Source organism: Streptomyces sp. L500 (assembly GCF_054551825.1).
This window is the reverse complement of the sequence record NZ_JBTOLC010000027.1, coordinates 1-56,900: the sequence shown is the minus strand read 5'-3', so window position 1 is coordinate 56,900 and position 56,900 is coordinate 1. Positions and strand designations below refer to the sequence as shown.

Below are 56,900 nucleotides of genomic sequence, written 5' to 3'. Positions count from 1 at the left end.
CATGCCCCCATGCAACACGAGGACACTGACAACGCGCGAACCGGTGGCCGGACCTGTGGAAAACCCGCGCGGACGTTTCTCCACAGGAGTAGTACGACAATACTTCTGGAGTTATCCACAGGGCTGGCGGGCTCGGACGGCCTCGCGGGACTCTCGGGCCATGACCCACCACAACGAGTCCTCCCGCCCCTCCACCGACTCCTCCGCCGCCTGGAACACCCCGCCGGACGCGCAGATCACGCTGCGCAGCCCGGCCGAACTCGCCGACGCCCTTCCGTACTTGCTGGGCTTCCACCCCAACGACAGCGTGGTGATGCTGGCCCTCCACGGCGAGCGCGGCCGCTTCGGCGGGCGGCTCAGGCTCGGCATCCCGGGCCCGGACGAGTGGCCCGACGTCAGCCGGCAGCTCGCCGAGACCCTGATCGCGGGCTGCGACAAGCGGGGTGCCCGGCCCGACGGCATCGTCCTGTTCCTCTGCCAGGACCCCGCGGGAGGGGAGACCGGCCGCCAGGTCATGGAGCGGCTCCGCCCGCTGGCCCAGAGCCTGCGCCTGGCCTGCGGCGGGCTGGACGTCCCCGTCTACGAGGCGCTGTGCCTCTCCGACGGCCGCTACTGGTCCTACTGCTGCCCAGACGAACGCTGCTGCCCGCCGGACGGCGCGCCGCTGACCCCTCTCGGCACCTCGGTCATGGCGGCGGCCGCCGCCTACGCGGGAATCCAGGTGCGCGGAACGCTCCGCGAGATGGAGGCCCGGTACGCCCCGCTCACCGGAGGACGGGCGATGGAGCAGCAGTCCGCGCTGGACGCGGCCGCCGCCGACCTCGTTCCGCGCATCCTCGCCGGCACCGCCGGCCGGACCGTACGGCAGGAGACGCTGGACCTGGTGAGCCTGGTCGTGGGCCGGTTCCACACGGCCCGGCCCGTCATCGGCCGGGTGGAAGCCGATGCCCGTGACGACGACCTTCTGGCCGCCGACGAGGCGGCGGCCGTCATCCTCGGCCTTCAGGACCGCACCACGCGCGACCACGCCGCGGAATGGATGGAGGGCCCCCGGGCCCCTGCGGTGCTGCGCTTGTGGCGGGCTCTCGTCCGGCGGTGCGTGCCGCCCTACACGGAGCACGCGGCCGCGCCCCTCGCCCTCGCGGGCTGGGTCGCCTGGTCGATCGGCGACCACCCCGAGGCACGGGTCGCCCTGAGCCGGGCCCTGAGCGCCGACCCCGAATACCTCTTCGCCCAGCTCCTGCACCGCGCGTGCAACGACGGCATGGACCCCGAACACCTCCGTCGCTGTCTGCGCCGCGAACGCGCCGACCGCGCGGTGCACACGGCCGCCCAAGCCGAAGCGGCCCGCGCGGCGGCCGCCGACGCGAGGAGCCGGAAGCCCGCTACGGGGGCGGGGCCCGGTGCTATGGCCGAGGAGGACGAGGCGGTCATGACGAGCCCTGTGCCGACCATGACGAGCCCGGTGCCGGCTACGGAGACGGCGGTGGTCGGGAACGCGGCAGTGATGGACGAAAGGGAAGCGATGGAGGTGATGGGAGCGACGGGGGCAATGGAAGCGACGGAAGCAGTGGAAGTGATGGAAGCAGTGCAAGTGATGGAAGCGGCGGAACGCGCGGGCGAGCGGCGACGCCGTGACCGGCCCGCGAGCGCCGGTGCGAGGTCGACCGGTGCGGGGTCGGCCGATGCGGGGCCCGCCCGCCCGGCAGGCCCGAGCGGGCCGGGCTCTTCTGCCGCGCCGGGCTCTCCGGGCGGGCCCGTGGGCCCAGCGGGCGCCGGTGGGCCCGAGGGCCGGGCGCGTACGCGGCGGCGCGGTGGGCAGCGGGGCGCGCGGAGCCGGTCATGACCCCGGCTTCCGTGCGCCACCGTGACTTCGGCGGGCCCGGCGCCGTTCACCTATGTGGCCGTAATCGTCGTCGGCGACCGTCATCGGCCACCCGGCGGTCCCCTGACGACCGCCGGACGCCGGACCGCGAGAGCCCAGGGAGCGCAGACACCGTGCAAGGCATCGCCCCCAAGGGTCCTTCGACCCACACGCCCCAGCTGGTTCAGCGTCCGCCCGAGCAGCGGCGCGGCGGCGGTGCGCGCCCCCAGGGGCCGCAGCCCGTTCACGAGGCACTGATCTGCGTCTCCCTCCCGGCGCTCGCGATCTCCCGGGCGCACGGGCAGCTCACCGGGCACGGACTCGACGGGTTCTACCGCAGCGGCCGCAGGCTCCTGGGCACGTGCCGGGTGCGGATCGCGGGGGTCGAGCCGATGCCCGTGCAGGGTCGGATGGTCGGCGCGGACCGCGCCCGCTTCGTCGGCACGGTGCGCACCCCCGCCGACGCCGGGCCGGATCCAGCCGTCACCGTCGAGCGGCTGCGCGACGCCGAGGGCGTGGAGCGGATCGTCGTCCGCAGTTCGGCGGCGCAGGAGCTGACGCTGCCCGTGGAAGTGGCCCTGGGCACCGACCTCGCCGAGCTGGCCGCGATCGCCGCCGGGGCCGCCGGGCCCGAGATCCCCGCCGATGTCCACGCCTCCGGGCTGCGCTGGTCGGCCCCCAGGCTGCACGCGGTGGTCACCGCCGACCCGGCCCCGGACGACGTCCTCGCCTCGGCGGGACTGCTGTGCTGGGAGATACGGCTGCCGCCCGGGGGCAGCCGGAGCATCGAGCTGCGGGTGCGCCCCGAGTTGCCAGGTCGCCCGCACGCGGCCGAGTCGGCGACGCACGGCCGGGGCGGGGCGGCGCCGCCCTGGGGAGAGGCCGAGGCCGACGGTGACGACCCACGGGTTCCGGCACTGCTGGCGACGGCCCTCGGCGACCTTCGCGCGCTCCTCGTGCGCGATCCCGTCCACCCGGGCGACGCCCACCTCGCCGCCGGCATCCCCTGGCGGTGCGGCCAGCTCGCCCCCGCCGAGGCCCTCTGGGCGGCCCGGATGGCCCTGCCCCTGGGCGTCCGGCTGGCCGCCGGCACGCTGCGCACCCTGGCGCGTACCCAGATCGCCGGCCCGGGCCCCGACACCGGCAGGATCCCCGGGGCGCTCCGGCACTCGGGCGCCCATCTGCCCCCCGGGTGCACCGGCGTCGAGGCGACCCTGCTGTTCCCCGTCGTCCTCGCGGAGGCCCGTCGCTGGGGGCTTCCGGAGCAGGAGACCGAGGCCCTGCTGCCCGCCGCCGAGCGGTGCCTGGAGTGGCTGCGGGCCGCCACCGGGGACCGGGTGTACCTCGCGGACCCGGCGCCCGGTGGGCCGTACCGCTGCGAGGTCCAGGCACACGCCCACCGGGCCGCGTCCCTCGGGGCCGACCTGCTGGAGGCATACGGCCGCCCCGGCGCGGAGGGGCTGCGCGAGTGGGCGGCGGCCTTGCGCCGCCGCTTCCGGGAGGACTTCTGGGCCGACGACCCCGGTGGTGGGCGGCCCGTGGCCGCGCGCACGGCCGACGGCCGGCTGATACCCCACCTGGGCTGCGCGGCGGCCCACCTGCTGGACACGGGGCTGCTCGGAGCGGGGGAGTACGGCCCGGGGCTGCTCGACAGGGTGCAGACCGAGCAACTCGCCCGGCTGCTCGGCGGGCCCGCCCTCGACTCGGGCTGGGGGCTGCGCAGCCTGGGGGCGAAGGAACCGGGGCACAACCCCTTCGGGCACCGCGGGGGCGCCGTACGAGTCCATGAGACGGCGGTCGCCGTGGCCGGGCTGATGACGGCCGGATACGAGAAGGAGGCCACCGGGCTGCTCCGGGGGGTTCTCGACGCCTCCGAGTCCTTCGGCCATCGGCTGCCGGAGATGTACGCGGGGGATCAGCGGACCACGGGCGGAGCGCCGCTGCCGCACCCGGCGGCCTGCCGGCCCGCCGCCGTGGCCGCCGCCGGCGCGGTCCAGCTGCTGACGGCCGCGGCCGGGGTGCGTCCCGACGTCCCGGCGGGCGGGGTGACGGTCCGGCCGCCGCGCTCGGCGCCGCTCGGGGAGCTGCGGTTCACCGGGCTGCGCGTCGCCGAGCGGCCGTTCTCCGTACGGATCAGCAGGCTCGGGCTCGGCATGGTCGAGGAAGCCGCGGCCGGACTGCAGCTGGGGGTGTGAGCGGATGAGCGCCGGGTTCGTGGCCGGACCGCTCATGGGGGGAGCGGAAGAGCCTGTTTATCGTCAGGAAGACGACTATGATCACGGTATGCCCTACGACCCGTCGGCCTTCCCGCCCTTCGCAGTCACCGTCGACCTGGTCGTGCTCACCGTGCGGCGCCACGCGCTGTGCGCGCTGGCCGTCCGCCGCGGCGAGCCCCCGTTCCAGGGCCGGTGGGCCCTGCCCGGCGGGTTCGTGCGGGGCGACGAGGACCTGGCGACGGCGGCCGCCCGGGAGCTGGCCGAGGAGACCGGGCTGCAGGCCCACGACCCGGCGGCGGCCGCGAACGCCAACGCCGCGCACCTCGAACAACTCGCCACGTACGGCGACCCCAAGCGCGATCCCCGGATGCGCGTGGTGAGCGTGGCCCACCTCGCGCTCGCGCCCGACCTGCCGGCCCCGCGCCCGGGCGGCGACGCGCGCAGCGTGCGCTGGGCCCCCGTCGAGGACCTGCTGGACCAGGAGGTCGGATACGGGCGCGAGGGCGAGCAGGCCGCGCCGCTGGCCTTCGATCACGCCCGCATCCTCGCGGACGGCGTCGAGCGCGCCCGGTCGAAGATCGAGTACTCCTCGCTGGCCACGGCCTTCTGCCCGCAGGAGTTCACGGTCGGCGAGCTCCGACGGGTCTACGAAGCGGTGTGGGGCGTCGCGCTGGACCCGCGGAACTTCCACCGCAAGGTCACCGGCACGCCGGGGTTCCTGGTGCCCACGGGCGGGACGACGACACGCCAGGGCGGGCGTCCGGCGCAGCTCTTCCGGGCGGGCGGGGCCACGCTGCTCAATCCGCCCATGCTGCGGCCCGAGGCGTAGCCCCGGAGCTCGCGGGGACCGAAGCGGAAGAGGGCACCGGGGCCGCCGCCGGAGGGGACACGCGGCGGCGGGTATCCGCAGTGCGCAGCAAATAGGACATATCGGGTTACGGTGCTGCGGTACGGTCCCGCCGTCCCGCGAGTGAAGCCATGATCCAGGCCATCGGGCTGACCAGCCTCTCCCGCCGCCACCAGCCCCCCGCCGTCGACGACCTCACCTTCGAGGCCCGCCCCGGGCGCGTCACCGTGCTGCTCGGCGAGCCCGGCTCCGGCAAGACCGCCGCCCTGCGCCTGATGCTGCGACTCGACCCGGGGCGCGGCGTCGCCCTCTTCCGCGGCCGCACCCTGGACCGGATCCCCCACCCCGCCCGCGAGATCGGCGTCCTCCTCGGGGACGTCCCCGGCCACCCCGGTCGCACGGCCCGCGGCCATCTGCGCATGCTCAGCGCCGCGGCCGGGGTCCCCGCCGAGCGCGCCGATGACGTTCTCGAGGTCGTCGGCCTCAGCGGCCTCGCCGATCAGCGCCTCGGTGACTTCTCGCTCGGCATGGACCGCCGCCTCGGCCTCGCCTCCGCCCTCCTCGGCGACCCCCACACCCTCGTCCTCGACGAACCCGCCGGAGGACTCTCCCCCCGCGAGACCGCGTGGCTCCACGGACTCCTGCGCGGCTACGCGGCCCAGGGCGGAGCCGTCCTGGTCACCTCGCGCGACCCGGCCGAGGCGGCCCGCATCGCCGACCAGGTCGTCACCATCGACGAGGGACGTCTCGTCGCCGACCAGGACGGGTCCGCGTTCTCCGGCACCCGCCTGCGCCCCCGCGTCGCCGTCCAGTCGCCCCTGGCGAACCGCCTCGCCCACGTCCTGGCCGAGGAGGCGGACTCGGCGGACGAGCGGCCGGGCGGCCCTCCCGTCGAGGTCGTGCGCGAAGGGGGCAGCCGCCTCTTCGTCTACGGCAGCAGCTGCGCCGTCGTCGGCGAGACCGCCTTTCGCCACGGCATCCTCGTGCACCGCCTTGCGGAGGAGACCGTGGACACCGGCCCCGTCGCACCGCTGCGGCGCGCCGACGGCCGCGGGTCCGGCGCCGCGGCCGACGAGGACGCTCCGGACGGACCCGCCGTGCCGGAGGCCGCCGCGCCCCGCTCCGGTCTGCGGCGCCGGCTCCCCGCCCCGAGCCCGGCGTGGCCTCTGCGCTACGAACTGCGCCGCGCCACCGGCGTACGCACCGGCTGGGGCGTGGCGGGCGGGGCGCTCGTCATGTCCGTGCTCGCCTCCGTCCTGCTCGCGCGCGCCGGAGCTGCCCCGGCACTGCGGCTGCTCGCCGGCTGGCCGCTCTGGCTTCCCCTGCCGCCGGTCGCCTTCGCGGCCGGTCTCCTGGGCGCGCTCTCCTTCGGCCAGGAATTCCGCTACCCCGCCCTCGCCCCCGACCAGGGCACCGTGCCGCGCAGGCTGGGGCTGCTCGGCGCCAAGCTCGCCGTCTCGGCGGGAACCGCCCTGCTCCTCGCGCTGACCGCGCTCGGCCTCGACTCCGCCGCCCTGCGGATCCTCTTCGGCCCGGCCGTCCCCCTCCTCCCCGGCGGCTGGGCGGCCGCGCTCGTGGGCTGGGCCTGCCTCGTCCTGGGGTGCGCCTGGGCGGGGCTGCTCGCGGCCGGGCTGTTCCGGTCCACCGCGCTCGGGCTGGTGGCGGTCCTCGCCGTGCCCACGCTGGTGGTGCCCGTGCTCGGTGGCGCGCTCTCCCGGCCCGAGGCCCGGTCGCTGATCGGTCTGCCGGAGCGGCTGCGCTCGGCGGCCCTGGTGCGCTGGCCGTCCGGGCTCGACCAGGGGATCGAGGCGGCGCTGCGCCTGATGTCCCAGCCGATCGGCTGGGCGCTCGCGCTGTCGCTGACGGGGCTGCTCGGCGCCTATGTGCTGACCGTGATCCGCGGGCGGCCCAGGTGAGCGCTGTGCTAGTGCGCCTCGCCGGTCCGGGGAGAACGCAGAGTGACAATCAGCCCGGAGGGCCTGCGGAGAAATCGGCGAGGGAGTCACTCTCCGCAGTCGGTCAGCCCAGGGAGCCGCCCGATTCTGGCTATTTGAGCGTCAATTGCGAGGTAATGGGCGATCACCCTTTCGTGTGCTTTTCACCAAAGACCTCAAGGGCCTTCGAGGTGTCGCCGACAAAGGAAGCGTGAGTACCCTTGCGCACACCATGATGACCGCGGCTCGCCCCGCCGACTCCGGCCTCGCAGGCCCGGGCGAGCTTGACCGTTACTCCTACGCGGACGCCCCCGGGGCCGACCGTGGCGCCTCGCCCGCCTGGGACGGCGACACGGAGCTGAGCCGCGTGGGCCGCCGCGCCGCAGGCAGCCGTGGCCGAGGGCTGCACGGCCAGCTCGTACAGCAGCTTGGCCAGATGATCGTCTCCGGTGACCTGGGCGCCGACCGCCCGCTGGTCCCGGAGGAGATCGGGCAGCGCTTCGAGGTCTCCCGCACCGTCGTCCGCGAATCCCTGCGCGTCCTCGAGGCCAAGGGCCTGGTCAGCGCCCGCCCCAACGTGGGCACCCGAGTCCGGCCCGTCAGCGACTGGAACCTCCTCGACCCCGACATCATCGAATGGCGGGCCTTCGGTCCGCAGCGGGAGGATCAGCGCCGGGAGCTGTGCGAGCTGCGCTGGACGATCGAGCCGCTGGCCGCCCGGCTCGCCGCCGGCCACGGCCGCGAGGACGTCCAGCAGCGCCTCGCCGACATGGCCGAGATCATGGGCCACGCCCTCGCCCAGGGCGACTCCCTCACCTTCACCCGCGCCGACGCCGAGTTCCACTCCCTGCTCCTCCAGGTCGCGGGCAACCGCATGCTGGAGCACCTCTCGGGGATCGTCTCGGCGGCCCTCCACGTCTCCGGCGCCTCCACCGGCGGCTGTGACCGTCCCACCGAGGCGGGCGTCGGGCAGCACCTGCGGATCGTCGACGCCGTCGCCGCCGGGGACGCCGCGGGCGCCGAGGCGGCCATGCGCCAACTGCTCGTCACCCACCCCGAGGTCGAGCGAGTGGTGCCCGCCCCGCGCGAGCACTGAGCGCGGGACGGACCACGCGGACGGGGCGGCGCGTGCGGGGCCGCTCGGCCGGCGCGTGCGTACGGGGTCGTACGCACGCACCGGGCGAGCCGTTCCGCACGGCCGCCGACGGCGGCAGAGGTCACGATCTGTCCACTTCAGGGGCCTTTCACCCTGTTTTGGGGTGTGACTCGGGCCACGAGGATTGGGCGTAACGCTCCTTGTGACAGCGCGATGACTAAAGAGGTGGTGGCCGCGGAGGGAATACGCGCCTCGATGGAGGTGCTGACTTCTCCGCACTACCGCCCGCGCGCCGTCGGTTCATCCTTGCCGACGGTCGTCGGCCCGGTCCAGAGCGGACGGGGCCGGAAGCCGTTTCCATCGTTCCGAGAGGTTGTTCGTGTCGGCCAGCACATCCCGTACGCTCCCGCCGGAGATCGCCGAATCCGAGTCTCTGATGGCGCTCATCGAGCAGGGAAAGGCCGAGGGGCAGATCGCCGGCGACGACGTGCGTCGGGCCTTCGAGGCTGACCAGATTCCGCCAACCCAGTGGAAGAACGTTCTGCGCAGCCTCAACCAGGTCCTCGACGAGGAGGGTGTGACGCTGATGGTCAGTGCCGCAGAGGCGCCCAAGCGCACCCGCAAGAGCGTCGCAGCGAAGAGCCCGGCGAAGCGCACCGCCACCAAGGCCGTCTCCTCCAAGACGGTCACGGCGCGGCAGTCCTCCGCGTCGTCCACGTCCGCCCAGGGCGCGTACGGCGACGAGACGGACGAGGCCGTGGCGCCCGCCAAGAAGACCGCCGCCAAGAAGGCGACGGCCAAGAAGACGGTGGCCAAGAAGACCGCCGCCAAGAAGACGACGGCCAAGAAGACGGCCGCCAAGAAGGACGCCGACGAGCTCCTCGAAGAGGATCTCCTTGAGGAGACCCCCACCCCGGGCAAGGGTGAGGAAGAGGACGAGAGCGGCGAGAACAAGGGCTTCGTCCTGTCCGACGAGGACGAGGACGACGCCCCGGCGCAGCAGGTCGCGGTGGCCGGTGCCACCGCCGACCCGGTGAAGGACTACCTGAAGCAGATCGGCAAGGTCCCCCTGCTCAACGCCGAGCAGGAGGTCGAGCTCGCCAAGCGCATCGAGGCCGGTCTGTTCGCCGAGGACAAGCTGGCGAACGCCGACAAGCTGGCCCCGAAGCTCAAGCGCGAGCTGGAGATCATCGCCGAGGACGGCCGGCGCGCCAAGAACCACCTCCTGGAGGCCAACCTCCGTCTGGTGGTCTCCCTGGCCAAGCGCTACACCGGCCGCGGCATGCTCTTCCTGGACCTGATCCAGGAGGGCAACCTCGGTCTGATCCGCGCGGTGGAGAAGTTCGACTACACCAAGGGTTACAAGTTCTCCACGTACGCGACCTGGTGGATCCGCCAGGCCATCACGCGCGCGATGGCCGACCAGGCCCGCACCATCCGTATCCCGGTGCACATGGTCGAGGTCATCAACAAGCTCGCGCGTGTCCAGCGCCAGATGCTCCAGGACCTGGGCCGCGAGCCCACCCCGGAGGAGCTGGCCAAGGAGCTCGACATGACCCCGGAGAAGGTCATCGAGGTCCAGAAGTACGGCCGTGAGCCGATCTCCCTCCACACCCCCCTGGGTGAGGACGGCGACAGCGAGTTCGGTGACCTCATCGAGGACTCCGAGGCGGTCGTGCCGGCCGACGCGGTCAGCTTCACCCTGCTCCAGGAGCAGCTCCACTCCGTCCTGGACACCCTCAGCGAGCGCGAGGCCGGCGTGGTCTCGATGCGCTTCGGTCTCACCGACGGTCAGCCGAAGACGCTCGACGAGATCGGCAAGGTCTACGGCGTGACGCGTGAGCGCATCCGTCAGATCGAGTCCAAGACGATGTCGAAGCTGCGTCACCCGTCGCGCTCCCAGGTCCTGCGCGACTACCTCGACTAGTCCTGACATAGCGATAGATCGATCGCCGTGGGGCCCGGTTCCTCTTCCGAGGGGCCGGGCCCCGCTGTGTCCCGGGATGCGGTGACCGGCGTGCGGGGTGACGCTGGGTAGGCAAAGAATTTCGCTCCGTCAGGAGGCTGTGTATGCGCGCCCTGAGGTACCCGCTGATCGGAACGGCCGTGCTGCTGCTGGCGGCACCGCTGCCGGTGCGGGCGGGGGAACGCGGGGTCATCGGCGGGCAGGCCGTGAAAGTCGCGGACGTGCCCTGGACGGTGGCTCTGGCGAGCCGTGAGCGGTTCGGCCCCACGCGATCGGGCCAGTTCTGCGGCGGTGCCCTGGTGAGCCGTTCGACGGTCGTGACGGCGGCCCACTGTCTCAGTCGTGAGGTGCTCGGCGTCGAGATGTCCGAGGCGAAGGACCTTCGGGTGATCGTGGGGCGCGACGACCTGCGCGGTGGGGCCGGGAAGGAGATCGCGCTTAAGGACGCCTGGGTCAACCCCGCCTTCAACCCCGAGACGAACGCCGGGGACGTGGCCGTCATCACCCTGGCCGAACCGGTCGCCGACAAGACGCCGATCGCCCTGGCGAAGGAGGGGGACGTGGCCTATCAGCCCGGGACGGAGGCGGGCGTCTACGGCTGGGGCGACATGTTCGGCAACGGCGCCTACTCGCCGACGCTGCGGGGCGCGCGGGTGGCCGTCCTGGAGGACGCGATGTGCCGGCAGGCGTACCCGGGCGGCCCCGAAGGGGTCTACCAGCCGGCCACCATGCTCTGCGCCGGGCTGCCACGCGGCGGGCGGGACGCCTGCCAGGGCGACAGCGGGGGCCCGCTGGTGGCGCGGGGCCGCCTCGTGGGGCTGGTGTCCTGGGGGAGCGGATGCGCCCAGGCGGGCCGTCCGGGGGTCTATACGCGCGTCTCCGCGGTCGCCGCGCTGGTGTGGGCCCACAGCGTCGACCCGGCTCCCGCGGCCCCTCCTCCGGCCGCTCCGCCGCCCGCGCAGCCTTCGGTGGCCCCGCCCGTCCGGCCGCCGGCCGCGCCGTCCGCGTCACCGCAGGTGGCGCCGCCCGCACCGGGGTCGGGGAAACGCCCGGGCAGGAGACCTCGGTGAGCCCGGGAACAGCACCGCCGGAGGGACGCGGAGGCCGGCGGAGGGTACGAGAGCGGGCGGCCTCCCCGGTGGGGTGGCCGCCCGCGGCTGCCCGGCCCTGGATGGCCGGACCTCGCTCGTCGTCGGATGCGATGTGTCAGCGCTGCACCGCGCGGACTCAGCGGTCCTCGTCGGACGCGGACGCCGGCACGGCGGTGAGCCGCTCCGTCTCGTCCTGTATTTCCGCAGCGATCTTCTTGAGTTCTGGCTCGAACTTGCGGCCGTGGTGGGCGCAGAAGAGCAGTTCACCGCCGCTCATGAGAACGACGCGCAGGTAAGCCTGAGCGCCGCACCGGTCGCAGCGGTCAGCGGCCGTCAGCGGGCTCGCGGGGGTCAGAACAGTAGTCACGTCGCCTCTTCTCTAGCTCGACGAGCTGTCGTACCAGGGTCAACATCCAACCAGGCCGAAAACGTTCCCGCTCGTGGCTTTTCCTCGAAACTTCCTTTCGAGTGGGGCCGGACCTTGACGTTTGGCGGCGAATGAGCCGTATCGCGTGGGCTTACGGTTTCACGTCGCTGGGGGTTGTCGTCCTCCCGGCCGGCTTGCCGGGTTGTTCTTGAGGACGTGCCCGGAGCCTAAATGGTTCATGCCTCGAAGGGAACGTGATGTGCATGTCACTCCATCGAGGTATCGAACGTCTGATCGAATCTCGATTAGCATGGTTGTTCTCAAGGGTGGCGGCACAAAGGCTCTACCTGGCCTCGGTACCCTCTGAACGGCAAACGAGCCACCCTTGTGCCCCACTCGGGCCAGACAGAAATTCAGCGAGGAGCGAACCGCGTGACCGCCGAGACGTCCGTGCCGTCCACTGCGTTGCTGACCGGGGCAGACCGGGACGGATCCAACTACACCGCTCGGCACCTGCTCGTCCTCGAGGGCCTGGAGGCCGTCCGCAAGAGGCCCGGCATGTACATCGGGTCCACGGACAGCCGTGGCCTGATGCACTGCCTCTGGGAGATCATCGACAACTCCGTCGACGAGGCCCTCGGCGGGTTCTGCGACCACATCGAGGTGATCCTCCACGACGACGGGTCGGTGGAGGTGCGGGACAACGGCCGCGGCATCCCCGTGGACGTCGAGCCCAAGACCGGGCTGTCCGGTGTCGAGGTCGTGATGACCAAGCTGCACGCCGGCGGCAAGTTCGGCGGCGGCTCGTACGCGGCCTCCGGTGGTCTCCACGGTGTCGGCGCCTCCGTCGTCAACGCGCTCTCCGCGCGGCTGGACGTCGAGGTCGACCGGAACAGCAGGACCCACTCGATCAGCTTCCGCCGGGGCGTCCCCGGCATCTTCACCGAGTCGGGCCCGGACGCGCCCTTCGACCCCTCCGGCGGCCTGCTCAAGGGCAAGAAGGTCCCCAAGACCCGCACCGGCACCCGCGTCCGCTACTGGGCGGACCGCCAGATCTTCCTCAAGGACGCCAAGCTCTCCCTGGAGACCCTCTACGGGCGCGCCCGGCAGACGGCCTTCCTGGTGCCCGGGCTGACGATCGTCGTCCGCGACGAGCGGGCCCTGGACGGCGGGGAGATCACCGAGGAGACGTTCCGCTTCGACGGCGGCATCAGCGAGTTCTGCGAGTTCCTCGCGCAGGACAAGGCCGTCTGCGACGTGCTGCGGCTGTCCGGGCAGGGCACCTTCAAGGAGACCGTGCCGGTCCTCGACGACCGGGGCCACATGACCCCCACCGAGGTCACCCGCGAGCTCGGCGTGGACATCGCCCTGCGCTGGGGCACCGGCTACGACTCCACGGTCAGGTCGTTCGTCAACATCATCGCCACCCCCAAGGGCGGTACGCACGTCACCGGATTCGAGCGGTCGATCACCAAGACGGTCAACGAGGCGCTCCGCTCGGCCAAGCTGCTGCGGGTCGCCGAGGACGACGTCGTCAAGGACGACGCCATGGAGGGGCTCACGGCGGTCGTGACCGTCCGGCTGGCGGAGCCGCAGTTCGAGGGGCAGACCAAGGAGGTGCTGGGCACCTCGGCCGCCAACCGGATCGTCGCCAACGTGGTGGCCAAGGAGCTCAAGGCGTTCCTGACCTCCACCAAGCGCGACGCCAAGCAGCAGGCCAGGGCCGTGCTGGAGAAGGTCGTGGCGGCGGCCCGCACCCGTATCGCCGCCCGCCAGCACAAGGAGGCCCAGCGGCGGAAGACCGCGCTGGAGTCCTCCTCGCTGCCGGCCAAGCTGGCCGACTGCCGCAGCGACGACGTCGAGCGCAGCGAGCTGTTCATCGTCGAGGGCGACTCGGCCCTCGGCACGGCCAAGCTGGCGCGGAACTCGGAGTTCCAGGCGCTGCTGCCGATCCGCGGCAAGATCCTCAACGTCCAGAAGTCCTCGGTCTCGGACATGCTCAAGAACGCCGAGTGCGGCGCGATCATCCAGGTGATAGGAGCAGGGTCCGGCCGCACGTTCGACATCGACGCCGCGCGGTACGGGAAGGTGATCTTCCTGGCCGACGCCGATGTGGACGGCGCGCACATCCGCTGCCTGCTGCTGACGCTGTTCCAGCGCTACATGCGGCCGATGGTGGAGGAGGGCCGGGTCTTCTCGGCCGTGCCCCCGCTGCACCGGGTGGAGCTGACGAACCCCAAGAAGGGCCAGGACAAGTACATCTACACCTACTCCGACAGCGAGCTGCGGCAGACGCTGATGGAGTTGGAGCGCAAGGGTGTCCGCTACAAGGAGAGCATCCAGCGCTACAAGGGTCTGGGCGAGATGGACGCCGACCAGCTCGCCGAGACCACGATGGACCCCCGCCACCGCACCCTGCGGCGGATCAACATCAGCGACCTGGAGGCCGCCGAGCGCGCCTTCGACCTGCTGATGGGCAATGAGGTCGCGCCGCGCAAGGAGTTCATCACCAACTCCGCGGCCACGCTGGACCGCTCGCGCATCGACGCCTGACGGCCCGGCGCGCCCGCCGCGCGACACTCGATGTCCACCCCCGGGTGGAGATATCACCTCCACCCGGGATCCACCCCGGACCCACCCGTGCTCCGATACGCGCCGGGAGCCGACTCCGTAGCGTGGAATCCGTGGCGATCGAGAACTGGACTGAATGGCCCGCCCGCGAGGCGCTCGCCAAGGTGGGCGTGCCCCGGCGGCGCCAGGTGATGACGTGGGTGGTGCGCGTCGTCCTGGTGGGCGCCTTCCTGTGGGGGGTGCTCCGCGAGGACGTCTTCCACGGATGGGGGTATGCCGCGCTCGCGGTCGGCTTCCTGCTCTGCGTCGCCGCGGTACGGGGGTGCTATCTGACGACGCTCGCCATGCGGTTGTGGCCCTCGGTGGCGCTGCTGGGTGTGCCGGTGCTGGTGGGGGTGGCCGCGGAGGCGGCCGGATCGCACGCCGCGGCGACGGGGCTGTGGTGCGTCAGCGCGGCCATCGCCGTGGAGCGGCTGCCCCTGGGCGCCGGGCTGGCCTTCGCGGGCGTAGCGCTGGGGGCGTATGTGCTGGCCCTCCACGACCGGTCGGCGACGACCGGGGTGACGGTCGTGGGCGTGCTGCTGATCGGGTACTCGCTGCGGCTGGACGAGGAGGCCCGGGGGGCCGGATTCCGGTTGCTGGCGCAGGAGCGGGCCGCGCGGCGGGCCGAGGCGGAGTCGGCGGCGCTGGCCGAGCGGGCCCGTATCGCCCGGGAGATACATGACGTGCTGGCGCACAGCCTCTCCGCGCAGTTGGTGCATCTGGAGGCCGCCCGGCTGCTGATCGAGAGCGACGCCGACCGGCAGCGGGTCCTGGAGCGGGTGTCGGCGGCCCGGGGCATGGCGCGCCAGGGCCTGGCCGAGACACGGCAGGCGCTGTCCGCCCTGCGGGGGGAGCTCACACCGGTCGAGGAGTTCCTGCGGGAGGTCGCTGCGGCGGAGGGGGCGCGGCTGGAGACGGCGGGGGAGCCGCGAGGGCTGCCGGCGGAGGCGGGGCTGGCCGTGCGGAGGGTCGCGCAGGAGGCGCTCACCAATGTGCGCAAGCACGCGCCCGGTGCCCGGGTGGAGATGCGGTTCACCTATCTGGAGCGAGAGGTGGAGCTCTGGGTGAAGGACAGCGGTGCGCGGGGCACGGTCGAGGGGCTGGCGGCCTCCGGCGCCGGGTACGGTCTGCTCGGGATGAGGGAGCGCGCCGAACTGCTCGGCGGCACGCTGGAGGCCGGGCCGGCCGGATCGGACCAGGAGGGCTTTGTGGTGTGTCTGAGGGTGCCCACATGACGGGCGGTACGAGCGACGACGGGGTGGGTGGGCCGGGTGGGCCGGGCCGTGCCGTCGGGGAGGGGAGCGCGGGGCCACGGGCGGCGCGGGTGGTGGTCGCCGACGACCAGACCGTGGTGCGCGAGGGGATCGTGATACTGCTGGGCCTGCTGCCGGGGATCGAGGTCGTGGGTTCGGCGGCGGACGGGCTGGAAGCGGTCCGGCTGGTGGCCGAGCACACGCCCGACGTGGTGCTGATGGACCTGCGGATGCCGCGGTGCGACGGTGTGGAGGCCACCCGGCGGATCCGCGCCGAGTACCCGGCCACCCAGGTCGTCATCCTGACGACCTACGCCGATGACGACTCGCTGTTCGCCGCGTTGCGGGCCGGGGCGCGCGGCTATCTCACCAAGGACGCCGGCGGGGAGGAGATCGTCAGGGCGGTCGCGCATGTGATGTCGGGGGAGGCGGGGCTGTCCCCGAAGGTGCAACTGCGGCTGCTGGAGCGCCTTTCCACGGGGGTGGTCCAGCGTCCGCCGACGGCGCCGGGGCCTTCTCGCGAGCTTCCGGACGGGCTGACGGCGCGCGAGGCGGAAGTCCTCTCACTCGTCGCCGAGGGGCTGTCCAATGGCGAGATCGCCCGCCGTCTCCAGGTCAGCACGGCGACGGTGAAGACCCATATCAACAACCTCTTCGCCAAGACCGGGGTGCGCGACCGGGCCCAGGCCGTGCGGTACGCCTTCCGGCATGGCATCGCGCGCCCACCGGAGACCTCCCTCTCCTGACGGTCGGGCCGACGGGGCTGACGGGGCCGACGCGCTGACGAGGTGTCACCGTGCGGACCAGGCGTAGCGGTGCTCGGGGCGGCCCGTCTCGCCGTACTTGAGCGTCAGGCTGAGCCTGCCCGACTCCTCCAGCCGCTTGAGATACCGCTGGGCGGTCGACCGGCTCAGCCCCGAGCGCTCCGCCACCTCGTGCGCCGACAAGGGCCGTGAGGCGTCCGAGAGCACCCGGCGGATCAGGTCGGCCGTCGGCGCCGAGTGCCCCTTGGGCAGGGGGGTGGTGATGGCGGCGGTGCGCAGCGTGCCGAAGATACGGTCGACCTGGTCCTGCTCCGCCTCGTCGGCGCCCTCCAGGGTTCGCCGCAGCCGCGCGTACGCCTCCAGCTTCACCCGTAGCCCCGGGAACGTGAAGGGTTTCACCAGGTACTGGAGCGCGCCGTAGCGCATGGCCGTCTGCACGGTCGCGACGTCACGGGCCGCGGTGACCATGATCACGTCCGTGTGGTGGCCGAGCTCCCGGATGCGGCGGATCAGCGACAGCCCGCTCTCGTCCGGCAGATAGTGGTCGAGGAGCACCAGGTCGATGCCTCCGCGCTCCAGCAACGCCAGCGCCTGCGCGGCGTTGTGGGCAGTGGCCCGCACCCGGAATCCCGGCACGCGCATGACATACGCGGCGTTGATCTCGGCGACGCGGAAATCGTCGTCCACGACCAGGACTTCGATCATCTGCTCACTCCTTCGAGGGATCGTGTGCCCGATGCCAAGGGGTGGAGGGCGTCCGGCAGCTCCACGGTGAAGACCGCGCCGCCGCCGTCCCGTTCACCCGCGCGGGCCGAACCGCCGTACCGTTCGGCGAGCCGCCGTACGAGCGAGAGGCCCAGCCCCCGGGGGCGGTTGGGCGCGGCCTCCTTGGTGGACCAGCCGTCGGCGAAGACCAGTTCGCGCACCTCCTCCGGGACGCCGGGGCCGTTGTCGGAGACGGTGACCACGGCCGTCGTGCCCTCCGCCCGGATCCCGACCTCCACAAAGGCGTCCGGACGGTAGCGCCCGGTGGCGTCCAGGGCGTTGTCCACGAGATTGCCGAGCACGGTGACGAGGTCCCCCGGCTCCACCACCCGGCCCGGCAGGTCCGACTCCTCGCTCACCCGCAGCGCCACCCCGCGCTCCGCGGCGACCGCGCTCTTGCCCACCAGCAGCGCGCTGACCAGCGGCTCGTGGACCCGCTCGGTCACCTGCTCGGCGGTGGCCCGGTGGGCGCCGGTGACCTCGGCCACGAAATCGACCGCCTCCTGGTACATCTCCAGTTCCAGCAGCCCGACGAGGGTGTGCAGCCGGTTGGCGTGCTCGTGGTCCTGGGCGCGCAGCGCCTCCGTCAGTCCCCGGGTGCCGTCCAGCTCACGGCCCAGCTGCTCCAGTTCCGTACGGTCGCGGAGCGTCGCCACGGTGCCGCCGTCGGTGGTGTCCATCCGGTTGACGACCAGGACCCGGCCGTCCCGGACGGTGAGCAGGTCCGTGCCGGTGACCCGGCCCGCCAGGACGTCGGTGGTCCGGCCGGGCGGGAGGGCGGCGTCCAGCGGCCGGCCGAGGGCGTCCGGGCCGATGCCGAGCAGTCGTCGCGCCTCGTCGTTGATGAGCCGGACCCTGCCCTTCCGGTCGAGGGCCACCACCCCCTCGCGGATGCCGTGGAGGATGGCCTCGCGTTCGTCGAGGAGGGCGGATATCTCCGACAGCGCGATGCCGCGGGTGCGTTTGCGCAGCCGCCAGGAGACGGCCAGGGCCGCCAGCGCGCCGACCGCCAGCGCCGCTCCGGCGTGGGTGAGGATGCTCGGCAGGGCGTGCAGCAGGATGTCGCGCACGTCGTCGTAGGCGATGCCGACGGAGACGGCGCCCACGATCGCGCCCTCCGGCCCGCGCAGCGGCACCTTGCCGCGCGCCGAGCGGCCCAGGGTGCCGTTCTCGATGCCCGTCCACTCGCGTCCGGCCAGGGCCGGGCCGGGATCGGTGCTGACGTGCCGGCCGATCTCGGCGGGTGTGGTGTGGGAGTAGCGGATGCCCCGGGTGTCGACGACCACGACGTAACTGGCGTCCGTCGCCAGGCGGATGCGCTCGGCGGCGGTCTGCACCGGTCCGTCGGGGCTCGGCGGCCCGGCCAGGATGTCATGGGCGAGCCCGGGCTGGGCGGCGGCCGCCTCGGCGATGGCCAGCGCCCGGCGTTCGGCCTGCTCGTCCAGCTGGGCGCCCAGGGGCGCGAGGAAGAGACCGGCGGTCAGCGCGGTGACTCCGGTGGTGATCAGCAGTTGGACGGACAGGGCCTGGGCGAAGACACGCCGGGGCAGCCGGGGGCGCATGTACGAGCCTTTCGCATTCCGGGCCATGGGTGTGTACCGAACGTAGCCGCACGATGGCCTCTTGTGTCACCCCCGTGTCACTTTCGTTGTTCTATCGCGAGCAAAACGAGCAGAACAGGCTTCGTACGCTGAAGTCGCACAGCGCACACAAGACTGCCGCTGTGGCGCACGCCACTCCTAGCCTCCAGCACCGGTCGCCCCGCACGGGCCGCGGGGCCGGACAGCCGGGAGCGGAGGCGCCCTATGAACAGCGGGAACAGCGGCAAGCCAGGGGAGAACCCCGGCGGCACACCACGACCGGACGCGGCGCCGGCGATCGAGCTGCGCGGTGCGACCAAGGTGTTCCGCACCCCCTCGGGGGCGGACCACACGGCCGTGCGCGATCTCGACCTCACCGTCGCCCAGGGCGAGTTCGTGGCGGTCGTCGGCCCGACCGGCTGCGGCAAGTCCACCACGCTTACGCTGGTCAGCGGCCTGGAGGAGCCCACCGAGGGCGAGGTGCTGGTGGGCGGCGAGCCCGTGACCGGCATCCGGCCCGAGGTCGGCTTCGTCTTCCAGCAGGACGCGGTCTTCCCCTGGCGGACCGTGCTGGCGAACGTGATGGCGGGCCCGCGTTTCCGCGGGGTGCCGAAGGCCGAGGCGCGCGAACGGGCCCGTGACTGGCTGGGCCGGGTGGGGCTCGCGGCGTTCGAGGACCGCTATCCGCACCAGCTCTCCGGCGGCCAGCGCAAGCGCGTGGCGCTCGCCCAGACCTTCGTCGGCGACCCGGCGATCCTGCTGATGGACGAGCCGTTCTCGGCGCTGGACGTACAGACCCGGGCGCTGATGTCGGACGAACTCCTGGACCTGTGGGGCGGTTCGCGCCCCGACGGCCGGGCGGCGGCCTCCGTCGTCTTCGTCACCCATGACCTGGAGGAGGCCATCGCGCTCGCCGACAGGGTGGTCGTGATGACGGCCGGGCCGGCCACCGTCAAGGAGGTCTTCCCGATCGACCTGCCCCGTCCCCGGAGGGTCGAATCCGTGCGCCTGGAGCCCCGGTTCATCGAGATCTACCGGGAGATCTGGTCCTCCCTCGGCGAGGAAGTCCGTATCACCCGGGAAAGGGGTGCCGCTCATGTCGCCTGAGACCATCGCCGCCACCGTCGTCGCGCAGAAGCGCCCCCAGGGGCGCACGGAAGCGCGGGCACGCGCGGCGCGCAACCACAAGCTGAAGGTCCTCGGCGCGCGCGTCCTGCTCCTCGCCGTTCTGCTGGGCGCGTGGGAGATCCTGGCCCGTAACGACGTCATCGACGCCTTCAACTTCTCGATGCCGTCGAGGATCTGGGACCAGATCGTTCAGTGGACCCTCCACGGCACCCCGCAGGGCTCGCTCGGCGAGCAGATCGCGTACACGCTCTACGAGGCCCTGCTCGGCTGGATCGTGGGCGTGACGGCCGGAGTGGTCCTCGGCATCGTCCTCGGCCGGGTCCGCTTCCTCGCCGACGTCCTCGGCCCCTTCGTCAAGGTGCTCAACGCACTGCCCAGGATCGTCCTCGCGCCGGTCTTCGTGATCTGGTTCGGCCTGGGGCCCGCCTCCAAGGTGGCCTCGGCCGTGGTGCTCGTCTTCTTCCCCGTCTTCTTCAACGCCTTCCAGGGCGCCCGCGAGGTGGACCGCAACCTCGTCGCCAACGCCCGGATCCTGGGCGCGAGCGGCCGGCAGGTGACCCTCCAGGTCGTCATCCCCGCCGCCACCTCGTGGATCTTCACCAGCCTCCACGTCAGCTTCGGCTTCGCGCTGATCGGCGCGATCGTCGGCGAGTACATCGGCGCGGACCGGGGCATCGGCCTGCTCGTCTCCGCCTCCCAGGGCAGCTTCAACACCGCCGGGGTGTACGCGGCGATGGCCATCCTCGCCGTCGTCGCCCTGCTCGCCGAGGGGCTGCTGACCTTCCTGGAGAAGCGGCTCTTCCGCTGGAAGCCCGCCGCCCCCGGCGAGCGCTGACCCCCACCGCGCACCATCCGCCCCACCCCCCTCGACCTGACCATAAGGAACGGAAAATGCGTACCTCCGCCAAGTTCTCAGCGCTGGTCGTCGCCGGAGCGATGTGCCTGTCCCTCTCCGGCTGCGCCGACGAGTCGTCGGCCGACACCTCGGGCAACGAGTCCCTCAAGGGGGACGTCGTCAAGATCATGGTCGGCGGCCTGGACAAGGTCATCTACCTGCCGGCGGTGCTCACCCAGCGCCTCGGCTACTTCCAGCAGGAGGGCCTGACCGTCAAGCTCCTGAGCGAGCCCGCCGGCGTCCAGGCCACGACCTCCCTGCTCTCCGGTGACGTCCAGGGCGTCGTGGGCTTCTACGACCACACCCTCGACCTCCAGGTCAAGGGCAAGAAGGTGGAGTCGGTGGTGCAGCTGGCCCAGACGCCGGGCGAGGTGGAGGTCGTCTCCACCAAGGCGGCGGGCGACATCGTCTCCCCCAAGGACTTCAAGGGGAAGAAGCTGGGCGTCACCGGACTCGGCTCGTCCACCGACTTCCTCACCAAGTACCTGGCGGTGAAGAACGGCGTGGACGTCAGCGACGTGACGCCCGTGGCGGTCGGCGCGGGCCAGACCTTCCTCTCCGCCCTGGAGAAGGGCGCGATCGACGGCGGCATGACCACCGACCCGACCGTCGCCCAGGTCCTGGACAAGAACCTCGGCAAGGTCCTCGTCGACATGCGCACCCCGGAGGGCTCCAAGGCGGCCCTCGGCGGGCTCTACCCCGCGTCGAGCCTCTACATGAGCACCGACTGGGTGAACAGCAACAAGGAAACCGCCCAGAAGCTCGCCAACGCCATGGTGAAGACCCTGAAGTGGATGTCCGAGCACACGCCCGAGGAGATAGCGGCGCAGATGCCCGCCGACTACGCCAAGGGCGGCAAGGACCTGTACGTGAAGTCGATCCGCAGCACGCTGCCGATGTTCACCAAGGACGGCGTGATGCCCGCCGACGGACCGAAGACCGTGCTCCAGGTGCTCAAGTCCTTCAACCCGAACCTCAAGAACGCCTCGGTGGACCTGGAGAAGACCTACACCACGGAGTTCGTCAAGAAGGCCGGCTGACCCCGGCAGCCCGGGCGGCCAGCGGGACGATGGCGACGACGTCCATCCGGGCCGGCGTGCCCAGCGCCCGGCCGCAGCTCTCGGGACGGGGCGGTGCCGCGGCGCCCTGCTCGACCTCGACCCGCCAGGCGCGCCCGTCCGTGTGCGCGACGGTCACGGACCAGCGGGGCGCGGCCCCCTCGGTCCCGGTGACGTCCAGGGCGTCCGCGCCCTCCTCGCCGGTCAGCGCGCGGACGGCCAGCTCGGCGGCCTGCCCGGGGCGCTCCCAGGCGGAGCGGCCGCGGCAGTGCGCGGTGGTGATCCTGCCGTCGCGCGCCGCCTCCAGGGCCTCCTTGACGGCGTGCGCGGTGGCCCGCCCGTAGGCGTAGCCGTAGGGCAGGACGAGCAGGGTGGGGGCGAAGCGGTGGCCGCCGAGGTGGGTGACCTCCCAGACCTCCGTGCCGCCCGCGGCGGCCAGCTCGGCGGCGAGCGGACGGCCCAGCAGGGCGCAGCAGCGGTCGCGCTTGGCGTTGGTGCACACCAGGGCGAGCGGATTCCCGGCGTACGGCTCCCACAGCCCGCCGTGCTCGCCGGCGCCGAGCGCCGCGAGGTCCAGCCCCAGCAGCGCGGCCGGGTCGGGAAGGGCGGTGGTACGGACCCAGGAGCGGCCGGGCGCGGTGTGGGCCAGGAAGATCCGCTGGAGGGACGGCTCGTGGCAGTCCGCGTGCCGTCCGGGGCGGCGGATCAGGGCGATCCGCACCCCGGTGCCCTTGGCGGCCTCGTCGAGGGCGCGGCCGACGGCGGGGTCGAGGTGGCTGGAGGTGAGGGCGTTCGCGCCCCACGGGCCGGGCTGCTCGATCAGCAGCCAGGTCCGCGCCGGTGCGGCGGTACCGGCCAGCGGCTCGGTCAGCTGTCGGGAGGCGGTCGCGCACGTGCTCACATAGGTGAGCCTAACCTGACCGGGGCCGGTCCTGCGCGCCGAGGTCCCTCCTATCCTGGGTCGGGCGGTGGACCCCGGTCCGTCCGCCGCAGTGGACCGACGAGGGAGGCTTTTTCTTGGCCAAGCGACAGATTCCGGTCATCGTGCTGGCGGGATTCCTCGGATCGGGCAAGACGACCCTGCTCAACCACCTCCTGCGGCACAGCGGAGGCACCCGGATCGGGGCGGTCGTCAATGACTTCGGCAAGATCGAGATCGATGCGATGAGCGTCGCCGGCCAGGTGGACTCCATGGTCTCCCTCGGCAACGGCTGCCTGTGCTGTGCCGTGGACGCCAGCGAGCTGGACGGCTTCCTGGACCGGCTGGCCCGCCCGGCGGCCCGCATCGACGTGATCGTCATCGAGGCCAGCGGGCTGGCCGAGCCCCAGGAGATCATCCGGATGATCCTGGCCAGCGACAACGACAGCGTCGTCTACGGCGGGCTGGTCGAGGTGGTCGACGGGGCGGAGTTCTCCGCCACGCGCGAACGCCACCCGGAGCTCGACCGGCACGTGGGCATCGCCGACCTCGTGGTTCTCAACAAGGCCGACCGGATCGGGGACGAGACCCGAGAGAGCCTGCTGGAGACGCTCGCCGGGCTGGCCCCGGGCACTCCCGTCGTCCCGGTCTCCCACGGGCGGATCGACCCGGAGATGCTCTTCGACCGCAAGCCCCGCGAGGACCACCTGGAGGCCGTGCGCCAGCTCTCCTTCGAGGACCTCCTTCTCGCGGACGGCGAGCACGAGCACGGCCACGGCGACCATTGCGGGGAGGGATGCGGCCACAGCGGCCATCTTCACTCCGGCTACGAGAACGTCGAGTTCCGGTCCGACGCCCCCATGAATCCCCGGCGGCTCATGGACTTCCTCGACAGCAGGCCCGAGGGCCTCTACCGCATGAAGGGCTTCGTCCACTTCGGCGTGGCCGGCCACCGCGACAAGTTCACCCTCCACGCGGTGGGCGACTTCCTGCGTTTCTACCGGTCGCCGTGGGCGCGCTCCGAGGAGCGCGTCACGCAGATAGTGATGATCGGCAGGGGCATCGACGCCCACGCCCTGCGGGAGGGGCTCGAAGGCTGCCGGGACACGGCACCGGAAGAGACCGAGGAGCACAGCATGTGGGGCGTCCTGCGCTACGCGCAGGACTGAGACGCGCCCGGGCTTGAGGTGCGACCAGGGTTGAGGCGCGCGCAGCCCCGCGCGCGAAACCCGCGCGCACCTCAAGCCCCGAGGCCCTACACCGGGCCGGCCACCACGGTCACCGGCTTCGGCAGCGGCGTACCCGAACCGTCGCGGCGCGGGTCGGGCGTCGGCAGCTCGGCGGGCATGCCGGTGGCCGTCGCGGCCCGCGCCGGGGCGGCGCCCGCCCAGGCCAGGACGAGGCAGTCCTCGCCCTTGAGGAAGCGCTGGCAGCGCACTCCGCCCGTGGCCCGGCCCTTGCGCGGGTACTGGTCGAACGGCGTCATCTTCGCCGTGCCCTCCGAGACCGCGCCCGGCAGCCCGCCCCGGGCACCCGCGACCGTGACCACCACCGCGTCCTCCGCGGGGTCGACGGCCGTGAAGGAGATGACCTTCGCGTCCGGCGACAGCTTCACGCCCGCCATGCCGCCCGCCGGGCGGCCCTGCGGCCGCACCTGCGAGGCCTGGTAGCGCAGCAACTGGGCGTCGTCCGTGACGAAGACCAGGTCCTCCTCGCCCGTGCGCAGCTCGACGGCGCCGACGATGGTGTCGCCGTCCTTGAGGCCGATGACCTCCAGCTCGTCCTTGTTGGCCGGATAGTCCGGGACGACGCGCTTGACCACGCCCTGCTCGGTGCCGATGGCCAGGCCGGGGGAGGACTCGTCGAGCGTGGTCAGGCAGACCAGCCGTTCGCCGTCCGCCAGCGTCAGGAACTCGGACACGGGGGCGCCGCCCGCCAGGTTCGGCGGGGCCGCCGTCTCCGGCAGCTGTGGCAGGTCGATCACCCGCAGCCGCAGCAGCCGCCCTGCCGAGGTCACCGCGCCCACCTCGCCCAGGGCCGTCGCCGGGACGGCCGAGACGATCACGTCGTGCTTCACGCGCTTGGCGTCGGCCGAGGCGTCCGCCGGCTCGCCCGTGGCCGTGCGGGCCAGGAGGCCCGTGGAGGACAGCAGCACCCGGCACGGGTCGTCCGCGACCTTCAGCGGCACCGCCGAGGCCGGCTGGCCCGCCGACTCCAGCAGCACCGTGCGCCGGTCGGTGCCGAACTTCTTCGCCACGTCCGCCAGTTCCGCCGAGACGAGCTTGCGGAGCTCCGCGTCCGACTCCAGGATCCGGGTCAGCTCGGCGATCTCCTCGGTGAGCCTGTCGCGCTCCGACTCCAGCTCGATCCGGTCGAACTTGGTCAGGCGGCGCAGCGGGGTGTCGAGGATGTACTGGGTCTGCGTCTCGGAGAGGGAGAAGCGCTCCACGAGTGACGCCTTGGCGGCCGCCGCGTTGTCGCTCGATCGAATGATTCGGATGACCTCGTCGATGTCGACGAGCGCCACCAGCAGGCCCTCGACCAGATGCAGCCGGTCGTTCCGCTTGCCGCGCCGGAACTCGCTGCGCCGGCGGACCACCTCGAAGCGGTGGTCGACGTAGACCTCCAGCAGCTCCTTGAGGCCCAGCGTCAGCGGCTGCCCGTCGACGAGCGCCACGTTGTTGATGCCGAAGGACTCCTCCATCGGCGTCAGCTTGTAGAGCTGCTCCAGGACGGCCTCGGGGTTGAAGCCGTTCTTGATCTCGATGACCAGGCGCAGGCCGTGGGCGCGGTCGGTGAGGTCCTTGACGTCGGCGATGCCCTGGAGCTTCTTGGACCCGACCAGGTCCTTGATCTTGGAGACGACCTTCTCCGGGCCCACCGCGAAGGGCAGCTCGGTGACGACCAGGCCCTTGCGGCGGGGCGAGACGTTCTCCACGGAGACCGTCGCGCGGATCCTGAACGTGCCGCGGCCGGTCTCGTAGGCGTCGCGGATTCCGCTCAGGCCCACGATGCGGCCGCCCGTGGGCAGGTCCGGGCCCGGGACGAACTTCATCAGGGTGTCGAGGTCGGCGCCCGGGTGCCGGATCAGGTGGCGGGCGGCGGCGATGACCTCGCCCAGGTTGTGCGGCGGCATGTTCGTCGCCATGCCGACCGCGATGCCGGACGAACCGTTGACCAACAGGTTCGGATAGGCGGCCGGAAGGGCCACCGGCTCCCGCTCGCTGCCGTCGTAGTTCGGCGCGAAATCGACGGTGTCCTCGTCGATCGACTCCGTCATCAGCGACGACGGCGCCGCCATCCGGGCCTCGGTGTAACGCATGGCCGCGGGCGGGTCGTCGTTGCCCAGCGAGCCGAAGTTGCCGTGGCCGTCCACCAGGGGCAGCCGCATCGAGAACGGCTGCGCCATGCGCACCAGGGCGTCGTAGATCGACGCGTCGCCGTGCGGGTGGAGCTTGCCCATCACCTCGCCGACGACCCGGGCGCACTTCACGTGCCCCCGCTCGGGCCGCAGGCCCATCTCGTTCATCTGGAAGAGGATGCGGCGCTGGACCGGCTTGAGGCCGTCCCGGGCGTCGGGCAGGGCGCGGGAGTAGATGACGGAATAGGCGTACTCGAGGAAGGAGCCCTGCATCTCGTCGACGACGTCGATGTCGAGGATGCGCTCCTCGAACTCTTCCGGCGGCGGGGTCTTCGTGCTGCGGCGGGCCATCGCGGCTGCTGCTCCTTCGATCGATTGCCGAGGCGGGATCCTGACGCCGACCATTGTGGACCGAGCCACCGACAACGCCGACCGCGACCCGTCCGGGGCATCCCCGGCGGTTCGGGAACTTCGCCAGATGTCAGCGCGCTTGCATACAGTGACAGGACTGTTCATCACGCGAGTCGTCGCGAGGCACCGCGGGATCTCAAGAGATCGAAGGGACGTACATGCCCATGGGTCACACGGCCACGCAACAGGCCGGCTCCGGCGGCCTGACAGCGACCGAGCACCGCCTGGCCAACGGCCTGCGGGTGATCCTCTCCGAGGATCACCTGACCCCGGTCGCCGCGGTCTGCCTCTGGTACGACGTCGGCTCGCGCCACGAGGTCAAGGGCCGTACCGGCCTCGCCCACCTCTTCGAGCACCTGATGTTCCAGGGCTCGGCCCAGGTCAAGGGCAACGGCCACTTCGAGCTGGTCCAGGGCGCCGGCGGATCGCTCAACGGCACCACGAGCTTCGAGCGCACCAACTACTTCGAGACCATGCCGGCCCACCAGGTGGAGCTGGCGCTGTGGCTCGAGGCGGACCGGATGGGCTCGCTGCTCACCGCCCTCGACGACGAGTCGATGGAGAACCAGCGCGACGTCGTCAAGAACGAGCGCCGCCAGCGCTACGACAACGTGCCCTACGGCACGGCCTTCGAGAAGCTGACGGCCATGGCCTACCCCGACGGCCACCCGTACCACCACACGCCCATCGGCTCCATGGCCGACCTGGACGCCGCCTCCCTGGAGGACGCGCGCGCCTTCTTCCGCACGTACTACGCGCCGGGCAACGCCGTCCTCTCGGTCGTCGGCGACATCGACCCCGAGCAGACGCTCGCCTGGATCGAGAAGTACTTCGGCTCCATTCCGGCGCATGACGGGAAGCAGCCCCCGCGCGACGGCCGGCTGCCCGACACCATCGGCGAGCAGCTGCGCGAGGTCGTCCGCGAGGAGGTGCCCTCCCGCGCGCTGATGGCCGCCTACCGCCTGCCCCACGACGGCACGCGCGAGGCCGACGCCGCCGACCTGGCGCTGACCATCCTCGGCGGCGGCGAGTCCTCCCGCCTCCACAACCGCCTCGTGCGGCACGACCGCACCGCCGTCGCGGCCGGCTTCGGCCTGCTGCGCCTGGCCGGCGCGCCCTCGCTCGGCTGGCTGGACGTCAAGGCGTCCGGCGGCGTGGAGGTCCCCGCGATCGAGACCGCCGTGGACGACGAGCTCGCCCGCTTCGCGGCCGAGGGCCCGACGCCCGAGGAGATGGAGCGCGCCCAGGCCCAGCTGGAGCGCGAGTGGCTGGACCGGCTGGCCACCGTCAGCGGCCGCGCGGACGAGCTCTGCCGCTTCGCCGTGCTCTTCGGCGACCCCCAGCTCGCCCTGACCGCCGTTCAGCGCGTCCTGGACATCACCCCCCTGGAGGTGCAGGAGGTCGCCAAGGCCCGGCTGCACCCCGACAACCGCGCCGTGCTGGTGTACGAGCCCACGCCCCAGTCCGGCACCGACGCCGCCGGCGAGAACGAGGAAGAGGAGGCGGACCGGTGAGCGACGCCGCAGCCGCGAGCACCCAGACCGCAGAGGCCTCGATGGAGTTCCACCCGCAGCCCCGCCCCGGCACCGCCTCCCCGTGGGCCTTCCCCGCCCCCGAGCGCGGCCTGCTCCCCAACGGGCTGACCGTGCTGCGCTGCCACCGCGCCGGCCAGCAGGTCGTCGCTGTCGACGTCGTCCTGAACGCGCCGCTGGCCGCCGAGCCCGAGGGCCTGGACGGCGTCGCCACGATCATGGCGCGCGCCTTCTCCGAGGGCACCGACAAGCTCAGCGCCGAGGAGTTCACCGCCGAGCTGGAGCGCTGCGGCGCCACCCTCGACGCGCACGCCGACCACCCCGGCGTCCGGCTCTCCCTGGAGGTCCCGGCCTCCCGGCTGGGCAAGGCCATGGGCCTGCTCGCCGACGCCCTGCGCGCCCCGGCCTTCCCGGACGGCGAGATCGAGCGCCTGGTCGACAACCGCCTGGACGAGATCCCGCACGAGCTGGCCAACCCCGCCCGCCGGGCGGCCATGGCGCTGGCCGCCGAGCTCTTCCCGGCCGGCTCCCGGATGTCCCGCCCCCGCCAGGGCGCGCAGGAGACCGTCGAGCGCATCGACGCCGCGGCCGTCCGGGCCTTCTACGAGGCCCATGTCCGCCCCGCCACCACCACCGTGGCGATCGTCGGCGACTTCACCGGCATCGACCTCGACCGGACGCTGGCGGAGTCCCTCGGCGCCTGGACCGGCACCGCGGCCGAGCCGCTGCCCGTGCCGGCCGTCACCGCCGACGACACCGGCCGCGTCGTGATCGTGGACCGGCCCGGCGCCGTGCAGACGCAGCTGCTCATCGGCCGCACCGGCCCCGACCGGCACGCGAGCGCCTGGCCCGCCCAGATCCTCGGCACCTACTGCCTCGGCGGCACCCTCACCTCCCGCCTGGACCGCGTCCTGCGCGAGGAGAAGGGCTACACCTACGGCGTGCGCTCCTTCGGCCAGGTGCTGCTCTCCGCCCCCGACGGGACGGGCACGGCCATGCTCGCCATCAGCGGCTCCGTGGACACCCCCAACACCGGCCCCGCGCTGGCGGACCTGTGGACCGTGCTGCGCACCCTCGCCGCGGAGGGCCTGACGGACGCCGAGCGCGACGTCGCCGTGCAGAACCTCGTCGGTGTCGCGCCGCTGAAGTACGAGACGGCCGCGGCCGTCGCCGCGACCTTCGCCGACCAGGTCGAGCAGTACCTGCCGGACGACTTCCAGGCGCGGCTGTACGAACGCCTCGCGGAGACCGGCACGGTGGAGGCCACGGCGGCCGTCGTGAGCGCCTTCCCGGCCGACCGCCTCGTCACCGTCCTCGTCGGCGACGCCGCCGAGATCGCCGAGCCCGTCAAGGCCCTGGGCATCGGCCCGGTGACGGTCATCCCCGCCTGACGGCGACTCACCACCCCGGCGCGGCAGGCGACGCCGCGCCGGGACCCCTTCGGCGCATGGGTCCGTTGTGACCCATGCGCCTCGCTTATGTCCGCTTTCAGGCGGAGGTTGGGTGTTGGTCGTGTGGCGTACGTCATAAAAGCCCACTTCTGTTTGCTGTTCGAATCTGACGCCGATTAGCGTCAGGCCCGGCAGCCCGCCGATCGGAGCCGCGACCGCGGCCCCGGGCAGCCATCGCCGAGTCCCCGGAGCACCAGCCGAGGGGAGCCGGGGACCCAAACGTCCCTGGGGTGAATCGGGCCCCTCTCACGAGGGATCCGTAGGAGACCTTCCTGCTCCGAACCCGTCAGCTAACCCGGTAGGCGAGAGGGAAGGAAAGGAAACAGCCGCGACATGGCGTTCACCCGTGCCACCGGGAAGCACCGTCGTCCGAGCCGCGCCGCGCGCGTCAGCGCGAACGTGGCGGGCATAGCCACTCTCACGGCCGCCGGCGTCGTCGCCGGTGTCGCCGCCCCGGCCTTCGCCGCCTCCGACGACACGCAGCGCCCCGAGGACACCGGCCTGACCCAGGCCGTCGTCATGGGCGACGTCATGGCCGAGCACGTCGACGCCCAGGCCGAGTCCCAGCGCAGCGCCGCCGACGAGGCCGCCGCCCGCCTCCAGGCCGAGGAGAGCGCCAAGCAGAAGGCCGTCCAGGCCAAGCAGCGCTACGAAGAGGCCCAGCGCAAGGTCGAGGAGGAGCGCGCCGCCAAGGAGAAGGCCGCCCGCGACGAGGAGCGCAAGCGCCTCGGCACCTTCGTGAGCCCGATCGACGGCTCCTACGTCTCCACCGCCTACAAGGCCTCCAGCGGCCTGTGGTCCTCCGGCAGCCACACCGGCATCGACATGCACGCCGAGACCGGCACCTCCGTCCACGCCGTCGGCATGGGCACCATCGTCGAGGCCGGCTGGGGCGGCGCCTACGGCAACAACGTCGTCATCAAGATGGCCGACGGCACGTACACCCAGTACGGCCACCTGTCCTCCATCGACGTCTCCGTCGGCCAGACGGTCACCCCGGGCCAGCAGATCGGCCTCTCCGGCGCCACCGGCAACGTCACCGGCCCGCACCTCCACTTCGAGGCCCGCACGGCCCCCACCTACGGCTCGGACATCGACCCGATCGCCTACATGGCCGCGCACGGCGTCAACCTGTAACGACGACGCGCGACGACGTGCGAAAGGCCCCGGCCCCCGGCCGGGGCCTTCGTGTTGGCCAAAAAATATCCATGAAGCGGCGGCGCCATCGGAAAACGCCCGGGATTGCCATAGAGTCGCCGAACGGACGTCAGTCGGCCGTGCTTCACGGTGATTGAGGCATGAGGCGGAGGTAGACCCATGCGGGGCCGTACGTGAGCGGCGACGGCGAAGGGCCGCGCGAGAGGAGCCGTCGCATTTCCACGCACGCGGTGTGCACCGCCATCCGCGACGACATCGTCTCCGGCGCTTTCCCGCCGGGAAGCCGGCTCATCGAGGAAATCCTCGCCCGCCGCTACGGCGTCTCACGGGTGCCTGTGCGCGAGGCGCTGCGCACCCTGGCCTCCGAGGGTTTCGTGACCACCCGTCGGCACGCCGGCGCCTGTGTCGCCGAACCCACCGAGCGCGAGGCCGCCGACCTCCTCGACATCCGCGCCCTGCTGGAGCCGCTGGGTGCCGCCAAGGCCGCGCAGCGCCGCTCCGAGGCCCACCTCAAGGTATTGCGGGGCCTGGTCAGACTCGGCCAGGAGCGGGCCCGCGCGGGCCGCTGCGGCGAACTGCGCCAGCTCGGCGACTGGTTCGACGAGACCCTCGCCCAGGCGTCCGGCAGCCCCTCGATCGCCGGGCTCCTGACCCAGCTGCGCCGCAAGATCGCCTGGGTGTACGCCCCGGGGCCCGTGGTCCGGCCGCTGGAGACCTGGGAGGCGTGCGGGGCGTTGGTGGACGCGGTGGCCCGGGGGGACGTGGAGCGCGCCCGGGAACTCGCCGCCGTTCGGGCCGGCCGTTCACCCGGTGAATTCCTGCTGCGGCGGACGGGCGGCGATCGCGTCCATCCGCCGAAACAGCCCGTAAACACGGCGGGCGTCCGCTCTTAACGAGCGGCCGCTATTCCTGGAGGAATAGGGCCGGGAATTCGTGGCGGTCCCCGGCCGGGGCACGCCGTGCGCGTCTGCGGAGAGCGGCGCGCACGGCGTGTGAAAAACCTGTGAATACGGCCGGGCCGTCGATACCCGGCTCGCGGCTCCCCGGCTCACGGGTATGCCGGTGACGGATACGACGACGGGGCCGCGGCGGCCTCCGTCGGCCACCGCGGCCCCGCCGCGCGGTCCGCCCGGTGAAAGGGGCGGGCCGGAGGATCAGACGGTCTCCGGGAGCTCCTCGAGCCCCTCGGCGACGAGCTTGGCCAGACGGTCGAGCGCGGCCTCGGCACCCTCCGCCTCGCTGGCGAGGACGATCTCCTCGCCACCCTGGGCGCCCAGGCCCAGAACGGCGAGCATGGAGGCGGCGTTCACGGGGTTGCCGTCCGCCTTGGCGATCGTCATGGGGACGCCGGCGGCGGTCGCCGCACGGACGAAGATCGACGCGGGCCGGGCGTGCAGGCCCTCGGCCCAGCCGACGTTTACGCGGCGCTCAACCATGGTGTTGCCCTTCAAGTCGATATTGGTTGTCTAGACCATTGTGGCACGGGGCGCGCGGTGCCCCGCGCGTGCGCCCCCACCAGGGCCGTTCGGTCGTGCCCGCGGCCCGGGCGGCACCGGCCCGCTGTCGGTGCCCGGCCTTACTCTGGGCCCATGCAGACGCCGTCCGAGCACGCGTACCCGACCCACTGGGAAGCCGACGTCGTGCTGCGCGACGGCGGCATCGCCCACATCCGCCCCATCACGCCCGACGACGCGGGACGGCTGGTCAGCTTTTACGAGCAGGTGTCGGACCAGTCCAAGTACTACCGCTTCTTCGCCCCCTACCCCCGCCTCTCCGACCGGGACGTCCACCGCTTCACCCACCACGACTACGTCGACCGGGTGGGCCTGGCCGCGATCGTCGGCGGCGAGTTCATCGCCACCGTGCGCTACGACCGCATCGCCCCCGCCGACGAGGCCGAGGTCGCCTTCCTCGTCCAGGACGCCCACCAGGGGCGCGGCGTCGCCTCCGCCCTGCTCGAGCACATCGCGGCCGTCGCGCGCGAGCGCTCGATCCGGCGCTTCGCCGCCGAGGTGCTGCCCGCCAACAGCAAGATGATCAAGGTCTTCACGGACGCGGGCTATACGCAGAAGCGCAGCTTCGAGGACGGCGTCGTCCGCCTCGGCCTCGACCTGGAGCCCACCGACGCCTCCCTCGCCGTGCAGCGCGCCCGCGAACAGCGCGCCGAGGCCCACTCGGTGCAGCGCCTGCTCACCCCGCGCTCCGTCGCCGTCGTCGGCGCCGGCCGCGAGCCCGGCGGCATGGGCCGCACGGTGCTGCGCAACATCGTCGCCGGCGGCTTCACCGGGCGGACGTACGCGGTCAACCGCGCCTTCCCCGAGGAGCCTTCGCGCCTGGAGCCCGAGGGCGTCCCGGCCCACCGCTCCCTCGGCGGCATCGCCGAGCCGGTCGACCTCGCGGTCGTCGTCGTCCCCGCCGAGGAGGTCCCCGCCGTCGTCGCCGACTGCGGCGAGCACGGCGTCCAGGGGCTCGTCGTGCTCACCGCCGGGTACGCCGAGAGCGGCGGGAGGGGCCGCGCCCGCCAGCGCGAGCTGGTCCGCCAGGCCCGCTCGTACGGCATGCGCGTCATCGGCCCCAACTCCTTCGGCCTCATCAACACCGCCGAGGCCGTCAGACTCAACGCCTCCCTCGCCCCCGAGCTGCCCACCACCGGGCGGGTCGGGCTGTTCAGCCAGTCCGGCGCGATCGGCATCGCCCTGCTCTCCGGGCTCCACCGGCGGGCGGCCGGCCTCGTCGGCATCTCCACCTTCGTCTCGGCCGGCAACCGCGCCGACGTCTCCGGCAACGACTTCCTCCAGCACTGGCACGACGACCCCGACACCGACGTCGTCCTGATGTACCTGGAATCCATCGGCAACCCGCGGAAGTTCGCCCGCCTCGCCCGGCGCACGGCCGCCCGTAAGCCGCTCGTCGTCGTCAAGGGCGCCCGGCACGGCGCCGCCGCCCCGACCGGCCACGCCGTGCCCTCCACCCGCATCCCCGATGCCACGGTCTCCGACCTGCTGCGGCAGGCCGGCGTCATACGTGTCGACACGGTCACCGAGCTGGCCGACACCGGACTGCTCCTCGCCTCCCAGCCGCTCCCCGAGGGCCCCCGCGTCGCGATCTGCGGCAACTCCGAGTCCCTCGCCCTGCTCACGTACGACGCCTGCCTCACGGACGGGCTGCGGCCCCTGCTGCCCCGCGACCTGACCACGTCCGCCACCCCGGCGGACTTCCGCGCCGCGCTCTCGGCCGCCCTGGCCGACCGGGCCTGCGACGCCGTGGTCGTCACCGCCATCCCCTGGGTCGGCGACACCTCCGCCGCCGACCTCGCCACCGCCCTGCGCGAGGCCGTCGCGACGGCCCCCACCGCGAAGCCGGTCGCGGTCGTCCACCTGGAGATCCCCGGCCTGGCCGAAGCCCTGGCGGCCCCGCTCCCGGACCGGCCCGCCGAGGATGCCGGTGACCCGGCCGGCGGGGTGGCCGCCGGATCCGCGCCCGCCTCCGGTGCACCCGAACACGCGCCCGCCCCCGGTGCACCCGCACCCGACCCGAGCCCAGCCGCAGGCGCCCCCGCCCCCGGATCCGCGCCCGCCTCCCGCGAGCCCGCCATCCGGATACCCGCCTACCCCGCCGCCGAGCGAGCCGTGCGGGCGCTCGCCGAGGCGGTGCGTTACGCGCGGTGGCGGCGGGACGTCGCCGTGCCCGGGCGGGTGCCCGAGTACGACGACATCGACGAGGAGGGCGCCGCCGCCGACATCGGCGTCCTCCTCAAGGCCCACGGCGCCGTCGCCCCGCGCGCCGTGACGCTCTCCGCCCCCGACACCCAGCGCCTCCTCGCCCGCTACGGCATCGCCGTGCTGCCCGCCCTGCCCGCGCCCGACCCCGACAGCGCCGTGGACGCCGCCCGGCGGCTCGGCTTCCCCGTGGCCCTCAAGCCCACCGCGCCCCACCTCCGCCACCGCGCCGACCTCGGCGGGGTCCGCCTCGACCTCGGCGGCGAGGCGGAACTGCGTCGCGCCTACGCGGAATTGACCGAGCTGCTCGGCAAGCCCGAGGAGCTGAGCCTCGTCGTGCAGTCCATGGCGCCGCGCGGCGTCGACACCGTCGTCCGCGCCGCCATCCACCCCACCGCCGGCGCCGTGCTCTCCTTCGGGCTGGCCGGAGCCCCGTCCCTGCTGCTCGGGGACATCGCCCACCGTCTCGTCCCGGCCACCGACCGGGACGCCGCCGAGCTCATCCGCTCCGTGCGCACCGCGCCGCTGCTCTTCGGCTGGCGCGGCTCCGCCCCCGTGGACACCGCGGCCCTGGAGGAGCTGCTGCTGCGGGTCTCGCGCCTCGTCGACGACCACCCCGAAGTCGTCGGCGCCGACCTGGAGCCGGTGATCGTCGCCCAGCACGGGGTGCACATCCTCGGCGCGACCATCCGGCTGGCCCCGCCCCCGGCCCGCTCCGACCTCGGCCCGCGGAGTCTGCCCCTGTACTGAGCCCCGGCACCGAGCCCAGTACTGAGCCCCGGCACCGAGCCCGTGGCCGGGGATCGGCGGCAGCCGGACCCCGTACGCCCCGTAGGATGGGACGTATGGCGAAGACCGGTACGACGACCCAGGGGCTGCGCGCGGCCATCGAGCGCAGCGGCTACTACCCGGCCCTCGTGGCCGAGGCGGTGGAAGCCGCCGTGGGCGGTGAGCCGGTCGTGTCGTACCTGGTCCACCAGGAGACGACGTTCGACTCCAACGAGGTGCGCCGCCATGTCACGGTGCTCGTCCTCACCGGTACCCGATTCATCGTCAGCCACACCGACGAGCAGGCCGCCGACGGCACCTCCCCGTCCCCCTACGCCACCACCTCCACCGAGTCCGTGAAGCTCGACCGGATCTCCTCGGTGGTGCTCAGCCGCGTCGTCGCCAACCCCGAGGCCTACACCCCGGGCACCCTGCCCCGCGAGGTCGTCCTCACCATCGGCTGGGGCGCCGTCTCCCGCATCGACCTCGAGCCCGCCGCCTGCGGCGACCCGAACTGCGACGCCGACCACGGCTACACCGGCTCCTCCACCGCCGACGACCTCAGCCTGCGCGTCAGCGAGGCGGGTGACGGCCCGGACACCGTCCGTCAGACCCTCGCCTTCGCCCAGGCGCTCTCCGAGGCCACCGCGGCGACCACCCGCTGATGTCCTACTCCACCGCGGCCGGCCATGCCTGGCACGAGCCCGCCCCGCTCGACCCCCGCTCCGCCCCGCTGCCCCGCTACGGCACCGGCTCCCTCGCCGACCTGCTGCCCTCGGTCGCCGCGGGCCTCGGCGTGCCCGGGATGTCCTCCGGGATGGAGCTGGCGCCCGCCGACCGGGTCTGCGTCTTCCTGATCGACGGCCTGGGCTGGGAGCTGCTGCGCGCCCACCCCGACGAGGCCCCGTTCCTCCACTCGCTGCTGGGCACGTCCATGAACGGCACCGGCGCGCCCATGACCGCCGGCTTCCCCTCCACCACCGCGAGCTCCCTCGCATCGGTCGGCACGGGCCTGCCGCCCGGCGCCCACGGCCTGGCCGGCTACACCGTCGCCGACCCGGCCACCGGGCAGCTGATGAACCAGCTCCGCTGGCGCCCCTGGACCGACCCGCACGCCTGGCAGCCGTACCCCACGGTCTTCCAGCTCGCGGACGCGGCCGGGATCGCCACCTGCCAGGTCTCCTCGCCGGACTTCGAGCACACCCCGCTGACCAAGGTCGCGCTGAGCGGCGGCACCTTCCACGGCCGGCTCTCCGGCGAGGAGCGGATGGACTTCGCCGCCGAGCGCCTCGGCGCCGCGGACCGCTCGCTCGTCTACACGTACTACAGCGAGGTGGACGGCAAGGGCCACCGCTTCGGCGTCGACTCCGAGGAGTGGCGCGGCCAGCTGATGTACGTGGACCTGCTCGCCCGGCGGCTGGCCGAACAGCTGCCGCCGCGCTCGGCCCTGTACGTCACCGCGGACCACGGCATGATCGACATCCCGTTCGACCCGGAGTCGCGCATCGACTTCGACGAGGACTGGGAGCTGCGCGCAGGCGTCGCCCTGCTGGGCGGCGAGGCGCGGGCCCGCCACGTCTACGCGGTGCCCGGCGCGGCCGCCGACGTCCTGGCCGTGTGGCGCGAGGTGCTCGGCGAGCAGATGTGGGTCGCGGGCCGGGACGAGGCGATCGAGGCGGGCTGGTTCGGCCCGCCCGGCGAGGGCGTCGACGACCGGGTGTACGCGCGGATCGGCGACGTCGTCGCCGCCGCCCGCGACGACGTCGCGATCGTCGCCACGGAGACCGAGCCCAACGAGTCGAGGATGGTCGGCCTCCACGGTTCCATGACGCCGGTCGAGCAGCTCGTGCCGCTCCTCGAAGTCCGCTCCTGAGCCTCCCCGTTCCACCCCCCACCCCCACGATCAAACGAAAGGCATCGGCCTTCCCATGCCCGAGCTGGTGTTCTTCTCCGGAACGATGGACTGCGGAAAGAGCACCCTCGCTCTGCAGATCGAGCACAACCGGTCGGCCCGCGGCCTCGAGGGGCTGATCTTCACCCGCAACGACCGGGCCGGCGAGGGCAAGCTGTCCTCCCGGCTCGGCCTGGTCACCGACTCCGTCGAGGCGGGGGAGGGGTTCGACTTCTACGCGCACCTGGTCGGGCAGCTCTCGGCGGGCGGCCGAGCCGACTACGTCATCTGCGACGAGGCCCAGTTCCTCGAGCCGGAGCAGATCGATCAGCTGGCCCGGATCGTCGACGACCTCGAAATGGACGTCTTCGCCTTCGGCATCACCACCGACTTCCGCACCAAGCTCTTCCCGGGCTCCCAGCGTCTGATCGAACTCGCGGACCGCGTCGAGGTCCTCCAGGTCGAGGCGCTGTGCTGGTGCGGGGCACGGGCCACTCACAACGCCCGTACGGTCGGCGGACAGATGGTCGTCGAGGGCGCGCAGGTCGTCGTCGGCGACGTCAACCAGCCGGAGACCGTGGTCGGTTACGAGGTGCTGTGCCGACGCCACCACCGCCGTCGGCTGACGGCGGCCGCCGCGCGCGCGGCGGCCCTGTCGCCGGACGTGCTGCCGGTGGACCGCGAGAACGCGGGCTGAGCCGGGCGGATCCCGACGTCCCCTCAGCCGGCCGTCCGCAGCAGGGTGAAGACGGCCCCCTCCGGGTCCTCGACCGTCGCCGCGCGCCCGGTCGCCACCTCCGCCGGGGCGTCCACGACCCGGCCGCCCAGCTCGGCGACCCGCTCGGCGGCCGTGTCCACGTCCGCCACTTCGAAATACGTCATCCAGTGCGGATGCCGCAGCGCCGGCCCCGCGCCCCGGATCGCCGCCACCGGACGGCCGTCCAGGTGCAGCGTGAACGTGTCGGCGCCCACGGCGCCGGACGACTTCGTCTCGTACCCGAACAGCGCGCGGTAGAACTTCAGCACCGCGGCGGCGTCATGGGTCACCAGTTCGTGCCAGACCGGGGTGCCGGGCACACCGGCCGGACCGGGATCGGCCGCCCCCCGCCCCTGCCGGACGCCGAACGGCGCCCCCGCCGGGTCCGTGGCCAGCACCAGCCGCCCCGCGTCCTCGTCGGCCAGCGGGCCCACGCCCACCGTTCCTCCGGCGCAGTGGATCCACTCCGCGGAGGCGTCCGCGTCGTCGCTCGCCAGATAGGTGGTCCACGCGTTGGCGCGTTGACGATCGGGCGGCAGGCCCCCGATTCCGGCGACGTCCCGGCCGTCGATCGTGGCCCGGACGTACGGCCCCGGCCGGCCGGACCCGGGAGCGTAGTAGGACCACCCGAACAGCCCGCCGTAGAACTCCTTGGCCGCCTCCAGGTCCTGCGCCAGGAGACTCGTCCAGCAAGGAGTGCCCGGTGTCTGCCGCCGGGTCGCCCCGCGGTGCTCGGAGGAGCCCCATACCTCGGTCATCGTCAGTATCTCCTCGGACCATCGTGGTGGCCGCGCGTCCCGCCGGGACACGCGCCCCGGCCGCGCCGGGCGTAAGGGTTCCCGCTGAGCATGCCCGAATTCGTGATCCGCTTCCGTGTCCTCGGCAGCGCCGTCCAGTATCGATCAGCGACGCGCCTTCTGGCCAGGGGACCGTTCGGAGCAACGCGGACTACGCCAGGATGGGTTCATGGACGTCATCATCACCGCGAAGGAATGGGCGAGCGAGTCGGCAGGCGAACGGCCGCCGACGCTCCTGGACATCCGCTACCGGCCCGGGGCCGCGCCCGGCCGCCCCCAGTACGAGGCCGGGCATCTCCCGGGCGCGGTCTACGTCGACATGGACGCCGAACTCGCGGCCGAACCCGGCGAGAGAGGCCGTCACCCGCTGCCGGACACCGCGGCGTTCGGGGCGGCGATGCGACGGGCGGGGGTGCGCTCCGACCGCCCGGTCGTCGTCTACGACGACGGTCTGGGCTGGGCCGCCGCCCGGGCGTGGTGGATGCTGCGCTGGGCGGGGCACCCGTCCGTACGCGTCCTGGACGGCGGCCTCGCCGCGTGGACGGCGGCCGGGGGCGAACTGACGACGGAGGTGCCGGCGCCGGCCGACGGCGACTTCGTGCCCGAGCCGGGCGCGCTGCCGGTGCTCGACGCGGACGGCGCGGCGGCGCTGGCGCGGCGCGGGGTGCTGCTGGACGCGCGGGCGGGGGAGCGCTACCGGGGCGAGGTGGAGCCCCTCGACCGGGTCGCCGGGCACATCCCCGGCGCGGTCTCCGCGCCCACGACCGAGAACGTCACCGAGGACGGCCTCTTCCGTCCGGCCCCCGAGCTCGCGGCCCGCTTCGCGCGCCTGGGCGCGACGGGGGCGGCGGAGGTGGGCGTCTACTGCGGCTCGGGCGTCTCCGCGGCCCACGAGATCCTCGCCCTGGCGGTGGCGGGTGTGCCGGCGGTGCTGTACGTCGGGTCGTGGAGCGAGTGGTCGTCGGACCCGGCACGGCCGGTGGCGACGGGGGCGGACGCGGGCTGAGCCGGCCGCGGCGGGGCACCCTTCCTCCGCCGCGACGGCGGTCGGCCACCGTGTAGACGTCCGGCGGCGCCGACCCGGCCTGTAGGCCGGGTCGGCACCCACGGGGCCGGATCAGTCCTGCTTCTTCCGCCGCGTCCCGAAGACGATCTCGTCCCAGCTCGGCACCGCCGCCCGCCGCCCGGGGCGGACGCCGTCCGCCTCGGCCTGGCGGTCCGTCGTGCCGATCAGGCGTTCGCGGTGCCCCGCCACCGACCGTGGCATGAGCACGTCCGCGTAGGCGGACCCCGCGCTGGCCGCCGGGGCCGGGGGCTCGACGACCTCCGTCTCCTCGCCCGGGGCGTCGGACGGGGGCGGGGGGATCGCGCCGACGGCCGGGGGCGTCGACGGCGGCTCGGGTACGACCATGTCGCCCCGGAAGCTCGGGACGGCCTCCAGCAGGCTGGTCAGCGAGTCGCGGTCGCGCTCCTTGGGCGCGGGCGCGTCCTCCGCCGGCGCGTCGCCGGAGGGTGCCTCCGCGTCCGGGCCGGCGGACTGCGACCGGTCCCGGTCGAGGGAACGGTCCAGCGGCCGGTCGCGCGGCAGCCGGGCGATGCGCGGCACGAACGGGAAGGTCGGCTCGGGCGTGTCGTCGGTCTCGCCGATGAGCGCCCGCGCCTCGTCGTCCAGCGCCTGAACGATCCGGCGCGGCGGATCGTAGGTCCAGCTGGCCGCGCGCGGCTCGCCTGCGGCGCGGTAGACCAGCAGGACCTCCCACGTGCCGTCGTCGCGGCGCCAGGAGTCCCACTGGGCGGTGTCCTTCTCGGCGCCGCGCAGCAGCATGCGCTCCGCGACGGTCTCGCCGAGCGGCGGGCCGCTGTTCTCACCGGGGCGGCGCACGGGTGTCTTGCGGGCGCGCTCCGCCATGAAGGCGCGCTCGGCGAGCACGGGGCCCTCGAAGCGGCGTACGCGCTCCACGGGGATGCCCGCGAGCTGGGCGACCTCCTCCGCCGAGGCACCGGCCCGGATGCGGGCCTGGATGTCGCGGGGCCGGAGGTGGCTCTCCACCTCGATCTCGATCTGGCCGAGGCGTGCGCGGTCGTTGCGCACGGCGGCGCGGAGCCGCTCGTCGATGGGAAGCGTGTACTCCGTGCTGTCCGCAGACTTGAGCACCAGCCGTGTGCCGTCGTTGGAGACTGCCACGACACGCAGTTCGGGCATGGGGACCTCCCGGGTGGTGCCTGCCGACGTCACCTGCGTCGCTGCTTCCGCTAGTCGAGTGTGGCCTGCCCGGGTAGCAGCCTGCCACAACATTGCCGAGTTGACGGGGCGAGAGCCGCCCGGGCCCCTCCCGACGGGTCCGGTGGTTTCCGGGCAGCCGAACGGGATATTGGGGCCAGGGCTCGCCACAGTACTCCATTCGGGCCAGCGGGCGTGGATCGGCGCGCCAGCGAAGTTCTCGTGCGGCAAGGGAGTTGGAATGCGCCCCTTGCGGGGGGCGTGTCCGGGTCCGGTTCCCGTGGGTGGCGAGGTTCACATAATCGCCCGATTCGGAACTGTTCGTTAGGCTCGAATGTCTCTTCTGGCTATAAGAGGGACCGAAGGGAACAACAGAGGCTGGAGATGGACGACAAAGCCGAAACTGAGGCAAAAGCCAAGGGCAGGCGTCTGGAGCTGAGCGTCGCACAGGTGGCCGGTAGTGCGCTGGCGGCGGTCGTGGCGGCCATGCTCGCGGGCCGGCTCGGGGTGTACGGCACGGTGCTCGGTGCCGGAGTCGTCAGTGTCGTGGCCACGACGGGTGGCACAGTCTTCCAGCACCTGTTCAAACGTACGGGTGAGCAGATACGCGACGTGGCGACCCCGTCGGAGCCCCGGCTCCGCCAGGTCCCGGTGCGCGACGCGTCCCGCGCGGTGGGCCGGGCACGCTCGGCCGACCTGGAGCGCACCCAGCTGCTCGGGCAGGTCGACGCGGCGGACCCGCCACCGGGGACCGAGGACCGTACGCAACTGCTGCACCAGGTGTCACATCCCGGTGCGAACCCGGCGCAATCCGAGGCGTGCGCCGGTGCGTACACCGGCGCGCATGACGACGCGTACATCCACGCCTCCTCCGCGGAGTTCTCCGAGGAATTCTCGAAGGGCACGACCCACGGCACCCGGCTGCGCGGCCGCAAGCGCCCGCTGCTGGCGGCCGCCGCCGTCTTCGCCCTGGCCATGGGCACGGTGACGGCGGTGGAGCTCGTCTCCGGTTCCAGCGCGGACGGGGACAAGGGCGGGACGACCGTCAGCCGGATCTTCCAGCCGGACAGGAGCGAGAAGAAGCAGGACGAGGACCAGGCTCCGCCGCAGACCCCGGACCCCGGCCGCTCGCACGACGGGAACGGGGCGGGCGCGGGCGACGGCGGCTCGACCCCCTCCCCGGGCGCGTCGCAGCAGGGCGGTACGGGCGGCAAGCCCACCCCGGACCCCACGCCGACCCCGTCCACCGGCGGCGGCACGCCGAAGCCGACCCCGACGCCGGACTCCGGCACGTCGCCGGACCCGGGCAAGGGCGGGACCGACGGCAAGGGCGGCACCGGTGGCCAGGGCTCCGGCGGCACGGGCGGCCAGTCCCCCTCGCCGCAGCCCGGCCAGAACGCGGCGGCAGGCACGAGCACCGGCACCACCGGCACGGGCACGGCCTCGTAGGACAGGCCGGGCCCGTGCCATCACCGGCCCAGGACCCGCCGCAGGTAGGGGTTGGCGAAGACACGGTCGGGATCCAGCCTGTCCCGTACCGCCGTGAACTCCGCGAAGCGCGGATAGACGTCGGCCAGATACGTGGCGTCACGGCCGTGGAGCTTGCCCCAGTGCGGCCGTCCCCCATGGGCCGTCATGATCTGCTCGACGGCCGTGAAATACGCCTGGTGCGGTGTGCCCCTGTACATGTGTACGGCGATATAGGCCGTATCCCGGCCCGAAGCGGTGGACAGCGGGATGTCGTCCGCCGGGGCCGTCCGCACCTCCACGGGGAAGCTCACCCGCAGCCGCCGCCGCTCGATCATCGCCCGCAGCTCCCGCAGGGCCGCCATCGCCGCCTCACGCGGCAGCGCGTACTCCATCTCCAGGAAGCGCACCCGGCGGGGGCTGGTGAAGACCTTGTAGGGAATGTCGGTGTACGTGCGGGCGGACAGGGCCCGGGCGCTGAGCCGGGCGATCCCGGGGACGGTCCCGGGGACGGCCCGGCCCAGCGCGCAGACGGCGCCGAAGAGCCCGTTCGACAGCAGTTCGTCCTGCACCCAGGCGGCGGCCCGGCCGGGCGGGTCCGCCGGGCCCGCGCCGCGGTTGTTCCGCTTGGTGACGCAGCGGTCGGTGTGCGGGAACCAGTAGAACTCGAAGTGCTCGTTCTCCGCGACGAGCGCGTCGAAGCCGGACGTCACCGCGCCCAAGGACATCGGCTCCTCGCGCGCGGTGAGCAGGAACTCCGGCTCGACCCGGAAGGTGATCGCGGTGAGCACGCCCAGCGCGCCGAGGCCCACCCGCGCCGCGGCGAACACCTCCGGGTTCTCCCGCGCCGAGCAGGTCAGCACCGACCCGTCGGCGGTCACCAGCTCCAGCCCGGCGATCTGGGCGGCGATCGCGCCCGAGTCGCGGCCGGTGCCGTGGGTGCCGGTGCTGACGGCCCCGGAGACCGTCTGCTCCATGATGTCGCCCATGTTCGTCAGGGACAGGCCCCGCGCGGCGAGCTCCTGATTGAGCCGGCGGAGCGTCATGCCCGCGCCGACCGTCACGGTCCCGGCGGCCCGGTCGACCGAGTGGACGCCCGCCAGGCCCTCCGGGCGTATCAGCAGACCGTCGGTGGCCGCCGCGGCGGTGAAGGAGTGGCCGCTGCCGACCGCCTTCACCGTCAAGCCGTCGGAGGCCGCCCGGACCACCGCCGCGGACAGCTCCTCCGCGGTCCTCGGGGCCACCGTGCGCGCGGGCCGGACGGTGACGTTCCCCGCCCAGTTGCGCCATAAGTCGTCGTCATGCCTGGTGCTGCTGCTCAGCCAGGCGCTGCCCGTCCTTGCCGTCGCCCCCATGGGCGCGCACCCCCACCCGCTCCGGCGCCGGCCGCAGCCGGCGGTACCCGAGGAACGCGCCGACGGCCGCGAGCAGTCCCGCCGCGCCGGGCACCGCGTACCCCGCCCGGGCCCCGGCCGCGTCCACCACCCAGCCGGCGGCCGACGAGCCGAGCGCCACGCCGACCGCCAGCCCGGTGCTCGTCCAGGTCATGCCCTCGGTCAGCTTCGCGCGCGGTACGTGCTGCTCGACGAGGGCCATCGTGGTCACCATCGTCGGCGCGATGGCCAGGCCCGCGACAAAGAGCGCCACGGCCAGGAACGGCAGGTTCCCGACCAGTTGGAGGGGGATCATACTCACGGCCATCGCACACACGCCCAGCACCCAGCGGCGGGCGGCGTCGCCCTTCAGGTGCAACAGGCCGAAGACCACGCCGGCGATGCCGGAACCCAGCGCGTACACCGCGAGCACCAGGCTGGAGGCGGCCTTGTGGCCCTGATTCTCGGCGAAGGCCACGGTGACGACCTCGATGGAGCCGAACAGCGCGCCGGTGGCCACGAAGACCGCCACCAGTACCTGGAGCCCCGGCGAGCCCAGCGCGGAGCCCGCCTGGTCCGTCCGGGGGTGCGGCTTCGGCTCGGTGGCCCGCTGCGCGGTCAGCCACACGACGCCGATCGCCAGGAAGCAGGCCGCCAGCAGCGGTCCCGCCTCGGGGAACCAGCTCGTGGACAGGCCGATCGACAGGATCGGCCCGACGATGAACACCACCTCGTCGATGACGGACTCGGCCGAGTACGCCGTGTGCAGCTCGCGCGGCGAGCCGTGGAACAGCGCCGCCCAGCGGGCCCGCACCATCGACCCCACGCTCGGCACGCAGCCCGCGCCGGCCGCGAAGACGAACAGCGTCCACTCGGGCCACCGCTGCTGCGCGCTCACCAGCAGCCCGGTGACGGCCGTCAGCGCGATGGCCGTCGCCGGGCGGAGTATGCGCCGCTGTCCGTGCCGGTCGACCATCCGGGAGACCTGCGGCCCCAGGACGGCGGCGGAGAGCGCCAGGGTCGCCGAGACGGCGCCGGCCAGCCCGTACCGGCCGGTCAGCTGGGAGATCATCGTGACGACGCCGATGCCGAGCATCGACAGGGGCAGCCTGCCGACGAGGCCCGCCGCGGCGAAGCCCTTGGTGCCGGGGGCGGCGAATATCGCGCGGTAGGGACTGGACAAGGACGGCTCCCGGGAAGGTCGGCACTGGGGACGGGTAGAGGGTGCCGTAAGGGACGTAGGTGGCCGATACAGCTTACGTCCGGATGTTCGTGCGACGCACCGCCATTTCCCGGCTGTCAGTGGCGGGTGGCAGGATCGGAGGCATGTCGGATCAGCCATCCCACGCCCCCTATGACGCCCTGCTGTTGCTCTCCTTCGGCGGGCCCGAGGGGCCGGACGACGTCGTCCCGTTCCTGGAGAACGTCACCCGCGGCCGGGGCATCCCCCGCGAGCGGCTCAAGGAGGTCGGGCAGCACTACTTCCTCTTCGGCGGCGTCAGCCCGATCAACGACCAGAACCGCGCCCTGCTGAGCGCCCTCCGCGAGGACTTCGCGGCGCAGGGCGTCGACCTCCCGGTCTACTGGGGCAACCGCAACTGGGCGCCGTACCTGACCGACACGCTGCGGCGGATCGTGGCCGACGGCCACCGCCGCGTCCTGGCCCTGACCACCAGCGCCTACGCCTCCTACTCCGGCTGCCGGCAGTACCGGGAGAACCTCGCCGACGCGCTGGCCGCGCTGGAGGCCGAGGGCCTGCCCCTGCCGCGCGTCGACAAGCTGCGGCACTACTTCAACCACCCCGGCTTCGTCACCCCCATGGCCGAGGCGACGCTGGCCGCGCTCGGCCGGCTGCCCGAGGAGGTCCGGGCCGGCGCCCACCTGGCCTTCACCACCCACTCCATCCCCACGGCCGCCGCCGACACCTCCGGACCGGCCGAGGGCCACGGCGACGGCGGCGCCTACGTCGCCGAACACCTCGACGTGGCCCGGCTCGTCGCGGAGGCGGTGCGGAAGGAGACCGGCGTCGAGGACCGCCCCTGGCGCCTCGTCTACCAGTCGCGCAGCGGCGCCCCGCACATCCCCTGGCTCGAACCCGACATCTGCGACCACCTGGAGGCGGTGCGTGCCGAGGGCGCGCCGGCCGTCGTCATGGTGCCCATCGGGTTCGTCTCGGACCACATGGAGGTCAAGTACGACCTCGACACCGAGGCCGCCGCCAAGGCCGCCGAGCTGGGCCTGCCCGTGGCCCGGGCCGCCACCGTCGGCGCCGACCCGCGCTTCGCCGCCGCCGTCCGCGAGCTGGTGCTGGAGCGCGCGGCGACCGAGCGGGGCGAGCGGCCCGAGCGCTGCGCCCTGGGCTCGCTCGGGCCCTCCCACGACCTCTGCCCCGTCGGCTGCTGCCCGGCGCGGGCCCCGCGCCCGGCGGCCGCCGGTGCCGACAGCCCGTACGCGTAAGGAGCCACCGACCGTGACCGATGCGCTTGACGCCCTCGATGCCCCCGATGCCCTCAAGGACGAACTCCTGGCCGTGGCGCTGGAGGCCGCCGACCGGGCCGGCGCGCTGCTGCGCGACGGCCGGCCCGCCGATCTCGGCGTGGCCGCCACCAAGACCAGCCCCATCGACGTCGTCACTGAGATGGACATCGCCGCCGAGAAGCTGATCACCGGCTTCCTCGCGGAGCGCCGCCCGCACGACGGGCTGCTGGGGGAGGAGGGCGCCAGCACCGAGGGCACCAGCGGGGTGCGCTGGGTGATCGACCCCATCGACGGCACGGTCAACTACCTGTACGGGCTGCCGTCGTGGGCCGTGTCGATAGCGGCCGAGATCGACGGCGAGGCGGTCGTGGGCGTCGTCGCGGCGCCGATGCGCGGGGAGACGTACCGCGCGGTACGCGGGCGGGGCGCCTTCGAGGGGGAGCGGCGGCTGCGCTGCCGGCCCGCGCCCGTCTTCTCCCAGGCCCTCATCGGCACGGGCTTCGGCTATCTGACGGCCCGGCGCGCCGCCCAGGCGGAGGTGGTCCGCGCGCTCCTGCCGGAGGTGCGGGACATCCGGCGCGGCGGGTCGGCGGCGATCGACCTGTGCGACGTGGCCTGCGGCCGGCTCGACGGGTACTACGAGCGGGGGCTCAATCCCTGGGACTACGCGGCGGGCGCCCTCATCGCCCACGAGTCCGGCGCCCTGACGGGCGGCCGCCGCCCCGAGGACCCGGCCTCGGGCGAGCTGACGATCGCGGCGGCGCCGGGGCTCTACGAGCCGCTCCAGGCCCGGCTGGAGGAGCTGGGGGCCTGGCACGACTAGGCCCTTTCCGGCGGATCATGCGGTGCCCCGGAGGGGCGCGGGGCCGTGACACCGTGCGGCTCCGCCGCGTGGGCGCGACAAGCCACGACGTGGCCGCACATTGCCCGGACCCCGGGGTGGCGTGTCGGCTGCGGGCCATCGCCGGCCGATCGCGCAGTTCCCCGCGCCCCTACGGGGCGCCGTGGTGGCGCGTGACGAAGTGGGGTGCCCGCCGGCACGCAGGCGCCCCCGGCACGGACCGAAGCCGTGCCGGGGGCGCTCCGCGCTGTGCGGATCAGACCTGTACGCCGTGCTCCGCCGCCAGGCGGTGAAGCTCGTCGAGCTCCGACTGTTCGACGTCGGCGAGGTAGTCGTCGCCCGTACGACGGGCGTGGTCGAGGTCGGACCGGGTCGTCTCTATGCGCTGCAGAATGCCAGCGGTGAACGCGTCCATGGTGCTGCGCCCCCTCGTCGTGGGTTGGCGGCACGGGGGTGTGCCACGGCGAAAACGATCACTGCGTGGAGTACCCGCGTACGCGGAGGCGTACGGAGAAGCGTGATCGCGGGTGTGCAGACGTCTTCCCCACCCCGGTCCCGGCGGAAACCTTCGGCCGCCGAAGAATCCGGAATCCTTCCCCAGCAGTCCGCCAGGCACCCCTTACAGCCGGTTTACCGACATCCGAGGCAGGATGGAGGAACCCATCAGGGGTCATCACGCCTGCCCACACGGGCCAAGAGGAAGGAAAAGCGCCGTGCGCGTACTCGTCGTCGAGGACGAGCAGCTGCTCGCAGACGCCGTCGCCACCGGACTGCGCCGGGAGGCCATGGCCGTCGACGTCGTGTACGACGGAGCCGCCGCCCTCGAACGCGTCGCCGTCAACGACTACGACGTCATCGTGCTCGACCGCGACCTGCCGCTCGTCCACGGCGACGACGTCTGCCGCAAGGTCGTCGAGCTCGGCATCCCCACCCGGGTCCTGATGCTGACCGCCTCCGGCGACGTCAGCGATCGCGTGGCCGGCCTGGAGCTCGGCGCCGACGACTACCTTCCCAAGCCCTTCGCGTTCAGCGAGCTCACCGCGCGCGTCCGGGCGCTGGGCCGGCGGACGACCGTCGCCCTGCCGCCCGTGCTGGAGCGGGCCGGCATCAAGCTGGACCCCAACCGCCGCGAGGTGTTCCGCGACGGCCGCGAGGTGCAGCTGGCGCCCAAGGAGTTCGCGGTCCTGGAGGTCCTCATGCGCAGTGAGGGTGCCGTGGTCTCGGCCGAGCAACTGCTGGAGAAGGCCTGGGACGAGAACACCGACCCGTTCACCAACGTGGTCCGGGTCACCGTGATGACCCTGCGCCGCAAGCTCGGCGAGCCCCCGGTGATCGTCACCGTCCCGGGCTCCGGATACCGGATCTGAGCCGCGATGTCCCAGACCCCCGCCACCCCCACGCCCCCGCCGCCTCCCGCCCCTCCGGCGGGCGGGCCGGGCCCGGCGGCCACGCCGCCCCCCAAGCCCACCTGGGACCCGCGCCAGCCGGTCGTACGGCCCTTCCCCTGGCTGCGCCCGACCATCCGGATACGCCTCACCCTGCTCTACGGCGGGATGTTCCTGATGGCCGGCGTCCTGCTGCTGACGATCATCTATCTGCTGGCCGCCAACGCCCTGGAGGTCGGCAGCGAACCGCTGATCAAGCTGGTCGACGGCAGCCAGGTCCAGGTGACCCGTAACACCTGCCCTGCGCTGAAGAGCCCGGGCCTCAACGCCGAGCAGGCCAACAGCATCCTCAACGGCTGCATGGTCGACCAGCGGGCGGCGGCCCTGGGCTCCCTGCTCCGCCGTTCCCTCCTCGCCCTCCTCGGCCTCGCCGTGATCGCCTTCGCCTTCGGCTACGCCATGGCCGGCCGGGTCCTCTCCCCGCTGGGCAAGATCACGCGGACCGCCCGCCGGGTGGCCGGCACGGATCTGAGCCGGCGGATCGAGCTGGGCGGCCCGGACGACGAGCTCAAGGAGCTGTCGGACACCTTCGACGAGATGCTGGACCGGCTGGAGCGGGCCTTCACCGCCCAGCAGCGCTTCGTCGCCAACGCCTCGCACGAGCTGCGCACCCCGCTGGCGATCAACCGCACCCTGCTGGAGGTCAGCCTGTCCGATCCCGGCGCCTCCCCGGAGCTCCAGCAGCTGGGCAAGACGCTGCTGGCCACGAACGAGCGCAGCGAGCAGCTCGTGGAGGGCCTGCTGCTGCTCGCCCGCAGCGACAACGAGATCGTGGACCGCAAACCCGTGGACCTCGCCGAGGTGGCCTCCCAGGCCCTCGACCAGGCGCGCGGGGAGGCCCAGACCAAGGGCGTGGAGCTGCGCGGCACCCGGCAGCCCGCGGTCGTCCAGGGCAACGGCGTGCTGCTGGAGCGGATCGCGCTGAACCTCGTGCAGAACGCGGTGCGCTACAACACCCCGGACGGCTGGGTGGAGGTCACGACCCAGGCCCTGCCGGGCCAGGCCGTGCTGATCGTGGAGAACACCGGCCCGGTCGTCCCGGCCTACGAGGTGGACAACATCTTCGAGCCCTTCCGCCGGCTGCGCACGGAGCGTACCGGCAGCGACAAGGGCGTCGGCCTGGGGCTGTCCATCGTGCGCTCGGTGGCGCGGGCGCACGGCGGGCGGATCACCGCCGAGCCCCGTGAGGGAGGTGGCCTGGTCATGCGGGTCGTCCTGCCCACCTGACTGGTGCCGACCCGGGCGACACCCGGGCCGGGAAGTCTGCGAGAATAGGGCGTCGCGGGTTCGCTTTGGGCGGAATTCATCCGGTCCGCCCGGCATCGCGGCTGTGTGTGATCGGTCACATACGCAGACTTCCGGCCATCTACTCTCCGTGACCGGCGGCCCCGGGGGAACGCCTGAAAAATGGGGGTTTCCGGGGGTCCTGATCACGGGAAGTACACGGAATGGCATGGCCGTACACGGCATTTCGACCGTGTACGGTCCCCATCGACACCCGTCCCGATCACCTCTTCAGGTGTGCGGTTGGGTGTCGATTGAGTAACAGACCTTGATGTGAGGCAAAATCTCCGCCTCGGGTCGGGCACAAGTCCGGCCTCTCACGCGTTACGTGCGCTGGAGATACCGCAGACACCCAGAGGGGGAGAGCGACATGGCAACGGACTACGACACCCCACGCAAGACCGACGACGACGTCGACAGTGACAGCCTTGAAGAACTGAAGTCCCGGCGGAACGACAAGTCCTCGTCGACGGTCGACGTCGACGACTTCGAGGCCGCCGAGGGTATGGAGCTGCCCGGCGCCGATCTTTCCAACGAGGAGCTGGCCGTCCGGGTCCTGCCCAAGCAGGCCGACGAGTTCACGTGCATGAGCTGCTTCCTCGTGCACCACCGCAGCCAGCTCGCCGGGGAGAAGAACGGCCAGCCGATCTGCCGCGACTGCGAGTGAGGCAGGGTCTGCCATGGCAGGCTCGAACCCGTTCCGGAAGCGGCGCTCCCAGCGGCCCGGGCTGACCTCCGGGCCCGGCGAGGACGTCACTGGCGGCGCGGTCGAGGCGGGTGCCGACCCGACCGCCGAGCGAGGCCGCATGGCCTCGCTCGCCGCCGCCGTCGGCCAGGAGGCCGCCGTGCGGCTGCGCAAGGGCGGCCGGGGCGCCCGGACGGGCCTCACCGCCGTCGCGGACCGGATCATCGCGAACGCTCCACGCATCCCGGTGCGTGATCTCGCGACCCTTCGCGCGCAGTTCCCCGGCCTCGGGCCGGAGGAGCTCGCGGACAAACTGGTGGCCGGAGCCGCCTACGGCACCTCCACCGTGGGCGCGGGCATCGGGGCGGCGGCCATGCTGCCCGTGCCGCCCGCCATGCCCGCGGAGCTGGCGGCCGAGGTCATCGGCGTCGCCGCCGTGGAGTACAAGCTCATCGCCGAGCTGCACGAGGTGTACGGCGTCCGGGCCCCCGGCGACGGGCGCCAGCGGGCCGTGGCCTACCTGGGCGCCTGGGCCGACGAGCGTGGCATCGACGTCACGTCCCCCTTGACCGTCAACGCCGCGCTCGGCGGCCAGCTCCGCCGCGAGCTGCGCCAGCGGGTGCTGAAGCGCACCTTCCGCAACTTCCCCAAGCTCACGCCCTTCATGATCGGCGCGACCGTCGGCGCGGTGATGAACCGCCGGGACACCAAGCGGCTCGCCGAGAAGGTCCGCAAGGACCTGCGCGCCCGGCAGATCTCCTGGGACGAGCTCGCGGGCACGCCCTCGGAGCCGCCGGACGAGGGCCTGGGGCTGGCCTGAGACGCCGCGAGGGCCGACCGGACCCGACCCGGAAGCCCGCGAGGGCCTCCCAGAGGCCCGTGTGGCCCTTGTGGGTGACCGCCTGGGGCCCGGGACCGGGTCCCGGACCACCGGCCCGCCCTCAAGCCCGTACGGCCTCGACCGCGGCGGCCAGTCGCTCGGGGTAACGCGTGGAGAGGTAGACGTACGGAGTCGGGTCCGCCGGGTCGGTGACCTCGATCCGCACCGCCGTGGGCACATAGCCGCGCAGCAGCATGAACGCGCGGGTGTCCGCCTTGTGGGTGCGCCAGGCGCGGGCCTCCTCGGCGTCCAGCACCTCCGGCACCCCCAGCGCCGTGACGGGGATCTTCGCGTCGCCCGCCACCAGCGCGCCGCCGACCACCCGGATCCGCGCGGAGCCGTACGAGCTGACCGCCATCGCGGACAGCGCCGAGCCGCCGATCAGCCCGCCCAGCATCGGCAGGGTGCCCAGCGGCAGCAGGATCAGCGCCATGGCGACGCCGGCCAGGACCGCGATGACCCACCAGGAGCGGGGCGCGGTCAGGCGTTCTTCGTAAGGCTGCATGCGCACAAGCTTGGCACGGACGGGACCGGGCCCCGTCCGCGCGGGTAAGGTCAGCCCCTGTGAGTGGACGAACGACAGCGCTGACACCGCCGGCCGACGCACGGCCTCCGGTGCGGCACCCCGAAGCCCCCGCGCCCGGAGAGATCATCGGGTCGCACTACGAACACTGCTTCGGCTGCGGCGGCGGTCAGCCGCACGGGCTGCACCTGGAGACCCGCGCCGGCGACGGGGTGAGCGTGACCGCCGAGTTCCGCGTCAGGGAGGCCCACCAGGGCGCCCCCGGCCTGGCGCACGGCGGTGTACTGGCCACGGCCCTGGACGAGACCCTGGGCTCGCTGGGCTGGCTGCTGCGCACCATCGCGGTGACGGGGCGGCTGGAGACGGACTTCACGCGTCCCGTGCCGGTCGGCACCGTGCTGCACCTGACGGCCGAGGCCGTCGCGGTGCACGGTCGCAAGATCTACTGCACGGCCACCGGCCGTATCGGCGGGCCGGAGGGCCCGGTCGCGGTGCAGGCGGACGCGGTGTTCATCGAGGTCAAGGTCGACCACTTCATCGAGAACGGCCGCAAGCAGGAGATCCAGGCCGCCCTCGCCGACCCCGACCAGGTGAAGGTCGCCCGAGCCTTTGAGGTGAACCCGTGAGCGTCGTGCCCCGTCCGCGACTGGACGTCCTGATCCGCCGGGTCGACCCCGAGGTGCCCATTCCCTCGTACGGGCACCCCGGTGACGCGGGCTGCGACCTCGTCACCACCGAGGCCGCCGAGCTCGCCCCCGGTGAGCGCGCGGTGCTGCCCACCGGCATCTCCATCGCGCTGCCCGACGGCTACGCGGCGTTCGTCCACCCCCGGTCGGGCCTGGCCGCCCGCTGCGGGGTGTCCATGGTCAATGCCCCGGGCACCATCGATGCCGGGTACCGTGGAGAGATCAAGGTGATTGTGGTCAATCTGGACCCGCGCGAGAGCGTCCGGTTCGAGAGGTTCGACCGCGTCGCCCAATTGGTTGTCCAGCAGGTCGAGAAGGTCCGCTTCCACGAGGTGGCGGAGCTTCCCGGCTCGGCGCGGGCCGAAGGGGGCTTCGGGTCCACCGGTGGCCACGCTGCCGTGGGGAATGGATTCGCTTCGGTCGCCTGCGACCGGGAAGGACAGTGACGTGTTCGGTCGTCGCCGCAAGCGCAGCGAGGACGTTGTCGATCGTATCGACGACGTGGCCTCCGAGGAGTTGACTGAGGACTCCCGGGCCGCAGAGGCCACCGCGGCCGAGAGCCGGATCCGGCTGGAGCCGGGGCCGCGCCCCGACGGTCCGTGGGACGCCTCCGAGGTCGGGGACCCCGCCGAGGGCCGGGTGGACCTGGGCGGACTGTTCGTGCCCGGCGTCGAGGGCATGGAGCTGCGGGTCGAGGTCGCCGGCGAGGCGATCGTCGCCGCGACCGTGGTGCTGCGCGACAGCGCCGTCCAGCTCCAGGCGTTCGCCGCCCCCAAGCGCGAGGGCATCTGGGGCGAGGTCCGCGAGGAGATCGCGGCCGGCATCACCCAGCAGGGCGGTGTCGTGGACGAGGTCGAGGGTCCGCTCGGCTGGGAGCTGCGGGCCCAGGTGCCCGTGGCGCTGCCGGACGGCACCCAGGGCGTCCAGCTCGTCCGCTTCGTCGGCTGTGATGGGCCGCGCTGGTTCCTGCGCGGTGTGATCTCCGGCCAGGGCGCGGTGCAGCCGCAGACCGCCGGGCTGCTGGAGCAGGTCTTCCGGGACACGGTCGTGGTGCGCGGGGAGTCCCCGATGGCGCCGCGCGACCCGATCGTCCTGAAGCTGCCCGAGGACGCGCAGATGGTGGCCGAGGGGCTCCAGCAGCAGGAGGAGCCGGGCTCCCGCTTCGCCGGCGGGGTGGACCGTCTCCAGCGCGGCCCGGAGATCAGCGAGATCCGCTGACCCGAGCCGCCGGAAGGATCGCCGACGGCTGCCGGAGAGACCGCCGGGCGGCTGCCGGAAAGGGCCGCCGGGCGGCCTGAATACGCTGTTTCGCTGGGCCGGAACCCGTAATACGGGTTCCGGCCCAGCGGCGTTTCCGGAGCATTTCCGCAGGTCCGGAGCGTCCGCGTCAGGATCTCGTCAAGGGGGCGCTAATGGCCGTAAGGGAGGCGTCAACGGAAGTGCTACCGGACGGTAGTGGAGGTTTCCTCTAGAGGTCCGTTCTTCCGAACCTCTCTAGGAGCACACGATGGCCGATGTGGCCTTCGTCGTCACCACCATCGCGGTCTTCGCGCTGGTGGCTCTCGTCGCCAAGGGGGTGACGAAGCTGTGACCGCCGAGAACATCGTCGGCCTCGTCGTGGCCGTCGCCCTGCTGGGCTACCTGATCCTCGCCCTCGTTTTCCCGGAGAGGTTCTGAGCACCGACATGAGTCCCGTCCTCTCCGGAATTCTTCAGCTCGTCGCGCTCATCGGCGCGCTGGCCCTGGTGTACATCCCGCTCGGCGATTACATGGCCCGCGTCTACAGCTCCGAGAAGCACCTGCGCGCCGAGAAATGGATCTACCGCCTGATAGGCGCCGACCCCGGCGCCGAAATGCGCTGGCCCGCCTATCTGCGCGGCGTCCTCGCCTTCTCCGCCGTCAGCCTCCTCTTCCTCTACCTGCTCCAGCGGGTCCAGGGCGTGCTGCCGGAGTCGCTCTCGCTCGGCTTCACCGCGATCAGCCCGGACCAGGCGTTCAACACCGCCGCCTCGTTCGTGGCCAACACCAACTGGCAGTCGTACTCCGGCGAGCAGGCCATGGGCCACGCCGTGCAGACGCTCGGCCTCGCGGTGCAGAACTTCGTCTCCGCCGCGGTCGGCATGGCCGTCGCCGTCGCCCTCGTCCGGGGCTTCGCCCGCTCCCGCACCGGCGAGCTGGGCAACTTCTGGGCCGACCTGGTGCGCGGCACGATCCGGATCCTGATCCCCCTCTCGGTGGTCGGCGCGCTGATCCTCGTCGCCTGCGGCGCCATCCAGAACTTCGCCGGCATCCACGACATCGGGCAGCTGGCGGGCGGCACCCAGCAGGTCAACGGCGGCGCCGTGGCCTCCCAGGAGGTCATCAAGGAGCTCGGCACCAACGGCGGCGGCTACTTCAACGCCAACTCCGCCCACCCGTTCGAGAACCCCAACGCGTTCACGAACCTCTTCGAGATGTTCCTGATCCTCGTCATCCCCTTCGCGCTGACGCGAACCTTCGGCAAGCTCGTCGGCAACGTCAAGCAGGGCTACGCGATCCTGGCGACGATGGGCTTCATCTGGTTCGCCTTCACCGTGCTGATGATGTGGACCGAGTACGCGCACCACGGCGCGGCGCTCCAGGCCGCCGGCGGCGCGATGGAGGGCAAGGAGCAGCGCTTCGGCGTCGGCGCCTCCGCGATCTTCGCGACCACGACCACCCTCACCTCGACCGGTGCCGTGGACTCCTTCCACTCCTCCTACACCGGCCTCGGCGGCGGCATCACCCTGCTGAGCATGATGCTGGGCGAGATCGCCCCCGGCGGCGTCGGCTCCGGCCTCTACGGCATGCTCGTGATGGCGATCATCGCGGTGTTCATCGCGGGCCTGATGGTCGGCCGCACGCCCGAGTACCTCGGCAAGAAGATCGGCACCCGCGAGATCAAGCTCGCCGCGTGCTACATCCTCATCACCCCGACCCTGGTCCTCGGCTTCACCGCGCTGTCCATGGCCCTGTCCACGCCGCCCGGCTCGATCCTCAACGGCGCGTCGAACTCCGTGAACAACAGCGGGGCCCACGGCTTCTCCGAGGTCCTCTACGCCTTCACCTCCGGCGCCAACAACAACGGCTCGGCCTTCGCGGGCCTGAACGCCAACACGCAGTGGTACAACACCACGATCGGCCTGGCGATGCTCCTCGGCCGCTTCCTGCCGATGGTCTTCGTCCTGGCGCTGGCCGGCTCGCTCGCCGAGCAGAAGCCCGTCCCCGAGACCGCGGGCACCCTGCGCACCGAGAAGCCGCTCTTCGCGGGCCTGCTCGTCGGCGCGATCCTCATCATCACCGGCTTGACCTACTTCCCGGCCCTGGCCCTTGGCCCGATGGCGGAGGGACTCTCATGAGCACGACCACCCCTGTCCGACCCACCTCCGAGGACCCCAAGGACGTCGACGCGCACGGTGCCCAGGAGCCCGGCCGCGTCGCCGGCGGTCTCTTCGACCCGGCGCAGCTGCTCAAGTCCCTGCCGGACGCGTTCAAGAAGCTCGACCCCCGGGTCATGGTCAAGTCCCCGGTGATGTTCGTGGTCGAGGTCGGCTCGGTGGTCACCACCGGGCTGGCGCTGAAGAACCCGGGCGACTGGTTCGGCTGGACGATCACGATCTGGCTCTGGCTGACCGTCCTGTTCGCCAACCTCGCCGAGGCCGTCGCCGAGGGCCGCGGCAAGGCGCAGGCCGACACGCTGCGCAAGGCGAAGACCGACACGGTCGCGCGCCGCCTGACCGGCGACGGTGGCGAGGAGTCGGTGGCCGGCACCGAGCTGCGCGTGGGCGATCTGGTCGTCTGCGAGGCGGGCGACATCATCCCGGGCGACGGCGACGTCGTCGAGGGCGTGGCCTCCGTCGACGAGTCGGCCATCACCGGCGAGTCGGCCCCCGTCATCCGCGAGTCCGGCGGCGACCGCTCGGCGGTCACCGGCGGTACGAAGGTCCTCTCCGACCGCGTCGTCATCAAGATCACGACCAAGCCGGGCGAGACCTTCATCGACCGGATGATCAACCTGGTCGAGGGCGCCGCCCGGCAGAAGACGCCGAACGAGATCGCGCTGAACATCCTGCTGGCCTCGCTCACCATCGTCTTCCTGCTCGCCGTCGTCACCCTCCAGCCCTTCGCGATCTACGCGGGCGCCGAGCAGACGATGATCGTGCTGGCCGCCCTGCTGGTCTGCCTCATCCCGACGACCATCGGCGCGCTGCTCTCCGCCATCGGCATCGCGGGCATGGACCGGCTCGTCCAGCGCAACGTGCTGGCGATGTCCGGGCGCGCGGTGGAGGCCGCGGGCGACGTCTCCACGCTGCTGCTCGACAAGACGGGCACCATCACCTACGGCAACCGCCAGGCCGCCGAGTTCGTGCCCGTCAAGGGCACCATGGCCGCCGAGGTGGCGGACGCCGCCCAGCTCTCCTCGCTGGCCGACGAGACGCCCGAGGGCCGCTCGATCGTCGTCCTCGCCAAGGAGAAGTACGGCCTGCGCGAGCGCCACGAGGGCGAGCTGGTGGGCGCCGAGTGGATCCCCTTCACCGCCCAGACCCGGATGTCCGGCGTGGACATCGACGGCCGCAAGGTCCGTAAGGGCGCGACCGGTTCGGTCGTGGCCTGGGTGAAGGAGCGCGGCGGCACCGTCGCCGACGACGCCACCAAGCTCACCGACGACATCTCGCAGGCCGGCGGCACGCCGCTCCTCGTCGCGGTCGAGGACGACAAGGGTCCGCGCGTCCTGGGCGTCATCCACCTCAAGGACGTCGTCAAGGAGGGCATGCGCGAGCGGTTCGACGAGCTGCGT

General features: G+C 72.9%; 49 protein-coding genes and 1 riboswitch (1 of these 50 running past the window's edge). Of the genes, 36 read left to right on the top strand and 13 right to left on the bottom strand.

Annotated elements, in window-relative coordinates; translation table 11 throughout:
• Positions 1-3 carry the 5' end (the start) of a RecQ family ATP-dependent DNA helicase gene (locus ACX9I7_RS22750; RefSeq protein WP_387572021.1) on the bottom strand. The gene continues 2,163 nt to the left of window position 1, outside the view, so the window shows 3 of its 2,166 coding nt (coding positions 1-3); it begins with the start codon at positions 1-3; its stop codon lies off the left edge, out of view.
• A 157-nt stretch (positions 4-160) separates the two neighbouring features.
• On the opposite strand from ACX9I7_RS22750, the gene ACX9I7_RS22745 reads away from it, so the two are divergent.
• From ACX9I7_RS22745 to ACX9I7_RS22715, 7 genes are all read left to right on the top strand, one after another.
• Positions 161-1,846, top strand: coding sequence for a DUF4192 domain-containing protein (locus tag ACX9I7_RS22745; protein ID WP_459388340.1), 1,686 nt, complete (start codon positions 161-163; stop codon positions 1,844-1,846).
• A 197-nt stretch (positions 1,847-2,043) separates the two neighbouring features.
• Positions 2,044-4,059, top strand: coding sequence for a glycogen debranching N-terminal domain-containing protein (locus ACX9I7_RS22740; RefSeq protein ID WP_459388348.1), 2,016 nt, complete (start codon positions 2,044-2,046; stop codon positions 4,057-4,059).
• A gap of 88 nt (positions 4,060-4,147) precedes the next feature.
• A complete protein-coding gene (locus ACX9I7_RS22735; RefSeq protein WP_459388339.1) occupies positions 4,148-4,909 on the top strand; it encodes an NUDIX hydrolase in 762 nt (253 codons plus the stop codon).
• A gap of 149 nt (positions 4,910-5,058) precedes the next feature.
• Positions 5,059-6,843, top strand: coding sequence for an ABC transporter ATP-binding protein (locus ACX9I7_RS22730; protein WP_387572012.1), 1,785 nt, complete (start codon positions 5,059-5,061; stop codon positions 6,841-6,843).
• A 175-nt stretch (positions 6,844-7,018) separates the two neighbouring features.
• Positions 7,019-7,957, top strand: coding sequence for a FadR/GntR family transcriptional regulator (locus ACX9I7_RS22725; RefSeq protein WP_308430319.1), 939 nt, complete (start codon positions 7,019-7,021; stop codon positions 7,955-7,957).
• 379 nt (positions 7,958-8,336) lie between these two features.
• Positions 8,337-9,884, top strand: a complete 1,548-nt coding sequence (locus ACX9I7_RS22720; protein WP_387572009.1) for an RNA polymerase sigma factor — start codon at positions 8,337-8,339, stop codon at positions 9,882-9,884.
• Positions 9,885-10,027: 143 nt separating this feature from the next.
• Positions 10,028-10,993: a S1 family peptidase gene (locus ACX9I7_RS22715; protein WP_459388338.1), complete on the top strand. Its 966-nt coding sequence runs from the start codon at positions 10,028-10,030 to the stop codon at positions 10,991-10,993.
• Positions 10,994-11,150: 157 nt separating this feature from the next.
• Here ACX9I7_RS22715 and ACX9I7_RS22710 read toward each other — a convergent pair whose 3' ends face one another.
• Positions 11,151-11,381: a DUF7455 domain-containing protein gene (locus ACX9I7_RS22710; RefSeq protein WP_071961820.1), complete on the bottom strand. Its 231-nt coding sequence runs from the start codon at positions 11,379-11,381 to the stop codon at positions 11,151-11,153.
• A 432-nt stretch (positions 11,382-11,813) separates the two neighbouring features.
• Here ACX9I7_RS22710 and ACX9I7_RS22705 point away from each other — a divergent pair, with 432 nt between their 5' ends.
• The 3 genes from ACX9I7_RS22705 (at position 11,814) to ACX9I7_RS22695 (ending at position 15,993) form a co-directional block, all read left to right on the top strand.
• Positions 11,814-13,934, top strand: coding sequence for a DNA gyrase/topoisomerase IV subunit B (locus ACX9I7_RS22705; protein ID WP_358631583.1), 2,121 nt, complete (start codon positions 11,814-11,816; stop codon positions 13,932-13,934).
• A gap of 131 nt (positions 13,935-14,065) precedes the next feature.
• Positions 14,066-15,229 carry a sensor histidine kinase gene (locus tag ACX9I7_RS22700; RefSeq protein WP_459388337.1) on the top strand — a complete coding sequence of 388 codons (1,164 nt, stop codon included), beginning with the start codon at positions 14,066-14,068 and terminating at the stop codon, positions 15,227-15,229.
• Positions 15,226-15,993 carry a response regulator transcription factor gene (locus tag ACX9I7_RS22695; protein ID WP_387571999.1) on the top strand — a complete coding sequence of 256 codons (768 nt, stop codon included), beginning with the start codon at positions 15,226-15,228 and terminating at the stop codon, positions 15,991-15,993. The genes ACX9I7_RS22700 and ACX9I7_RS22695 overlap by 4 nt, the downstream gene beginning before the upstream one ends.
• Before the next feature lie 45 nt (positions 15,994-16,038).
• Here ACX9I7_RS22695 and ACX9I7_RS22690 read toward each other — a convergent pair whose 3' ends face one another.
• Positions 16,039-16,716, bottom strand: a complete 678-nt coding sequence (locus ACX9I7_RS22690) for a response regulator (RefSeq protein WP_459388336.1) — start codon at positions 16,714-16,716, stop codon at positions 16,039-16,041.
• A complete protein-coding gene (locus tag ACX9I7_RS22685) occupies positions 16,713-18,365 on the bottom strand; it encodes a sensor histidine kinase (protein ID WP_387571993.1) in 1,653 nt (550 codons plus the stop codon). The genes ACX9I7_RS22690 and ACX9I7_RS22685 overlap by 4 nt, the downstream gene beginning before the upstream one ends.
• A gap of 216 nt (positions 18,366-18,581) precedes the next feature.
• Between ACX9I7_RS22685 and ACX9I7_RS22680 the strand changes: the two genes are divergently transcribed.
• Genes ACX9I7_RS22680 through ACX9I7_RS22670 form a run of 3 tightly spaced genes read left to right on the top strand, consistent with a single transcriptional unit; the run spans position 18,582 to position 21,419 of the window.
• Positions 18,582-19,463, top strand: a complete 882-nt coding sequence (locus ACX9I7_RS22680) for an ABC transporter ATP-binding protein (RefSeq protein ID WP_387571990.1) — start codon at positions 18,582-18,584, stop codon at positions 19,461-19,463.
• Positions 19,453-20,319 carry an ABC transporter permease gene (locus tag ACX9I7_RS22675; protein ID WP_459388335.1) on the top strand — a complete coding sequence of 289 codons (867 nt, stop codon included), beginning with the start codon at positions 19,453-19,455 and terminating at the stop codon, positions 20,317-20,319. The genes ACX9I7_RS22680 and ACX9I7_RS22675 overlap by 11 nt, the downstream gene beginning before the upstream one ends.
• A 56-nt stretch (positions 20,320-20,375) precedes the next feature.
• A complete protein-coding gene (locus tag ACX9I7_RS22670; protein WP_358631564.1) occupies positions 20,376-21,419 on the top strand; it encodes an ABC transporter substrate-binding protein in 1,044 nt (347 codons plus the stop codon).
• Here the strand turns inward: ACX9I7_RS22670 and ACX9I7_RS22665 are convergent.
• Complete coding sequence (locus ACX9I7_RS22665; protein ID WP_459388334.1) at positions 21,403-22,338, bottom strand: sucrase ferredoxin; 936 nt, start codon at positions 22,336-22,338, stop codon at positions 21,403-21,405. The genes ACX9I7_RS22670 and ACX9I7_RS22665 overlap by 17 nt on opposite strands.
• A 116-nt stretch (positions 22,339-22,454) precedes the next feature.
• Between ACX9I7_RS22665 and ACX9I7_RS22660 the strand changes: the two genes are divergently transcribed.
• Positions 22,455-23,525, top strand: coding sequence for a CobW family GTP-binding protein (locus ACX9I7_RS22660; RefSeq protein ID WP_459388333.1), 1,071 nt, complete (start codon positions 22,455-22,457; stop codon positions 23,523-23,525).
• Positions 23,526-23,611: 86 nt separating this feature from the next.
• On the opposite strand, the gene ACX9I7_RS22655 is transcribed toward ACX9I7_RS22660, so the two are convergent.
• Positions 23,612-26,068 (bottom strand): DNA gyrase/topoisomerase IV subunit A, encoded by a 2,457-nt coding sequence (locus ACX9I7_RS22655; protein ID WP_387571978.1) that lies wholly within the window; start codon positions 26,066-26,068, stop codon positions 23,612-23,614.
• Positions 26,069-26,292: 224 nt separating this feature from the next.
• On the opposite strand from ACX9I7_RS22655, the gene ACX9I7_RS22650 reads away from it, so the two are divergent.
• The 4 genes from ACX9I7_RS22650 (at position 26,293) to ACX9I7_RS22635 (ending at position 31,162) form a co-directional block, all read left to right on the top strand.
• Positions 26,293-27,642, top strand: coding sequence for a M16 family metallopeptidase (locus ACX9I7_RS22650; RefSeq protein WP_189449701.1), 1,350 nt, complete (start codon positions 26,293-26,295; stop codon positions 27,640-27,642).
• 41 nt (positions 27,643-27,683) lie between these two features.
• Positions 27,684-29,051 carry a M16 family metallopeptidase gene (locus tag ACX9I7_RS22645; protein ID WP_387572182.1) on the top strand — a complete coding sequence of 456 codons (1,368 nt, stop codon included), beginning with the start codon at positions 27,684-27,686 and terminating at the stop codon, positions 29,049-29,051.
• A 225-nt stretch (positions 29,052-29,276) separates the two neighbouring features.
• Positions 29,277-29,431: riboswitch (cyclic di-AMP (ydaO/yuaA leader) on the top strand.
• A 13-nt stretch (positions 29,432-29,444) separates the two neighbouring features.
• A complete protein-coding gene (locus tag ACX9I7_RS22640; protein ID WP_358631553.1) occupies positions 29,445-30,248 on the top strand; it encodes a M23 family metallopeptidase in 804 nt (267 codons plus the stop codon).
• A gap of 251 nt (positions 30,249-30,499) precedes the next feature.
• Positions 30,500-31,162 carry a GntR family transcriptional regulator gene (locus tag ACX9I7_RS22635; protein WP_459388332.1) on the top strand — a complete coding sequence of 221 codons (663 nt, stop codon included), beginning with the start codon at positions 30,500-30,502 and terminating at the stop codon, positions 31,160-31,162.
• A 261-nt stretch (positions 31,163-31,423) separates the two neighbouring features.
• On the opposite strand, the gene ACX9I7_RS22630 is transcribed toward ACX9I7_RS22635, so the two are convergent.
• Positions 31,424-31,705: an HPr family phosphocarrier protein gene (locus tag ACX9I7_RS22630; protein ID WP_126916446.1), complete on the bottom strand. Its 282-nt coding sequence runs from the start codon at positions 31,703-31,705 to the stop codon at positions 31,424-31,426.
• Positions 31,706-31,858: 153 nt separating this feature from the next.
• Here ACX9I7_RS22630 and ACX9I7_RS22625 point away from each other — a divergent pair, with 153 nt between their 5' ends.
• The 4 genes from ACX9I7_RS22625 to ACX9I7_RS22610 all read left to right on the top strand — a co-directional run bounded on the left by ACX9I7_RS22625 (position 31,859) and on the right by ACX9I7_RS22610 (position 37,344).
• Entirely contained in the window at positions 31,859-34,738 is a 2,880-nt protein-coding gene (locus ACX9I7_RS22625; RefSeq protein ID WP_459388331.1) for a bifunctional acetate--CoA ligase family protein/GNAT family N-acetyltransferase, read from the top strand.
• Between the two features lie 95 nt (positions 34,739-34,833).
• The gene (locus tag ACX9I7_RS22620; RefSeq protein ID WP_126916448.1) at positions 34,834-35,421 is read left to right on the top strand and encodes a DUF5998 family protein; all 588 of its coding nucleotides are present in this window, start codon (positions 34,834-34,836) and stop codon (positions 35,419-35,421) included.
• Complete coding sequence (locus ACX9I7_RS22615; protein WP_459388330.1) at positions 35,421-36,629, top strand: alkaline phosphatase family protein; 1,209 nt, start codon at positions 35,421-35,423, stop codon at positions 36,627-36,629. Before ACX9I7_RS22620 ends, ACX9I7_RS22615 begins: the two co-directional genes overlap by 1 nt.
• Before the next feature lie 55 nt (positions 36,630-36,684).
• Positions 36,685-37,344: a thymidine kinase gene (locus ACX9I7_RS22610; RefSeq protein WP_459388329.1), complete on the top strand. Its 660-nt coding sequence runs from the start codon at positions 36,685-36,687 to the stop codon at positions 37,342-37,344.
• Positions 37,345-37,367: 23 nt separating this feature from the next.
• Here the strand turns inward: ACX9I7_RS22610 and ACX9I7_RS22605 are convergent, their stop codons facing one another.
• Positions 37,368-38,162 carry a VOC family protein gene (locus ACX9I7_RS22605; protein WP_387571961.1) on the bottom strand — a complete coding sequence of 265 codons (795 nt, stop codon included), beginning with the start codon at positions 38,160-38,162 and terminating at the stop codon, positions 37,368-37,370.
• A gap of 208 nt (positions 38,163-38,370) precedes the next feature.
• Here ACX9I7_RS22605 and ACX9I7_RS22600 point away from each other — a divergent pair, with 208 nt between their 5' ends.
• The gene (locus tag ACX9I7_RS22600) at positions 38,371-39,207 is read left to right on the top strand and encodes a sulfurtransferase (RefSeq protein WP_459388328.1); all 837 of its coding nucleotides are present in this window, start codon (positions 38,371-38,373) and stop codon (positions 39,205-39,207) included.
• Positions 39,208-39,318: 111 nt separating this feature from the next.
• Here the strand turns inward: ACX9I7_RS22600 and sepH are convergent, their stop codons facing one another.
• Positions 39,319-40,437: a septation protein SepH gene (gene sepH, locus ACX9I7_RS22595; protein ID WP_459388327.1), complete on the bottom strand. Its 1,119-nt coding sequence runs from the start codon at positions 40,435-40,437 to the stop codon at positions 39,319-39,321.
• 369 nt (positions 40,438-40,806) lie between these two features.
• Between sepH and ACX9I7_RS22590 the strand changes: the two genes are divergently transcribed.
• The gene (locus tag ACX9I7_RS22590; RefSeq protein WP_459388326.1) at positions 40,807-41,871 is read left to right on the top strand and encodes a hypothetical protein; all 1,065 of its coding nucleotides are present in this window, start codon (positions 40,807-40,809) and stop codon (positions 41,869-41,871) included.
• A gap of 20 nt (positions 41,872-41,891) precedes the next feature.
• Here ACX9I7_RS22590 and ACX9I7_RS22585 read toward each other — a convergent pair whose 3' ends face one another.
• Both ACX9I7_RS22585 and ACX9I7_RS22580 read right to left on the bottom strand, forming a co-directional pair.
• Positions 41,892-43,244 carry a D-arabinono-1,4-lactone oxidase gene (locus ACX9I7_RS22585; RefSeq protein ID WP_459388325.1) on the bottom strand — a complete coding sequence of 451 codons (1,353 nt, stop codon included), beginning with the start codon at positions 43,242-43,244 and terminating at the stop codon, positions 41,892-41,894.
• Positions 43,189-44,445 carry an MFS transporter gene (locus ACX9I7_RS22580; RefSeq protein WP_387571947.1) on the bottom strand — a complete coding sequence of 419 codons (1,257 nt, stop codon included), beginning with the start codon at positions 44,443-44,445 and terminating at the stop codon, positions 43,189-43,191. Before ACX9I7_RS22580 ends, ACX9I7_RS22585 begins: the two co-directional genes overlap by 56 nt.
• 143 nt (positions 44,446-44,588) lie before the next feature.
• On the opposite strand from ACX9I7_RS22580, the gene ACX9I7_RS22575 reads away from it, so the two are divergent.
• Complete coding sequence (locus tag ACX9I7_RS22575) at positions 44,589-45,719, top strand: ferrochelatase (protein ID WP_459388324.1); 1,131 nt, start codon at positions 44,589-44,591, stop codon at positions 45,717-45,719.
• A 13-nt stretch (positions 45,720-45,732) separates the two neighbouring features.
• Positions 45,733-46,563 carry an inositol monophosphatase family protein gene (locus ACX9I7_RS22570; protein WP_387571942.1) on the top strand — a complete coding sequence of 277 codons (831 nt, stop codon included), beginning with the start codon at positions 45,733-45,735 and terminating at the stop codon, positions 46,561-46,563.
• Positions 46,564-46,837: 274 nt separating this feature from the next.
• Here ACX9I7_RS22570 and ACX9I7_RS22565 read toward each other — a convergent pair whose 3' ends face one another.
• Positions 46,838-46,996, bottom strand: a complete 159-nt coding sequence (locus tag ACX9I7_RS22565; protein ID WP_189449231.1) for a hypothetical protein — start codon at positions 46,994-46,996, stop codon at positions 46,838-46,840.
• A 298-nt stretch (positions 46,997-47,294) separates the two neighbouring features.
• Between ACX9I7_RS22565 and ACX9I7_RS22560 the strand changes: the two genes are divergently transcribed.
• The 4 genes from ACX9I7_RS22560 to ACX9I7_RS22545 all read left to right on the top strand — a co-directional run bounded on the left by ACX9I7_RS22560 (position 47,295) and on the right by ACX9I7_RS22545 (position 50,815).
• On the top strand, positions 47,295-47,948 hold the full coding sequence (locus ACX9I7_RS22560; protein WP_189449229.1) for a response regulator transcription factor: 654 nt from the start codon (positions 47,295-47,297) through the stop codon (positions 47,946-47,948).
• 6 nt (positions 47,949-47,954) lie between these two features.
• Positions 47,955-49,253, top strand: a complete 1,299-nt coding sequence (locus ACX9I7_RS22555; RefSeq protein WP_386724933.1) for a sensor histidine kinase — start codon at positions 47,955-47,957, stop codon at positions 49,251-49,253.
• 427 nt (positions 49,254-49,680) lie between these two features.
• Positions 49,681-49,977: a DUF4193 domain-containing protein gene (locus ACX9I7_RS22550; protein WP_126916461.1), complete on the top strand. Its 297-nt coding sequence runs from the start codon at positions 49,681-49,683 to the stop codon at positions 49,975-49,977.
• Positions 49,978-49,990: 13 nt separating this feature from the next.
• Positions 49,991-50,815 carry a hypothetical protein gene (locus ACX9I7_RS22545; RefSeq protein WP_387571938.1) on the top strand — a complete coding sequence of 275 codons (825 nt, stop codon included), beginning with the start codon at positions 49,991-49,993 and terminating at the stop codon, positions 50,813-50,815.
• 121 nt (positions 50,816-50,936) lie between these two features.
• Here ACX9I7_RS22545 and ACX9I7_RS22540 read toward each other — a convergent pair whose 3' ends face one another.
• Positions 50,937-51,380 (bottom strand): DUF3093 domain-containing protein, encoded by a 444-nt coding sequence (locus tag ACX9I7_RS22540; RefSeq protein WP_189449222.1) that lies wholly within the window; start codon positions 51,378-51,380, stop codon positions 50,937-50,939.
• Between the two features lie 59 nt (positions 51,381-51,439).
• Here ACX9I7_RS22540 and ACX9I7_RS22535 point away from each other — a divergent pair, with 59 nt between their 5' ends.
• From ACX9I7_RS22535 to kdpB, 6 genes are all read left to right on the top strand, one after another.
• Entirely contained in the window at positions 51,440-52,024 is a 585-nt protein-coding gene (locus ACX9I7_RS22535; protein ID WP_126916464.1) for a PaaI family thioesterase, read from the top strand.
• A gap of 5 nt (positions 52,025-52,029) precedes the next feature.
• Complete coding sequence (dut, locus tag ACX9I7_RS22530; RefSeq protein ID WP_358629533.1) at positions 52,030-52,530, top strand: dUTP diphosphatase; 501 nt, start codon at positions 52,030-52,032, stop codon at positions 52,528-52,530.
• Position 52,531: 1 nt separating this feature from the next.
• Positions 52,532-53,302: a DUF3710 domain-containing protein gene (locus tag ACX9I7_RS22525; RefSeq protein ID WP_240667505.1), complete on the top strand. Its 771-nt coding sequence runs from the start codon at positions 52,532-52,534 to the stop codon at positions 53,300-53,302.
• Between the two features lie 369 nt (positions 53,303-53,671).
• A complete protein-coding gene (gene kdpF, locus ACX9I7_RS22520; protein ID WP_043188605.1) occupies positions 53,672-53,761 on the top strand; it encodes a K(+)-transporting ATPase subunit F in 90 nt (29 codons plus the stop codon).
• 8 nt (positions 53,762-53,769) lie between these two features.
• On the top strand, positions 53,770-55,461 hold the full coding sequence (gene kdpA / locus ACX9I7_RS22515) for a potassium-transporting ATPase subunit KdpA (protein WP_387571932.1): 1,692 nt from the start codon (positions 53,770-53,772) through the stop codon (positions 55,459-55,461).
• Positions 55,458-56,900: potassium-transporting ATPase subunit KdpB (gene kdpB / locus ACX9I7_RS22510; protein ID WP_459388323.1), on the top strand; the 1,443-nt coding region annotated here is incomplete at its 3' end. The genes kdpA and kdpB, both read left to right, overlap by 4 nt.

What these genes read in the sequence shown, in the direction of transcription:
- ACX9I7_RS22735 (WP_459388339.1), top strand. Translation starts at nt 4,148, where the DNA reads ATGCCCTACGACCCGTCGGCCTTCCCGCCCTTCGCAGTCACCGTCGAC.
- ACX9I7_RS22615 (WP_459388330.1), top strand. Translation starts at nt 35,421, where the DNA reads ATGTCCTACTCCACCGCGGCCGGCCATGCCTGGCACGAGCCCGCCCCG.
- kdpA (WP_387571932.1), top strand. Translation starts at nt 53,770, where the DNA reads ATGAGTCCCGTCCTCTCCGGAATTCTTCAGCTCGTCGCGCTCATCGGC.
- ACX9I7_RS22645 (WP_387572182.1), top strand. Translation starts at nt 27,684, where the DNA reads ATGGAGTTCCACCCGCAGCCCCGCCCCGGCACCGCCTCCCCGTGGGCC.
- ACX9I7_RS22655 (WP_387571978.1), bottom strand. Translation starts at nt 26,068, where the DNA reads ATGGCCCGCCGCAGCACGAAGACCCCGCCGCCGGAAGAGTTCGAGGAG.
- ACX9I7_RS22730 (WP_387572012.1), top strand. Translation starts at nt 5,059, where the DNA reads ATGATCCAGGCCATCGGGCTGACCAGCCTCTCCCGCCGCCACCAGCCC.
- ACX9I7_RS22650 (WP_189449701.1), top strand. Translation starts at nt 26,293, where the DNA reads ATGGGTCACACGGCCACGCAACAGGCCGGCTCCGGCGGCCTGACAGCG.
- ACX9I7_RS22610 (WP_459388329.1), top strand. Translation starts at nt 36,685, where the DNA reads ATGCCCGAGCTGGTGTTCTTCTCCGGAACGATGGACTGCGGAAAGAGC.
- ACX9I7_RS22565 (WP_189449231.1), bottom strand. Translation starts at nt 46,996, where the DNA reads ATGGACGCGTTCACCGCTGGCATTCTGCAGCGCATAGAGACGACCCGG.
- ACX9I7_RS22575 (WP_459388324.1), top strand. Translation starts at nt 44,589, where the DNA reads ATGTCGGATCAGCCATCCCACGCCCCCTATGACGCCCTGCTGTTGCTC.
- ACX9I7_RS22715 (WP_459388338.1), top strand. Translation starts at nt 10,028, where the DNA reads ATGCGCGCCCTGAGGTACCCGCTGATCGGAACGGCCGTGCTGCTGCTG.
- ACX9I7_RS22545 (WP_387571938.1), top strand. Translation starts at nt 49,991, where the DNA reads ATGGCAGGCTCGAACCCGTTCCGGAAGCGGCGCTCCCAGCGGCCCGGG.
- ACX9I7_RS22555 (WP_386724933.1), top strand. Translation starts at nt 47,955, where the DNA reads ATGTCCCAGACCCCCGCCACCCCCACGCCCCCGCCGCCTCCCGCCCCT.
- ACX9I7_RS22640 (WP_358631553.1), top strand. Translation starts at nt 29,445, where the DNA reads ATGGCGTTCACCCGTGCCACCGGGAAGCACCGTCGTCCGAGCCGCGCC.
- ACX9I7_RS22695 (WP_387571999.1), top strand. Translation starts at nt 15,226, where the DNA reads ATGACGGGCGGTACGAGCGACGACGGGGTGGGTGGGCCGGGTGGGCCG.
- ACX9I7_RS22745 (WP_459388340.1), top strand. Translation starts at nt 161, where the DNA reads ATGACCCACCACAACGAGTCCTCCCGCCCCTCCACCGACTCCTCCGCC.
- ACX9I7_RS22620 (WP_126916448.1), top strand. Translation starts at nt 34,834, where the DNA reads ATGGCGAAGACCGGTACGACGACCCAGGGGCTGCGCGCGGCCATCGAG.
- ACX9I7_RS22605 (WP_387571961.1), bottom strand. Translation starts at nt 38,162, where the DNA reads ATGACCGAGGTATGGGGCTCCTCCGAGCACCGCGGGGCGACCCGGCGG.
- ACX9I7_RS22680 (WP_387571990.1), top strand. Translation starts at nt 18,582, where the DNA reads ATGAACAGCGGGAACAGCGGCAAGCCAGGGGAGAACCCCGGCGGCACA.
- ACX9I7_RS22540 (WP_189449222.1), bottom strand. Translation starts at nt 51,380, where the DNA reads ATGCAGCCTTACGAAGAACGCCTGACCGCGCCCCGCTCCTGGTGGGTC.
- ACX9I7_RS22630 (WP_126916446.1), bottom strand. Translation starts at nt 31,705, where the DNA reads ATGGTTGAGCGCCGCGTAAACGTCGGCTGGGCCGAGGGCCTGCACGCC.
- ACX9I7_RS22600 (WP_459388328.1), top strand. Translation starts at nt 38,371, where the DNA reads ATGGACGTCATCATCACCGCGAAGGAATGGGCGAGCGAGTCGGCAGGC.
- ACX9I7_RS22550 (WP_126916461.1), top strand. Translation starts at nt 49,681, where the DNA reads ATGGCAACGGACTACGACACCCCACGCAAGACCGACGACGACGTCGAC.
- ACX9I7_RS22685 (WP_387571993.1), bottom strand. Translation starts at nt 18,365, where the DNA reads ATGGCCCGGAATGCGAAAGGCTCGTACATGCGCCCCCGGCTGCCCCGG.
- ACX9I7_RS22585 (WP_459388325.1), bottom strand. Translation starts at nt 43,244, where the DNA reads ATGGGGGCGACGGCAAGGACGGGCAGCGCCTGGCTGAGCAGCAGCACC.
- ACX9I7_RS22690 (WP_459388336.1), bottom strand. Translation starts at nt 16,716, where the DNA reads ATGATCGAAGTCCTGGTCGTGGACGACGATTTCCGCGTCGCCGAGATC.
- ACX9I7_RS22675 (WP_459388335.1), top strand. Translation starts at nt 19,453, where the DNA reads ATGTCGCCTGAGACCATCGCCGCCACCGTCGTCGCGCAGAAGCGCCCC.
- ACX9I7_RS22670 (WP_358631564.1), top strand. Translation starts at nt 20,376, where the DNA reads ATGCGTACCTCCGCCAAGTTCTCAGCGCTGGTCGTCGCCGGAGCGATG.
- ACX9I7_RS22625 (WP_459388331.1), top strand. Translation starts at nt 31,859, where the DNA reads ATGCAGACGCCGTCCGAGCACGCGTACCCGACCCACTGGGAAGCCGAC.
- ACX9I7_RS22590 (WP_459388326.1), top strand. Translation starts at nt 40,807, where the DNA reads ATGGACGACAAAGCCGAAACTGAGGCAAAAGCCAAGGGCAGGCGTCTG.